General features: G+C 61.3%; 51 protein-coding genes (2 of these 51 running past the window's edge). 25 read left to right on the forward strand and 26 right to left on the reverse strand.

Annotated features, from left to right (window positions below; translation table 11 throughout):
- The 3 genes from LJ738_RS07135 to LJ738_RS07145 form a co-directional block, all read right to left on the reverse strand.
- Positions 1 to 444: the beginning of an FAD:protein FMN transferase gene (locus LJ738_RS07135; protein WP_227785621.1), read on the reverse strand. 603 nt of this gene lie to the left of the window's left edge; the window shows 444 of its 1,047 coding nt (coding positions 1-444); the start codon lies at positions 442 to 444; its stop codon lies off the left edge, out of view.
- Between the two features lie 93 nt (positions 445 to 537).
- The gene (locus LJ738_RS07140; RefSeq protein WP_227785622.1) at positions 538 to 1,170 is read right to left on the reverse strand and encodes a thioredoxin family protein; all 633 of its coding nucleotides are present in this window, start codon (positions 1,168 to 1,170) and stop codon (positions 538 to 540) included.
- A 240-nt stretch (positions 1,171 to 1,410) separates the two neighbouring features.
- Positions 1,411 to 1,821, reverse strand: a complete 411-nt coding sequence (locus LJ738_RS07145; RefSeq protein WP_227785623.1) for a hypothetical protein — start codon at positions 1,819 to 1,821, stop codon at positions 1,411 to 1,413.
- A 136-nt stretch (positions 1,822 to 1,957) separates the two neighbouring features.
- On the opposite strand from LJ738_RS07145, the gene polX reads away from it, so the two are divergent.
- Both polX and LJ738_RS07155 read left to right on the forward strand, forming a co-directional pair.
- The gene (gene polX / locus LJ738_RS07150; protein WP_227785624.1) at positions 1,958 to 3,718 is read left to right on the forward strand and encodes a DNA polymerase/3'-5' exonuclease PolX; all 1,761 of its coding nucleotides are present in this window, start codon (positions 1,958 to 1,960) and stop codon (positions 3,716 to 3,718) included.
- A gap of 200 nt (positions 3,719 to 3,918) precedes the next feature.
- Positions 3,919 to 4,983 carry a glycosyltransferase family 9 protein gene (locus tag LJ738_RS07155; protein ID WP_227785625.1) on the forward strand — a complete coding sequence of 355 codons (1,065 nt, stop codon included), beginning with the start codon at positions 3,919 to 3,921 and terminating at the stop codon, positions 4,981 to 4,983.
- A gap of 5 nt (positions 4,984 to 4,988) precedes the next feature.
- Here the strand turns inward: LJ738_RS07155 and LJ738_RS07160 are convergent, their stop codons facing one another.
- Positions 4,989 to 5,288 (reverse strand): DUF2695 domain-containing protein, encoded by a 300-nt coding sequence (locus LJ738_RS07160; RefSeq protein ID WP_227785626.1) that lies wholly within the window; start codon positions 5,286 to 5,288, stop codon positions 4,989 to 4,991.
- A 114-nt stretch (positions 5,289 to 5,402) separates the two neighbouring features.
- Positions 5,403 to 6,680 carry a serine--tRNA ligase gene (gene serS, locus LJ738_RS07165; RefSeq protein ID WP_227785627.1) on the reverse strand — a complete coding sequence of 426 codons (1,278 nt, stop codon included), beginning with the start codon at positions 6,678 to 6,680 and terminating at the stop codon, positions 5,403 to 5,405.
- Between the two features lie 444 nt (positions 6,681 to 7,124).
- Here serS and rho point away from each other — a divergent pair, with 444 nt between their 5' ends.
- Entirely contained in the window at positions 7,125 to 9,458 is a 2,334-nt protein-coding gene (gene rho, locus LJ738_RS07170) for a transcription termination factor Rho (protein WP_227785628.1), read from the forward strand.
- Positions 9,459 to 9,688: 230 nt separating this feature from the next.
- Complete coding sequence (locus LJ738_RS07175; protein ID WP_227785629.1) at positions 9,689 to 10,363, forward strand: DsbA family protein; 675 nt, start codon at positions 9,689 to 9,691, stop codon at positions 10,361 to 10,363.
- Positions 10,364 to 10,573: 210 nt separating this feature from the next.
- Here LJ738_RS07175 and LJ738_RS07180 read toward each other — a convergent pair whose 3' ends face one another.
- The 3 genes from LJ738_RS07180 to LJ738_RS07190 all read right to left on the reverse strand — a co-directional run bounded on the left by LJ738_RS07180 (position 10,574) and on the right by LJ738_RS07190 (position 13,055).
- Positions 10,574 to 11,200 (reverse strand): hypothetical protein, encoded by a 627-nt coding sequence (locus LJ738_RS07180; RefSeq protein WP_227785630.1) that lies wholly within the window; start codon positions 11,198 to 11,200, stop codon positions 10,574 to 10,576.
- 87 nt (positions 11,201 to 11,287) lie between these two features.
- Positions 11,288 to 12,160, reverse strand: a complete 873-nt coding sequence (locus tag LJ738_RS07185; protein WP_227785631.1) for a UbiA family prenyltransferase — start codon at positions 12,158 to 12,160, stop codon at positions 11,288 to 11,290.
- 85 nt (positions 12,161 to 12,245) lie between these two features.
- Complete coding sequence (locus LJ738_RS07190; protein ID WP_227785632.1) at positions 12,246 to 13,055, reverse strand: class I SAM-dependent methyltransferase; 810 nt, start codon at positions 13,053 to 13,055, stop codon at positions 12,246 to 12,248.
- 612 nt (positions 13,056 to 13,667) lie between these two features.
- On the opposite strand from LJ738_RS07190, the gene LJ738_RS07195 reads away from it, so the two are divergent.
- The 7 genes from LJ738_RS07195 (at position 13,668) to LJ738_RS07225 (ending at position 20,461) form a co-directional block, all read left to right on the forward strand.
- Positions 13,668 to 14,348 (forward strand): hypothetical protein, encoded by a 681-nt coding sequence (locus LJ738_RS07195; protein WP_227785633.1) that lies wholly within the window; start codon positions 13,668 to 13,670, stop codon positions 14,346 to 14,348.
- Entirely contained in the window at positions 14,345 to 14,638 is a 294-nt protein-coding gene (locus LJ738_RS07200) for a winged helix-turn-helix domain-containing protein (RefSeq protein ID WP_227785634.1), read from the forward strand. The genes LJ738_RS07195 and LJ738_RS07200 overlap by 4 nt, the downstream gene beginning before the upstream one ends.
- 79 nt (positions 14,639 to 14,717) lie before the next feature.
- Positions 14,718 to 16,376 (forward strand): DUF4153 domain-containing protein, encoded by a 1,659-nt coding sequence (locus LJ738_RS07205; RefSeq protein WP_227785635.1) that lies wholly within the window; start codon positions 14,718 to 14,720, stop codon positions 16,374 to 16,376.
- 74 nt (positions 16,377 to 16,450) lie between these two features.
- On the forward strand, positions 16,451 to 16,672 hold the full coding sequence (locus LJ738_RS07210; protein WP_227785636.1) for a hypothetical protein: 222 nt from the start codon (positions 16,451 to 16,453) through the stop codon (positions 16,670 to 16,672).
- A 340-nt stretch (positions 16,673 to 17,012) separates the two neighbouring features.
- Positions 17,013 to 17,405 carry a hypothetical protein gene (locus LJ738_RS07215; protein ID WP_227785637.1) on the forward strand — a complete coding sequence of 131 codons (393 nt, stop codon included), beginning with the start codon at positions 17,013 to 17,015 and terminating at the stop codon, positions 17,403 to 17,405.
- A gap of 103 nt (positions 17,406 to 17,508) precedes the next feature.
- Entirely contained in the window at positions 17,509 to 17,916 is a 408-nt protein-coding gene (locus tag LJ738_RS07220; RefSeq protein WP_227785638.1) for a hypothetical protein, read from the forward strand.
- Between the two features lie 148 nt (positions 17,917 to 18,064).
- Positions 18,065 to 20,461 (forward strand): transglycosylase domain-containing protein, encoded by a 2,397-nt coding sequence (locus tag LJ738_RS07225; protein ID WP_227785639.1) that lies wholly within the window; start codon positions 18,065 to 18,067, stop codon positions 20,459 to 20,461.
- A gap of 46 nt (positions 20,462 to 20,507) precedes the next feature.
- Here the strand turns inward: LJ738_RS07225 and LJ738_RS07230 are convergent, their stop codons facing one another.
- From LJ738_RS07230 to LJ738_RS07245, 4 genes are all read right to left on the reverse strand, one after another.
- Entirely contained in the window at positions 20,508 to 21,527 is a 1,020-nt protein-coding gene (locus tag LJ738_RS07230; protein ID WP_227785640.1) for a DUF1259 domain-containing protein, read from the reverse strand.
- Positions 21,528 to 21,775: 248 nt separating this feature from the next.
- Positions 21,776 to 22,711, reverse strand: coding sequence for a TIGR01777 family oxidoreductase (locus tag LJ738_RS07235; RefSeq protein WP_227785641.1), 936 nt, complete (start codon positions 22,709 to 22,711; stop codon positions 21,776 to 21,778).
- 116 nt (positions 22,712 to 22,827) lie between these two features.
- Entirely contained in the window at positions 22,828 to 23,487 is a 660-nt protein-coding gene (folE, locus tag LJ738_RS07240) for a GTP cyclohydrolase I FolE (protein ID WP_227785643.1), read from the reverse strand.
- The gene (locus LJ738_RS07245) at positions 23,480 to 23,887 is read right to left on the reverse strand and encodes a 6-pyruvoyl trahydropterin synthase family protein (protein WP_227785644.1); all 408 of its coding nucleotides are present in this window, start codon (positions 23,885 to 23,887) and stop codon (positions 23,480 to 23,482) included. The genes folE and LJ738_RS07245 overlap by 8 nt, the downstream gene beginning before the upstream one ends.
- 267 nt (positions 23,888 to 24,154) lie before the next feature.
- On the opposite strand from LJ738_RS07245, the gene LJ738_RS07250 reads away from it, so the two are divergent.
- Both LJ738_RS07250 and LJ738_RS07255 read left to right on the forward strand, forming a co-directional pair.
- The gene (locus tag LJ738_RS07250; protein ID WP_068192515.1) at positions 24,155 to 24,862 is read left to right on the forward strand and encodes a hypothetical protein; all 708 of its coding nucleotides are present in this window, start codon (positions 24,155 to 24,157) and stop codon (positions 24,860 to 24,862) included.
- Between the two features lie 149 nt (positions 24,863 to 25,011).
- Entirely contained in the window at positions 25,012 to 25,422 is a 411-nt protein-coding gene (locus tag LJ738_RS07255) for a hypothetical protein (RefSeq protein WP_227785645.1), read from the forward strand.
- A gap of 118 nt (positions 25,423 to 25,540) precedes the next feature.
- Here LJ738_RS07255 and rplS read toward each other — a convergent pair whose 3' ends face one another.
- The 10 genes from rplS to LJ738_RS07305 form a co-directional block, all read right to left on the reverse strand.
- Positions 25,541 to 25,921, reverse strand: a complete 381-nt coding sequence (rplS, locus tag LJ738_RS07260; RefSeq protein WP_227785646.1) for a 50S ribosomal protein L19 — start codon at positions 25,919 to 25,921, stop codon at positions 25,541 to 25,543.
- A gap of 123 nt (positions 25,922 to 26,044) precedes the next feature.
- Positions 26,045 to 26,722: a tRNA (guanosine(37)-N1)-methyltransferase TrmD gene (gene trmD / locus LJ738_RS07265; RefSeq protein ID WP_227785647.1), complete on the reverse strand. Its 678-nt coding sequence runs from the start codon at positions 26,720 to 26,722 to the stop codon at positions 26,045 to 26,047.
- A gap of 82 nt (positions 26,723 to 26,804) precedes the next feature.
- A complete protein-coding gene (rimM, locus tag LJ738_RS07270; RefSeq protein ID WP_227785649.1) occupies positions 26,805 to 27,386 on the reverse strand; it encodes a ribosome maturation factor RimM in 582 nt (193 codons plus the stop codon).
- Positions 27,387 to 27,478: 92 nt separating this feature from the next.
- The gene (locus LJ738_RS07275; protein ID WP_068192529.1) at positions 27,479 to 28,024 is read right to left on the reverse strand and encodes a 30S ribosomal protein S16; all 546 of its coding nucleotides are present in this window, start codon (positions 28,022 to 28,024) and stop codon (positions 27,479 to 27,481) included.
- Positions 28,025 to 28,183: 159 nt separating this feature from the next.
- Positions 28,184 to 28,939, reverse strand: a complete 756-nt coding sequence (locus LJ738_RS07280; protein ID WP_227785650.1) for an acyl-CoA desaturase — start codon at positions 28,937 to 28,939, stop codon at positions 28,184 to 28,186.
- Positions 28,940 to 29,165: 226 nt separating this feature from the next.
- Entirely contained in the window at positions 29,166 to 29,876 is a 711-nt protein-coding gene (locus LJ738_RS07285; RefSeq protein WP_227785651.1) for an RluA family pseudouridine synthase, read from the reverse strand.
- Positions 29,877 to 30,033: 157 nt separating this feature from the next.
- On the reverse strand, positions 30,034 to 31,515 hold the full coding sequence (gene creD, locus LJ738_RS07290) for a cell envelope integrity protein CreD (protein WP_227785652.1): 1,482 nt from the start codon (positions 31,513 to 31,515) through the stop codon (positions 30,034 to 30,036).
- A 318-nt stretch (positions 31,516 to 31,833) separates the two neighbouring features.
- Positions 31,834 to 32,649, reverse strand: coding sequence for a 3-methyl-2-oxobutanoate hydroxymethyltransferase (gene panB, locus LJ738_RS07295; protein WP_068192543.1), 816 nt, complete (start codon positions 32,647 to 32,649; stop codon positions 31,834 to 31,836).
- Between the two features lie 161 nt (positions 32,650 to 32,810).
- Positions 32,811 to 33,200 (reverse strand): ANTAR domain-containing protein, encoded by a 390-nt coding sequence (locus LJ738_RS07300; RefSeq protein ID WP_227785653.1) that lies wholly within the window; start codon positions 33,198 to 33,200, stop codon positions 32,811 to 32,813.
- A gap of 144 nt (positions 33,201 to 33,344) precedes the next feature.
- Positions 33,345 to 36,338: a putative LPS assembly protein LptD gene (locus LJ738_RS07305; protein ID WP_227785654.1), complete on the reverse strand. Its 2,994-nt coding sequence runs from the start codon at positions 36,336 to 36,338 to the stop codon at positions 33,345 to 33,347.
- Positions 36,339 to 36,684: 346 nt separating this feature from the next.
- Between LJ738_RS07305 and LJ738_RS07310 the strand changes: the two genes are divergently transcribed.
- From LJ738_RS07310 to LJ738_RS07320, 3 genes are all read left to right on the forward strand, one after another.
- Complete coding sequence (locus LJ738_RS07310; RefSeq protein ID WP_068198459.1) at positions 36,685 to 37,380, forward strand: N-acetylmuramoyl-L-alanine amidase family protein; 696 nt, start codon at positions 36,685 to 36,687, stop codon at positions 37,378 to 37,380.
- A 119-nt stretch (positions 37,381 to 37,499) separates the two neighbouring features.
- Positions 37,500 to 38,516, forward strand: coding sequence for an MlaD family protein (locus LJ738_RS07315; protein ID WP_227785656.1), 1,017 nt, complete (start codon positions 37,500 to 37,502; stop codon positions 38,514 to 38,516).
- A 113-nt stretch (positions 38,517 to 38,629) separates the two neighbouring features.
- Complete coding sequence (locus tag LJ738_RS07320; protein WP_227785657.1) at positions 38,630 to 40,258, forward strand: acyl-CoA carboxylase subunit beta; 1,629 nt, start codon at positions 38,630 to 38,632, stop codon at positions 40,256 to 40,258.
- Positions 40,259 to 40,948: 690 nt separating this feature from the next.
- On the opposite strand, the gene LJ738_RS07325 is transcribed toward LJ738_RS07320, so the two are convergent.
- Complete coding sequence (locus LJ738_RS07325; protein WP_227785658.1) at positions 40,949 to 42,205, reverse strand: hypothetical protein; 1,257 nt, start codon at positions 42,203 to 42,205, stop codon at positions 40,949 to 40,951.
- 277 nt (positions 42,206 to 42,482) lie between these two features.
- Here LJ738_RS07325 and LJ738_RS07330 point away from each other — a divergent pair, with 277 nt between their 5' ends.
- From LJ738_RS07330 to LJ738_RS07340, 3 genes are all read left to right on the forward strand, one after another.
- Complete coding sequence (locus LJ738_RS07330) at positions 42,483 to 43,061, forward strand: PH domain-containing protein (RefSeq protein WP_227785659.1); 579 nt, start codon at positions 42,483 to 42,485, stop codon at positions 43,059 to 43,061.
- Between the two features lie 92 nt (positions 43,062 to 43,153).
- Complete coding sequence (poxB, locus tag LJ738_RS07335) at positions 43,154 to 44,881, forward strand: ubiquinone-dependent pyruvate dehydrogenase (protein ID WP_227785660.1); 1,728 nt, start codon at positions 43,154 to 43,156, stop codon at positions 44,879 to 44,881.
- A 78-nt stretch (positions 44,882 to 44,959) separates the two neighbouring features.
- A complete protein-coding gene (locus tag LJ738_RS07340) occupies positions 44,960 to 45,793 on the forward strand; it encodes a transglutaminase-like domain-containing protein (protein WP_068192569.1) in 834 nt (277 codons plus the stop codon).
- A gap of 228 nt (positions 45,794 to 46,021) precedes the next feature.
- Here LJ738_RS07340 and LJ738_RS07345 read toward each other — a convergent pair whose 3' ends face one another.
- Both LJ738_RS07345 and LJ738_RS07350 read right to left on the reverse strand, forming a co-directional pair.
- Entirely contained in the window at positions 46,022 to 46,603 is a 582-nt protein-coding gene (locus LJ738_RS07345) for a redoxin domain-containing protein (protein WP_227785662.1), read from the reverse strand.
- A gap of 38 nt (positions 46,604 to 46,641) precedes the next feature.
- Positions 46,642 to 47,331 (reverse strand): 4'-phosphopantetheinyl transferase family protein, encoded by a 690-nt coding sequence (locus LJ738_RS07350; protein ID WP_227785664.1) that lies wholly within the window; start codon positions 47,329 to 47,331, stop codon positions 46,642 to 46,644.
- A 111-nt stretch (positions 47,332 to 47,442) separates the two neighbouring features.
- Here LJ738_RS07350 and LJ738_RS07355 point away from each other — a divergent pair, with 111 nt between their 5' ends.
- From LJ738_RS07355 to folB, 3 genes are all read left to right on the forward strand, one after another.
- On the forward strand, positions 47,443 to 48,378 hold the full coding sequence (locus LJ738_RS07355) for a WD40 repeat domain-containing protein (RefSeq protein WP_227785666.1): 936 nt from the start codon (positions 47,443 to 47,445) through the stop codon (positions 48,376 to 48,378).
- Positions 48,379 to 48,466: 88 nt separating this feature from the next.
- Positions 48,467 to 49,549 carry a DivIVA domain-containing protein gene (locus LJ738_RS07360; RefSeq protein ID WP_227785667.1) on the forward strand — a complete coding sequence of 361 codons (1,083 nt, stop codon included), beginning with the start codon at positions 48,467 to 48,469 and terminating at the stop codon, positions 49,547 to 49,549.
- A gap of 133 nt (positions 49,550 to 49,682) precedes the next feature.
- On the forward strand, positions 49,683 to 50,057 hold the full coding sequence (folB, locus tag LJ738_RS07365; RefSeq protein WP_227785668.1) for a dihydroneopterin aldolase: 375 nt from the start codon (positions 49,683 to 49,685) through the stop codon (positions 50,055 to 50,057).
- On the opposite strand, the gene LJ738_RS07370 is transcribed toward folB, so the two are convergent.
- Positions 50,054 to 50,722, reverse strand: coding sequence for a hypothetical protein (locus LJ738_RS07370; RefSeq protein ID WP_227785669.1), 669 nt, complete (start codon positions 50,720 to 50,722; stop codon positions 50,054 to 50,056). The genes folB and LJ738_RS07370 overlap by 4 nt on opposite strands.
- Positions 50,723 to 50,865: 143 nt before the next feature.
- On the opposite strand from LJ738_RS07370, the gene LJ738_RS07375 reads away from it, so the two are divergent.
- From LJ738_RS07375 to LJ738_RS07385, 3 genes are all read left to right on the forward strand, one after another.
- Positions 50,866 to 51,291 (forward strand): BlaI/MecI/CopY family transcriptional regulator, encoded by a 426-nt coding sequence (locus LJ738_RS07375; RefSeq protein WP_227785670.1) that lies wholly within the window; start codon positions 50,866 to 50,868, stop codon positions 51,289 to 51,291.
- A complete protein-coding gene (locus LJ738_RS07380) occupies positions 51,278 to 54,217 on the forward strand; it encodes a M56 family metallopeptidase (RefSeq protein WP_227785671.1) in 2,940 nt (979 codons plus the stop codon). Before LJ738_RS07375 ends, LJ738_RS07380 begins: the two co-directional genes overlap by 14 nt.
- 169 nt (positions 54,218 to 54,386) lie before the next feature.
- Positions 54,387 to 56,610, forward strand: the 5' portion of a protein-coding gene (locus tag LJ738_RS07385) for a DUF5916 domain-containing protein (RefSeq protein ID WP_227785672.1). Its footprint extends 368 nt past the window's final position; only the first 2,224 of its 2,592 coding nucleotides appear in the window; the start codon lies at positions 54,387 to 54,389; the stop codon falls past the right edge of the window.

The raw sequence follows: 56,610 nt of genomic DNA on the forward strand, positions 1-56,610 counted from the left end.
TACCAGCGCCGAATCGGGCAGGCCAGCGTGCGGCTGCCGGTCAAACTTGTAGAGTTTGTCGGCGCTGGCGAAGGTGATGTCGAATGCGCCGTCGCTGAGCTGGGAGAGCCGCAGCGTGCGGTTGATGAGGTCGAAGGTTTCGGGCGACACCGCCACCGGCCGCATCCCTGCCATGCGGTTGATGCGCACCACCTCGGAAGTAGAATCCCAGAACGACATGAGATGGTCGATGCGGTGCACTTCGTTCAGGCCGGCCCTTAGGGCCCGCTGGCCAGTGGAGTCATCGGGGGCCACCACCGTGAAGGTGAAGCGCGAGCCCATGAGGTGGGCGCTACGCGTGAAAGTGTGCCGCTGGGGCGCGGTTTGAGCACGGCCGGGGCCGCCGCTGAGCAATAAGAGGCTTAGCAGCAGGATAAAGACGGGGACGGGCTTCCAACTCGGCATGGAGCAACAAAAGGTGGCGTTAAAAGACAGAGATGGAAAAGCCGGCCAACCCCCACGCAGGTTCGCGAAATCTTTAAAAAAGCAGATTTTGACCTACAGCGTGGGCACTACCTTCTTCAGATAAGCCTCAAATGCCGTAGGGCCGCCCGCGATGTAGCCGGTCTTGGCCAGCACCTTGCCTTCGGGCGAGATGACGACGGCCAGCGGGAAGTCGCCCTCGCGGTTGAGCTGAGCGGCGGCTGCCTCGTTGAGCTTTATTTGGGCAGCGGCGGGCTGGTTACGCTTTTGGCGCGGGAAGTCGAAGTGGGCCAGCACCAGCCGGTCTTTGGCGTAAGCGGCAAATTCGGGCTTCGCAAACACCTCCTGCTCATACATGATGCAGGGCTTGCACCAATCGGAACCGGAGAAAACGGCCAGAATGGGCCGGTTGGTGGCTTTGGCTTGCGCCTGGGCGGCGCTCAGGTCGGTCAGCCAGGGGGTGTTGCCGTCGGCCTGTGCGGGCAAAATCACCTGGGGCGACGAAACTAGGGGTGACACCGGCTTGGGAGCACTGGCCATGGGAGCGGGCGTTACCACTTTGCTTTTGCTAACGGTGTTGCCGGCGGCGTCCGCGGTTTTGGTTTTGACCTTCACGGCCGCCTGCTGCGCCTGCACCGAATGGGCGGCCACCAAGGCCAAGGCCAGAACAAATGCCCGAACGGGACTTACGGAAGGAATAAAGGACATGCGGAAAGGCATAAAATGTGAAAAGGGATAGCAAAATCCCAGGCCGGCTAGTTCTTACGGCCGCACGAGGCGGAGGTCAAAGACCAGCCTCGCGGCAGGTTAGCTCAATTTCCTGCCTTAGAACCACCCGCTTGGGTTAAAAGTCTTACAGCATCATGAAAATGCCATGAGTACTCATATGTTCCGGTTTTGCAAGAAACCGGCCACAACGCACCCCGCGGCGGAGAGATAGTGGTGGCGCTAGGGCAGCCGGCGTACCTTCAGGATGCGCTTGGCGGTATCCAGCGACACAATTTCCAGGGTATAGCTGGGGTCGGGGCCTTCGGTAAGGTTGACGCGCAGGTGCGTGCCGCGGTCGATGGTCCAGGCGCCGGGGCGGCCCGCCAGGCCATCGGTGGGCGCGATGTCGAACTGCTCAAACCGCCCGTAGGGCTTGATGGCAAAGCCCGTGCGGCCCCGCGAAGGCGGAAAGGCATAGGTATTGGGCCGGTACACGAGGATGTCTTCGCTGTTTTCCTCCCTGGAAAGGAGCCAGGTGCCTTCGAGTTTCTTCATGGCTGGGATGGGAACGGCGCGGCGGCGCTGGCAGCTGGCAGCTAAAACGAGCAGGAACAGCGGCAGCAGCCGGAAGAGAGAACGCAACCTAAGCATTGATTTCTGCGAAGTGTAGGGCCTGAAAGGTAAGGCGAATCAAGCAGGTACGTTAGTTGGGCTGATTTGGCCATAAGCCCGCAAGCCGCGTAAGCAGCAGTGTACGCTACATTCGTTCCCACAAAACCCCTTCCCCGTGGATAACCGCGCCCTGACCCGCGCCTTCAAGCTGGCCGCCCAGCTGATGGAGCTGCACGACGAAAACCCTTTTAAAATCCGCGCCATCGAAGGCACGGCCAACGCCCTCGACGCCCTGAGCTTTCCGGTGTCGGAAATCGAGCGCTCCGGCCTGCCCGACCGCACCGGCCTGAGCAAAACCGCTGCCGCCAAAGTGGCCGAGCTGCTCGACACCGGCACGTTTCCGGAGCTGCGCCACCTGCTCGAAATCACCCCGCCCGGCGTGGTCGAGATGCTGAACATCAAAGGTATCGGGCCCAAGAAAATCCGGGCCCTGTGGCGCGACCTGGGCATCGAAAGCGCCGAGCAGCTGCGCGAAGCCGCCGAAAAAGACCTGGTGAGCAAGCTCAAAGGCTTCGGCAAAAAGACCCAGGATTCTATACTCGAAGCCCTGGAGTTTGCTGGCCAAAGCAAGGGCAAGCTGCTGTATCCCCAGGCCGAAAGCCTGGCCGAACAGCTGTGCCAGCAGCTGCGCGACGGCTTGAAAATCGAAAAAGTGGCCGTGGCTGGCGAAATCCGCCGCCGCCTCGAAACCGTGGAAACCGTGCGCCTAGTGGCCGCCACCGACCGGCCCGCCCAGGCCCACCTGCTGCTCAACTCCCTGGAGGGCCTCACAGCTAACCCGCACCGCTCCGGCCCGTTTGCCTGGCGCGGCTCAGCCACCGAGTCGGGCGTGCAGGTCGAAGTGCTGCTCACCACGACCGAAGCCTTCACCACCGAACTGTTCCTGAACTCGGCCGCCGAAGAGCATTTGAACGAGCCGCTGCCCGGCGTGCAGGGCCACGGCGGCGGGGCCCCGGCCACGCTGCGCCAGTGGGCCCGCCGCGAAAAATTCCAGCAGGAAGAAGCCCTCTACGAGAAAGCCGGCCTGCAATTCATCGTGCCCGAGCTGCGCGAAGGCCTGGGCGAAATTGAGCTGGCCGCCGAGAAAAAACTGCCACGCCTGCTCGAAGACAGCGACCTGCGCGGCTCCCTGCACAACCACAGCACCTACTCCGACGGCAACCACAGCCTGCGCGAGATGGCCACCTTCCTGCGCGACCATAACTACGAGTACCTCGGCATCTGCGACCACAGCCAGGCCGCGCACTACGCCAACGGCCTCGGCGTGGAGCGCGTGCGCCAGCAGCACCAGGAAATCGACAAGCTCAACGCCGAGCTCGCGCCCTTCCGCATCTTCAAAGGCATCGAAAGCGACATCCTCAGCGACGGCTCCCTGGATTACCCGTCCGACGTGCTGGCCAGCTTCGATTTCATCGTGGCCTCCGTGCACTCCAACCTGAAAATGGACGAGCGCAAAGCCACCGAACGCCTGCTGCGCGCCATCGAAAACCCCTACACCACCATGCTGGGACACCCCACCGGCCGCCTGCTGCTGCGCCGCCAGGGCTACCCCATCGACTACAAAGCCGTCATCGACGCCTGCGCCAAGCACCAGGTCATCATCGAAATCAACTCCAACCCCTGGCGCCTCGACCTCGACTGGCGCTGGGTGCGTTACGCCCACGACCAGGGCGTGATGCTCAGCATCAACCCCGACGCCCACCACACCGAAGGCTACGCCGACATGCGCTACGGCGTGCTCATGGGCCGCAAGGGATTTTTGACCAAGGAAATGACGTTTAACGCGAAATCGGTGGACGAAGCCGCGGCTTATTTCGAAAAACGAAAAGCCGGCATCACGCCCCCGCTGGAATACAAAAAGTCGTTGTTTGAGTAAACGTCAAGCTCCCCTCCTTACCAAGGAGGGGACGCTGGCGCGAAGCGCCAGCTGGGGTGGTTGCGGGCGTTGAACGTCTAGCGCTGGAATCGTTTAAACGTTTCGTTCAGGCATCGTTCATCGGCTCAACCACCCCCGTTTGAGCTGAAGCTCAAACATCCCCTCCTTAGCAAGGAGGGGAGTTGGTGTTCTGTTATCCCATGAAAATCCTCGTTCTCCGCTTTTCTTCCATCGGCGACATCGTGCTCACCACGCCCGTGGTGCGGGCGCTGGCCCAGCAGGTGCCTAACGCGGAAGTCCATTTTGCCACCAAGCCCGGCTACCGCGGCCTGCTTGAGCCCAATCCCTACATCACCAAAGTGCACTGCCTAACCGGCAGCCTCGGCCAGCTGGTGCGCGAACTGCACGCCGAGCGGTTCGACTTTGTGGTGGACCTGCACAATAACCTGCGTACCACCCTGCTCAAGGTACGGCTAGGCGTGCCCGGCAGCAGTTTCGACAAGCTCAATTGGCAGAAATGGCTACTGGTCAATTTTAAGATTGACCGGCTGCCGCGCGTGCACATCGTGCAGCGCTACCTGGAGGCCGCTGCTATGCTCGGCGTGAAAGACGACGGCCATGGACTCGACTACTTCATTCCGGAAGGGCAGGAAATTGAGCTAAATACCCTGCCCGCGGCTTTCCAGCGCGGCTACGTGGCGGTGGCCATCGGGGCCCAGCACGCCACCAAGCGCCTCCCGGTCGAAAAGCTAATTGAGCTATGTGCCAAGCTGGCCCGCCCCATCGTGCTGCTCGGCGGCCCCGAAGACGAGAGCATCGGCCACATCATTGAGCAGGCGTTTGCGACAAAAGCAGCCACAGTATCAGCTCCCGCGGCTACCATCCCCGACAGCCCGTACCGGTTTCCTGAAAAATCACTCAGTCACTCAGCCGCTCAGCCGCTCATTGTGAATGGCTGCGGGCGCTATACCCTGCACCAATCCGCCTCGCTGCTTCGGCAGGCGCAGTTTGTGGTGAGCCACGACACCGGCCTGATGCACATTGCGGCCGCTTTCGGCAAGGAGATTTTCAGCGTGTGGGGCAACACCGTGCCCGAGTTTGGTATGTATCCCTATCGCACCGAATTCAAAGTGCTGGAAGTAAAAGGCCTTTCGTGCCGGCCCTGCTCCAAAATCGGCTTTGACAAGTGCCCGCAAGGCCATTTCAAGTGCATGCGCGACCAAAACCTGGACCTCGACCTGCCGCCAATGCGCGACGGACGGTAAAACGCCTAAATGTTTTCGAACTCCTCTTCAACGTTGGCTAATGCCTCACAGTCGCAGTATCCACCGTATTCCGACAACCAAAGCTTGATGGGTTCAAATGCCAGCCCCTCTGCTTCGGCGAATTGCTTGGTTAAGCGCAATGTATCGTCGCATCCATGCTCAGTCAGTTCTAGGTCTAAATAATCAAAGTATGCGACCAGCTTTTCCTTTGGCATAGGAAGCGACGCGAGCTTGCCGGCCTTGGCTTCAGCATTCAACTGATTTTGCAAGGCTTTCCGGCGTTGTTTTTCTTCTTGGGATGGCATGACCTATTCGACCTTAAAATGGTGACGCTGCTTAGTGGTAACGCTCTGCGATGAAAAGCAAGAAGGCCCGGCCTATGTACTGACCGGGCCTACTTTTAATAAAATTCAGTTCAATTACAGCTCAATTCGCTCGAAGCCGCAGTAGCTCTGCAGCACCAGCGGCAGGTCGATGCCGGTGCTGGTCTGGTTGTTTTCCAGCAGCGCGGCCACGATGCGGGGCAGGGCCAGGGCCGAGCCGTTGAGCGTGTGCAGCAGCTGGGTTTTGCCGCCGTCGGCGCGGTAGCGGCACTTGAGGCGATTGGCCTGGTAGGTTTCGAAGTTCGACACCGAGCTTACTTCCAGCCAGCGGCCCTGGGCGGCGCTCCACACTTCGAGGTCGTAGGTGAGGGCCGAGGTGAAGCCCATGTCGCCGCCGCAGAGCCGCAACACGCGGTAGGGGAGGTTGAGCTGTTGCAGCAGGCCTTCGACGTGGGCCAGCATGGCTTCCAGGGCGTCGTAGCTCTGGTCGGGCTCCGTGATTTGCACGATTTCTACCTTGTCGAACTGGTGCAGGCGGTTGAGGCCGCGCACGTCGGCGCCCCAGGAGCCGGCCTCGCGGCGGAAGCAGGGCGTGTGGCCGGCCATGCGCACGGGCAGCTTGTCGACGGGAATGATTTCGTCGCGGTAAATATTGGTCAGCGGTACCTCGGCCGTGGGGATGAGGTAGAGGTCGTCCTTGGCGTCGTGGTACATCTGGCCTTCCTTGTCGGGGAGCTGGCCGGTGCCATAGCCGCTGGCCTCGTTCACCAGAATCGGGGGCTGCATTTCGGTGTAGCCGGCCGCGCGGGCTTCGTCCAGGAAGAAGTTGATAAGGGCGCGCTGGAGCCGGGCGCCCTGGTTTTTGTACACCGGGAAGCCTGCGCCCGTGATTTTGTTGCCCAGCTCAAAATCGATGATGTCGTACTTTTTAATCAACTCCCAGTGCGGCTGAGCGTCGGGGCCAAGGTTGGGCTTGCTGCCGTGCTCGCGCACCACCTCGTTGTCGGCGGCGGAGCGGCCTTGGGGCACGCTGGCGTGGGGCAGGTTGGGGAGCTTATAAAGGAGCTGCTGCTGCTCTTTTTCTACTTGGGCCAGCTCGGTGGCGGCGGCTTGGGTGTGCTGCTTGAGCTCGGCGGTGCGGGCTTTGAGGGTTTCGGCACCAGCTTTATCGCCCGATTTCATGAGGCCCCCGATTTGGCGGGCCAGCTCGTTGGCTTCGGCCTGGGAAGCGTCGTGCGTGGTTTGAAGCGAGCGGCGGCGCTGGTCCAGGTCGAGGATGGCAGCGACGTCGGCGGGGCCGTTGGCGTAATGTTTTTTGGCAAGGCCAGCCAGCACAAGCTCGGTCTGGTCGCGGAGAACGGAAATCTGCAGCATAGGGGGCGTAGTGGAATGCGGGCAAATGTCGGAAGTAAAACCGGGCGGAACCACAGGCTTGTTGCCGTGGGGCTTGCGAAGCTTGCCGCAACTTATTTTGCGCCAGCCGGTGTTAAACCTTTGCCATCAAGTATCCGATTTGGCGGTTTGCCCGTAATGCGCTAACATTGCGCTAGCAACCGGCCGCCGTGGCAGGAACCGCGGACCTCAGTGTTCGCCTCCGGCCCGTCTTTTGCTGATTACCCAGCGGTCCCCTTTCGCACCTCATTTCTTGCTTATTCCATTGCGCGCCGCGCGCTGCTATACTTTATAGCCCGCGTTTCCTGCCAATGCTTTATCGCGGCCTGGCCGCTTTCGTGCCGTAGCTGGCTTTTGGGCCCCCAAGCGGGCCCCCTGGGCAGCCAGCCCCTCGCTTTAAGCCGATGTTTCTCCCTTATTCCCTTTATGCACACCATTAACGAGTTGAAGGACCGGCTGCTGTCCGACCTCAAAGAGATTGCCGAACAAATGAATGTGGGCAACTTCAAGCGGCTCAGCAAACAGGATTTGATTTATAAAATCCTTGACCAGCAGGCCCTGACCCCCGGCGCCGCCGAGCAAGAAGCCCCCGCACCGGCCCTCGCCGCTGCGGTAGCCCCCGCCGAAGCGCCCGTGGCTGCCCCGCCCCGTGCCAATGGCAACAAGCCCGGTGGCCGCCGCCCGGCCCCGAGTACGGCCGAGCAACCCTTTTCGGACGTAGCACCCCCGGCAGCCAAAGCCCCGGCCCGCCAGCCGCGCGAGCCGCGCCGCGAAGCTGCTGTGGCTCAAGCTGCCCCCGCCGCCACCGTGGAAATATTGGACCCTATCGAAGGCTTGGCCTTGGTGCCGGCCCAGGATGCCACCGGCGCCTCCCTGGCCAACGAGCCCGTGCCCGCCGCACCTGCCACCGAACCCAGTGCCGACGCTGCCCCCAGCGCCGACCAGCAGATTAACGGCGTTGAGCAGCTTAACGGTGCTGAGCAGTCTGAAACCAACAACGCCGGTCGCCCCGAGCGCCCGCGCCGGGAGCGGGTAGACCGCGCTGGTCGCCCCATCACGGAGCAGCGCGCCGCCGAAATGGCTGCTGAAAAAGCGGCTGCCGAAGCTGCCGCCGCTGCCCAAGCCGCTGCTGCTCCCTCCGAAAACGGTGCTGATGGCCGCGATAATGGCCGCGAAAGCCGCCGCGAATTCGGTGGCAACGGCTTTGCCGACCGCCGCGAGAACCGCGCCGACCGGTTCGAGCGCGACAACCGCGAAGTGCGGGATGGCCGCGACCAGCAGCGCCCCCGCAACGACCAGCCGCGCGAAAACCGCGAGCCCCGTGAACCGCGGGAGCCTCGCAACGACCAGCCCCGCGACAACCGGGAGCCGCGCGAACTGCGCAACGACCAGCCCCGGGAGCCGCGCAACGACCAACCCCGCGAGAATCGCGAAGGCCAGCCGCGCGAGCCGCGTACCGACCAGCCCCGCAACGACCGCGACAACCGCAACCTGACCCGCGAGGAGCGCTACGCCCAGCGCGACCTGCAGCGCCAGCAGCGCGCCCTCAACCCCGACGGCACGCCCCGCACCGACCAGCCCCAGCGTGAACCACGCGAACCCCAACAGCCGCGCGAGCCCCAGCGCCCCGCCCGCCAAGACCTCGACCTGGTGGTGCCCGGCGGCGGCACGTTTGAGCTGATGCCCGACGGCGGCTACGGCTTCCTGCGCTCGCCTTACTATAACTACCTATCCTCGCCCGACGACATCTACGTGTCGCCGCAGCAGGTGAAGCAGTTCGCCATGAAGCCCGGCGACACGGTGATTTGCACCATCCGGCCGCCGCGCGAAGGCGAGAAATACTTTGCCCTGGTGGGCGTAGACAGCATGAACGGCCGCACCGTGGAGGAAGTCCGCGACCGGGTGCCGTTCAGCCACCTCACCCCGCTCTTCGCCGACCAGCGCATGAAGCTGAGCACGAAGTCCAGCCAAATCAGCACCCGCGTGCTCGACTTGTTTGCGCCCATCGGCAAGGGCCAGCGGGGCCTGATTGTGGCCCAGCCCAAGACCGGTAAAACCGTGCTGTTGCAGGAAGTGGCCAACGCCATTTCGGAAAACCACCCCGAGGTGTACCTGATGATTCTGCTCATCGACGAACGTCCCGAGGAAGTAACCGACATGGCCCGCACCGTGAAGGCCGAGGTGCTTAGCTCAACCTTCGACGAAACGGCCGACCGCCACGTGAAAATCGCCGAAATGGCCCTCGACAAGGCCCGGCGCCTCGTGGAGTGCGGCCACGACGTGGTAATTCTGCTTGACTCCATCACTCGCCTGGCGCGCGCCTACAACACGGTGCAGCCCAGCTCGTCGCGCATCCTCTCGGGTGGTATCGACGCCGGCGCCCTGCAAAAGCCCAAGCGCTTCTTCGGTGCGGCCCGTAACGTGGAAGGCGGCGGCTCGCTCACCATCATCGCTACGGCCCTCATCGAGACCGGCTCCAAGATGGACGAGGTTATCTTCGAGGAATTCAAAGGCACCGGCAACATGGAACTGCAGCTGGACCGCAAGTTGGCCAACAAGCGCGTGTTCCCGGCCATCGACATCCCGGCTTCCGGCACCCGCCGCGAAGACCTGCTCATGAGCAAGGACGAGTTGAGCCGCGTGTGGGTGCTCCGCAAGTTCATGTCGGACATGACCGCCACCGAGGCCATGGAATTCCTGAAGGACCGCATCAAAGGCACAAAGGACAACGAGGAATTCCTCATTTCCATGAACGGCTAAAACCCAAGCCTGCTTCCAATAAAAAAGCCCGTTGCATCACTGCAGCGGGCTTTTTTGATAGCTAATAATCGGCACTTAGTCATTTAATAACATAACGACTAGCAAACCAGCGGCCGGCATTTTAAATTCAACAATCGGAATATAAATTACTGAGGAGTTGAAACCGTCGCCGCACAATGGCCCTGCCGGCGCCGTGAAGGCGTAATTTTGGCTCAAATAATTTTGACGCCATGGCCACTGCTGCTCCCGCCAACCTCCCCGAACTGCTCTACATCCAGGACCCGCTCTGCGGCTGGTGCTACGGCATGAGCCCGGTCATCAACCGTGTGCAAGCCGAGTTTGCGGGCCGGCTGGATGTGTCGGTGCTCTGTGGCGGCATGGCCACCGGCGAGCATGTCGGGCCCATTGCCGAGACCTGGAGCTATATCCAAAACGCCCTGGCCGATGTAGAAAAAGCGACGGGCGTGGAGTTCGGCACTGCTTTTAAGGTCTTGGCCGAGGAGGGAAGCTACGAGTACAACTCGGAGCCGCCGAGCCGGGCCATTGTCGCTTTCCGCCAAATTACCCAGGACCCGGCCCGCACCGTGGCCTTCGCCCACGCCGTGCAAGCCGCCCTGTTCCGCAACGGCAAAGACCTAAACGACCCCAGCGCCTACCACGCCCTGCTGGCACCCTTCGGCGTCGACATCACCGAGTTTCAGCGCCGCTTTGACGCGCCCGAAACGGCCCGGGCCACCCAGCAGGAATTCGCGGCCGTAGCCCGCATCGGCGTTCAGGGATTTCCGACCAGCGTGGTGCGCATCGGGGAGCAGGGCTATGTGCTGGCCCGCGGCTACCAGTCCTATGAGCAGGTGCGGCAGGGGCTCGAGCAGCTTCTCGGTGACGCCGCGCTTAATGAGGAATGAACGAACAACTCCCCTCCTTACCAAGGAGGGGATGTTTGAGTTTAGCTCAAACGGGGGTGGTTGCCCTCGTTGAACGACACCCGAACGAGTTGGGCTGGAATCGTTCGCCCATCGTGAAACGATTCAACCACCCCAGTTGCCGCAGGCGCGGCAACATCCCCTCCTTTCTAAAGAGGGGAGTTGTTCGTTCATTCCTCATTAAGCCCAGCGTTAAAGTCGCACTACCTGTTTTTTTAGGGGCGACCACGCAATGCTGCGCCGGTCTTCCTTGCCCACCAGGTACGTGAAGCGAATGCTTTCGGGCCGTTTGCGCAGGTCGTTCCAGGTGGCGTGGTCGGGCGCTTCGGGGCCGGTGGGGTAGGGGGCGGCAGCTGGCACGGCCGGGCTGGAAAATTGGGCTGGCCGGAAGAACTCCCGGATGCGCCGCCGCACAAAGGCTTCGCGTTCGGCCGGAGTGACGGTCGAAGTTTTCATCTCGTAGACCATGGGCGCTTCCAGGTCGACGGCGCTGAGGCTTTCCCGAAAAATCACTTGCCCGTCGGCCGTGGTGATGGTGAACGTGGCGGTTCCCTCCAGTACTGATGGGCCCCGCAGCACCAGGCGGAATGCGTCGGGCTTGCCGCCCGGCTGGCTGAACATGTGCGCCTGCTGCGCCGTGACCAGGGTATCGGCTTGGGCGCTTACGGCGGCCGCGCGGCTGGTATCGGGCGGCGGAAGGGCCGAGGTATCGGGTTTGTTCCGGTCGGCAATGCGGGAAATACTGCCCTCGTGCACGGCAGAGGGCGTCGAATTACAGGCCGCTAGCAGCGGCAGCACGGCAAACCAGGCGAAACGCATAGTATATGGAGCTAAGGCTACAATGAATGGCTCAAGGTACGTGGCAAGCCGGTAGAAGGTGGCCTACGAGCTAGCCGCTCAAGCAACTCAACGCCAGAGCAGCATGGCCACAAACGCGGCACTCAGGCACAACGACGACACTTGGTTCATGCGCATGGTGTGCTCGAAATTGGCCGCCCGCTCGTCGTGCCACACCTGCCAGGCCCAGCGGCTGAACATCCACACGACCGGCCCGGTGGCCACCAGAAATATCAGGAGCGGCCGTATTTCCTGACGCAGCCAGTAGGCCAGGCCCAGCGTAGCTGCCCCCACCAGCAGCCCCACCGCTGCAAACACAAACGTGCCCCGAACTCCCAGCCGCAAGCTCAGGGTGCGGTCACCGCGCCGGGCATCTTCGTCGTGCTGGTACACTTGAGTGAGCGGATAAGAGCCGCACAAAAACAGCGTGCTCACCAGTGCCAGCAGCAGGTTGGTTTTGTCGCTGAGCTGGACCCAGGAAGCCCCGGCGCCCACTTGCGTCATCAAAAAAGTGAAGGCCCCCTGGAACAGCACCACTACCAGTGTGCTCAGCAGGGGGTATTTTTTGAGCCGGATGCCGTCGTAGCTATAGGCTTTGGAAATCAGCAGATACAGCACCACCAGCGCCGCGAAAGGCAGCGAAAGCAGCGCGGCTCCGGCCACGGCCAGTGCATCGAACAGCCACACGAGGTGCAGCAGCTCGGGCGTCACTTTCGGGGGCGCCTTGAGTCCGCCAATGCTGCCCTCGTCCTTGTCGTAGTAGGAGTTGTAGCCGTTGGAGGCCGGGTAGGCCAGCAAATGCAGCACCACAAACACCCCGGCGGCTTTCCACCCGCTCCAGGGCCCGCGCAGGGCGCTCAGCCCAAACCAGAACACGGGCATGAGGTAAATGGAAAACGGGATGCGGAGCAGCGGCAGCGCCTTTTTGTAAGCAGTTAGCAATTAACAGTAGGCAGTAAGCAGTGTGGAGATGGACAAAGGTTGTTGAAAACAGCGGACTAAACGTGACGACAAGCATTGCACACTGCTAACTGTTCACTGCTAACTGGTTTTTGACCGGCCAGCCTACCAGGAAAGTGACCTTCGGGCCCCACCAGTGCCGTTTTTTGCCGGCTTGCCAAGTGAATTGCTGGGTAGGGTCGGCCTGTTGGGCCAGGGCAAGCAACTCCTGGGTCGAGTACATGCGCAGCAGCGAGACGGAGCCATCCCAAATGGTGCAGAGCGGAATGAGCGGGATGAGGTAGGTAAACACCAGGCGGCTGAGGCGAAACGGCCGGAAAAACGGAGTGACCAGGAGTTGAGCTACCGGCAGCACCGTCCAGGCCAGCAGCAATTCAGCCCAATGCTTGCCGGCGCCTTCGAATACGCCGATGCCTGTATTGGCCTGCACGGCATCGTGCAGCAGGGCCTGGGCCGCGGCGGGAGGGAAATGGTGAAAAGCGGAAAATACGACCCGAAAGCCCGTGAGGTGCGCGGGCACACCCAGGGCATTCACGGAGGCCGGCTCGTGGCCGATGCGGCCCTGAGTGCGGCTGGCAATGTGAGCCCAGGCGGCGGGCTGGGGGTAGAGGTCGGTAAGCGTCACGGTGACGTCGGCCAGCCCTTCGGCTTGCAGGGCGCGCCATACGGTTTCGGTGCCGCCACCCGCGCCGGCGCCGAGTTCAAGCAGCGCGGTTTGGCCGGTGCGGCGCAGGCCTTCGGCCAGCAGCGGCGCGATGGGCCGGTAGGTGCCCAGCGCGGAAATCATGAACCGCAGGTAGTCCATCATCCCGGCCCGGATGACGGTGGGGAACCACGGCAAGTCTTCAAATTCAAACAGACGAAGGCGGAGGCGCATGGCCCAAGGATACGCAGAAATGGCCGGTGCCGACGATTCTTGCCAATCGAAGCGGATACACTTTCTAAGCCACCGATTATCTAACTCTAAAGATTACTTACTGAAAATCTAGCTCATCACGGTTAAAAAGATGTTTGTGATATACCAGATAAACAGAGAATAATGCGCCGGGCAGGTAAACCCATCCCCCAAATCGGATTAGCGCGTCAGCAGGAAGGTCTGTAAGTGAGCGTATGAGAAAATATGCAAATGCATAAAAAATGATAACTATGGTTGCAGACCCAGCCAAGCGCCGATTGTAAGCCGTTATACTGAATACCCTACGGAAAGCAGGCACAGTCATCGGAATCAGCGGGACAGAAGCTATTGCCGCGCAGATACTTTCCATTAATGTGATGTAGGAAGCGTCTGGAAGCTCTCTCAAATTTAGTAAGAGAAGGCAACTAAATGCCCCTAGTACATTCGTGGATAGCCATAATAAGCAAGCTTTTTTCCAAGTGCTGGGTGATGTGGAGAGGTCGCGATTTCCCATATCGGAAATAAATTTTAGACTGGCTGGCAAATGTACCAGCACTTTTCTCCAACTTTGCAGTCCAAAGCACTTCGAACACTATGAAGCCCGCCGCCAATCCTGACCCGCTTGCTCAGCTCACCGAAATCCGCGCCATCATGGACCGCAGCTCGCGCTATTTGTCGCTGTCGGGGTTGAGCGGGGTAGGGGCCGGGGTAGTAGCGCTGGTGGGCGCCGCGGTGGGGCACTTCTACCTGAAAAGCCATTATGCCGACGGCTACCTGCACCTAATGCAAGGCTCGGTGCAGGAGCGGCGGGCGGCGCTGCCGTTTCTGCTGTTGCTGTCGTTTGTGATGATAGGGGTGGCGCTGCTGGTGGCGTATTTCTTTACCCAGCGGCGCACCAAGCACGACGGGCAACCGATGTGGAACGGCCCGGCCCGGCGCCTGGTGGCGTCGTTGGCGGTGCCGCTGGTGGTGGGCGGGCTGTTTTCCCTACGGCTGTACCTCGGCGGCGATGCGGCCATGGTAGTGCCGGGCCTGCTGATTTTTTATGGCCTGGCGCTGCTCAATGCCAGCAAGTTCACCCTGGATGAAATCCGCTGGCTGGGGCTTACCCAGATTGGGCTGGGACTGGTGTGCATGCTGCTGCCCGGCTGGGGGCTGCTTTTCTTTGCGCTTGGCTTTGGCCTGGGCCACATTGGCTACGGCCTGGTTATGTACAACCGCTACGAGCGGCCGGGCACGGCCGGCGCGGCGGCTAACTCCGCAGTTGTCCGGTGAAGCACCTCATCCATACGCTCAATAAGGCTTTCGACCACCGCGTGCGGCTGGGCGTGATGGCCGTCCTGATGGCCAACGAATCGGTGAGTTTCAACGACCTCAAAGAGGTGCTCGACCTCACCGATGGCAACCTGGCCAGCCACGTGGCCGCCCTCGAAAAGGCCGAATACGTCCACGTGAACAAGCAATTCATCGGCAAGAAACCGAACACCACCTACACGGCCACTGCCGCGGGCAAGGCCGCTTTTCAGCAGCACCTCACCACGCTGGAGAAGCTGCTGCGCCCCTGAAAAACGAACAAAGGATTCAATACGCTCTTTTTTTTGCCGGTTCACTTTGAAACGCAAAGTTCTTTAAAATAACTCAACCATGACAGATTTAGCCCAACCTTCTGCGCCGTGGCCGGCTGGCCAATCGGCCCGTCCGGTATCGCCGGCTGCTATTGCGGCCGCGGCTCCCACTTATGCTCCGCTCAGCATGGCTCAAAAGCTGCTGCTGCCGCTGGGTGCCCTGCTGTTCGACTGGCTGTTTTGGCTGGAAAAAGGTGGGCCGAATATGCTGGTGTTCACTGTTTTTGTGGTGGCGGCGCAGCTCGTGCTATTGCCAAGGGTGGCGGCGGTGCGGCACTCGGGCTACTTCTGGCTCATGGTGGGCGGCAGCCTGTTCAGCGGGGCAATGATGGCGGTGTACGGCTCGGCCGTGGCGGCGCTGGCCTGCCTGGCCTCGGTGCTCCTGCTGTTGGGCTACGTCAACCAGCCGCACCTGAAGCTGCTGCCCTACGCCTTGCTCACGGCGCTGGGCAGCGTGGCGCAGGCGGGGCCGCGGGTGCTGCTGGGGCTGCGCGCGCCGCGCAATGCCAGTGGCAGTGTGCGCCGCGGGTGGTTTTATGCTCGCATGTTGGTGGTGCCGCTGGTGGTGCTCGGGGCGTTCCACATCCTGTTTGTACTGGCCAACCCGCGGTACGAGGCGCTCAGCAGCCGGACCTTGGCGGCGGTGGCCGACTTTCTGCTGTGGCTGCTGCCGGAGGTGTCGGTGGCCCATCTGGTGTTTTTCACGCTGGGCGTGCTGGTCACGGCTGGGGTGGTGGTCATGGTGCCGGTGTACCTGTTTGCCGACCACGAATCGCGCTTTGGCGAATTCATCCGGCGGCAACGCGACCGGGTGGCTTCGTTTGCCGTGCGCCGGCCCAATTTCCAGCATCGCACCACCCGCGCCCTGGATTTGCGCAAGGAGTTTGTGGCGGCTGCGGCCGTGTTCGGGCTGGTAAATGCGCTGCTGCTGGTCGTCAATGCCATCGACGTGAACTGGCTGTGGTTTGGCTTCGTGCCCAAGCCCGGTTTCGACCTCACGCAGTTTGTGCACGAGGGCACCTACGTGCTCATCTTCAGCATTCTGCTGGCCATGGGCATCGTGCTCTGGTTCTTCCGCCGCAACCTGAACTTCTACCAGCCCGGGCTGCCGTGGCTGCGCTGGGGCGCCACGGTGTGGGTGCTGCAAAACGCGGTGCTCGCCATATCAGTTGGGCTGCGCAACTACTACTACATCCTGCATTGTGGCCTGGCCTACAAGCGCATCGGGGTGTGCTTCTTTCTGCTGCTGGTATTCTTTGGGCTGGGCACGGTGCTGCTCAAAATCTGGCAGCGCCGCTCGGCCTACAGCCTGATTCGGCTCAATTCGCTGGCTGCCTACGCCGCCCTGCTGCTTTTGGCCGCGGGCAACTGGGAAGTCTGGATTGCCAGCTACAACCTGCAGCCCCGGTTTCGCAGCATCGACATCGGCTTCCTGCTGGACATGCCCGGCCGCGTGCTGCCCACGTTGGTGGCCCACCGCGAGTTGCTAAACCACACGCCCCAGCTCACTGCCGACACCGGTAATGGCAGCGCGGTAATAATTCCGGCCGCCGACGCCCAGCGCCGCCTCGATGCGGCCGTGGCCAGCTGGAAGCACCGCTACGAAGCCCACCCCGACTGGCAGGGCCGCACTTACTCCGACTGGCACACCTACAAGCAGCTAACCGGGAACCAGTAGCCCTGACTGTCAGTGTTCTATGGCTTACAACTTGAGCCGTCGCCATTAATCCTCTCCAAACCCACCTCAATCCAATGACTTCCCTTCCTCAAATTGCCCTCACCTTGCTGGGCCTGCTGTTTTGCGTCGGCGATGTAGCCGCGCTGGGCTTGGTGCTCACCTGGCAAGAACGAGCGCCCACCCCAGCGGCCAGGCGCCAGCGCTTGGTGCGCGGGGTCTTGCCCGCCACAGTGGTGCTGCTGGGGCTGTTGCTCCTGGCCTTTACCCAACTCATGCTGCTATGGTCCAGGCAATAGCCAGCATTCTTCGTGCTTTGGCTCAGAATTGCTCGCGGGCATTGCCGTGTGCCTGTTTCGGTTATTCCTGATTAGTTGTCTCGAAACTGGAGAGCTGGTATTGGACTAATCGGGTGAAGAAGCGCTGCGCAGAAATAGGCTCTAAAAGAGATACTGCCCATGAGAAGCTGAGCCAATGAGCTGCCTAAGGCATAAACAGTCAATGGCTCTGGCTCAAGAGCAAAACTGCGGCTTAAGGCCCCGAACAATGATTAATCCAAGTTAATTGTTTAGTTTGGTGCCCCGTTGGGCTTCCCAAAATGAGAAAGGCCCGTGACGGCTTCATGCTTGCCTTTGCCGTATGCCCCGTACGTTGCTTTTGGTTGTGCTCTGCGTTGGCCTGCTCATTGAGCTAGCACTGACGGGAGGTGCTTTTTTTGCTCCCGCTTTCACCCTGGCCCAATTTGGGGTGAAATACGGCCCCGAAACTGCTTTTCTAACCTATATCGTGGCCTGGCTGCTGCTGTTTGTGTCGTTGGCCGCCTTGGTGGCAGCGGGCCAAGTGTGGCAGCGGCGGCCTAGCTACGCTACATGGTGTTACCTGCTGGGCTTGTGGTGGATAGCCATCGGAATTGGCATTTATTATACTTTCGGAAAACCTGACAATTTATTGCTCGATTCCGTAAAAGGACTGCTCATTGTGATACTCACATGGCGCTGCCAGTCCACGCGCATGATGACTCGCCGTTACTAGCGGCATATCAGTATATTGGCGGCTCAACGGTTACTTTGTTCCTGTTAGCCCTATGCCCACTTCTCACTTGCACCCGCTTCCATACGCTCCAAAACTTTCGCGCTTGGGCCGGTTCTTGGCTGGTGCGCAAGTGCTGAAGGAGACGTTGAGCATCATTTTTTTGGGGCTGCCGCTGGTGAAAGAAGCGCCCTTGGTGCTGCTGTCGGCGTTGCCCGGCGTGGCACTCTATCTGTTGCACTGGCAGCTCACGTTGGGCCGGGTAGGGCGGGTTTTTGCCACGGCCGTGTGGGCCCTGACGCTGCTCGATGAGCTCTGGGGCCTGATATTGTTTCAGGAGCTGGATTCGCCCACCCGGGGCCAAATCCGCATGCTGTACTGGAGCTATTTTCTGGGGCTAGGCATCATTTTGCTGGCTTTGGGTGAGTTGGGCTGGCGCTGGCAGCGCCGCCGGGCCAAGGCCCGGCGCAATGTGCACCACCAGGCCCTGCTGGCGGGCCGGCAGCGGCAGTAGGGGCGGGGCCGCGCGCAAAACGCAATTTTGCGGGGTCGCCATTCCCTACTCCTGACCTTTTGAGGTGGGGGGCTGGTATATTTGTCCTTCCTCGCAGCGGGGTCGTACCCGGAAGGGATTCGTTCCTGTTTACCACACGTTGCCTCGCATGGCCGACCTCAAACCGCCACTTACCTCTCCTGCTACCGGCACGAAACCGAAAAAGCGCCGGCGCTGGCCGCTGCGGCTCACCAGCTGGGCCTGGGTGCTCTTTGGCTTTGTCGTGATTCTGTTTCTGGTGTACCCGTTTTTAGTGAGCACCAATTTTATGTTCCTCTTCGGCAAGTCGCCCAGCCTGGGCGATTTGGAAAACCCCAAAGTGGAGCAAGCCTCCGAGCTATACACCTCCGACGGCGTGCTGATAGGCAAGTACTTCCGCGAAAACCGCTCGCCGGTGCCGCTGAGCAAGATGTCGCCCTTGCTGGTTAAGGCGCTGATTGCGACCGAAGATGTGCGCTTCTACGAGCATTCCGGCATCGACCTGCAGGCGGTGGTGGGCGGGGCATTTTCGTCGCTGCGCGGCGACAAGCGTGGCGGCTCCACCATCACGCAGCAGCTGGCCAAAAACCTCTACAAAATCCGTCGCCAGCAGAGCCGCGGGGCGTTGGGCTACATCCCGGTGGTGAGCACCATCGTGGCCAAAACCAAGGAATGGCTCACCGCCGTTGACTTGGAGCAACGCTACACCAAGGAAGAAATTCTGCGGATGTACCTCAACACCGTGGAGTACGGCTCCAGCGCGTTCGGCATCAAAGTAGCGGCCAAAACCTTCTTCAACACCTCGCCCGACAGCCTCAAACCCGAGCAGGCCGCCATGCTGGTGGGCGTGCTCAACAACCCCACGGCTTATAACCCGCGCTTTCATCCGGCGGCTGCGCTGCGCCGCCGCAACGTGGTGCTCGACCGCATGGGCCACGCCGGGGTGCTGCCCAAAAGCGAGATTGCGGCCCTCAAAGCCACGCCGATTGTGCTCGATTACCACGTCGAGAAGCACATCGACGGGCCCGATACGTACTTCCGCAGCGCCATCAGCCAGTTTGTGGATGCCTGGTGCGACAGCACCGGCCACGATATGTACCGGGATGGCCTGAAAATCTACCTCACCATCGATTCGCGCATGCAGGCCCACGCCGAGGAAGCCCTGCACGAGCGCATGAAGGCCCTGCAGCGGCAGTTCGACAACTTCTGGCGCAACAAGGGCAAGAACCCGTGGGTGGACGATGAGGGCAACGAAATACCCGACTTCATCGAAACCCAGATGAAGCGCACCGAGGGCTACAAGACCCTCGCCAACCGCTACAAAAACCAGCCCCAGCGCCTGGATTCGGCCTTGCACGCCAAGCGGCCCATGAAGGTGTTTACCTGGAAGCACGACGATAACGATACCACGTTGGTAATGTCGCCGCTCGATTCGCTGGCTTACTACAAGCACTTCCTGCAATCCGGGATGATGAGCATGGACCCCTTCACCGGCCAGATTAAGGCCTGGGTGGGTGGGCTCGACTACCGCTTTTTCCAGTACGACCACGTGAAGCAGGGCAAGCGGCAGGCCGGCTCCACCTTCAAGCCCTTTGTGTACCTCACGGCCATCGACAACGGCTACTCGCCCTGCGACCGCATTCAGGACAAGCGCGTGACCATCAACTACGTGGAAAACGGCCAGCCCATGGAATGGAAGCCCGACAACGTGACCCGCGAGTACACCGGCATCAACATGACCCTGCGCCACGCCATGGCCCGCTCCGTAAACTCCGTAACGGCCCAACTTACCGAGAAAGTGGGCTGGGAGAACGTGGCCAAGTACGCGCACAAAGTCGGCATCACGAGCCCGCTGCTGGCGGTGCCCAGTATTGGCCTCGGCTCGGGCGGCGACGTGAGCGTGTTTGAAATGGTGAATGCTTACAGCACCTTCATGAACACGGGCTTCCGCAGCGAGCCGCGCCTGGTTACCCGCATCGAAGACCGCAACGGCAACGTCATCAAGCAGTTTGACCCCGTGCAGAAGCGCGCCATCTCGGCCGAAACCGCCTGGCTGATGACCTACATGCTGCGCGGCGGCATGGAGGAGCCCGGCGGCACCTCGCAGGCGCTGTGGGACTACGAACTCTGGCGCAACAACAACCAGATTGGCGGCAAGACCGGCACCACCTCGAACTACTCCGACGGCTGGTACATGGGCATGACCAAGGACCTGATGACCGGCGTGTGGGTGGGCGGCGAAGACCGCAGCATTCACTTCACGGGCTCGCAGCAGGGCGAAGGCGGCCGCACGGCTCTACCCATCTTCGGCAAGTTCATGGAGAAGGTGTACCGCGACAAGGAATTGGGCTATACCCCGGGCCCATTTCCTAAGCCCACCGTCAAGATTGTCAAGAAATACAACTGCGTCTCGCCCAGCGAGCCGCGCCGTCGCGCCGAAGCCGTTGACACCATCGCTGCCGACAACCTGCTCGAGCGCATGAACAGCGCCGGCGGCGGGGTGCCCGACAGCCTGCCCCGGCGGTAGTAGCCTCCTACCGTGGGAAGCCCGCATAAGCAGCATGAGCTTCGGCCTAGTGCTGCATATGCGGGCTTCCCTCTTTTTTGCCAAGTTCGTTTAGCGCCGCCCGGAAGCCTTGGGCCAGCTGCGCGGCCGGGCCACGCCCGTAGTAGTGCAGAAACATCATGCGGGGCTGGTCGAAGAGCATGTGGTTGTGCACGGCCACCACTTCCAGGTTGTTTGCCCGTAAGGCTTTGATAACGGGGTTAACCTCACGCTCCAGCATGGCAATATCGCCGGCAATGTGCGCATCGGCCTGCTTGCCCGCAAATGCCGCCCAGGAATTCAGCCCAATGGCGGCCGTCATTTCCGTGCCCATCATCACGGACTGCAAATCGGCGCGGCCCACAGTGTACTTGTAAGTTGAGCCATTTACAGTGCCCTGGTACTTCACTATCTGGTCGAGCACAGCTAGGTCAAACAGCTCTTTGCCGGTTTGCGCAGCGGCTGGAGTGGTGTTGTTGCCCGGTTGGGCCGCCGTAGTTGAGCTGGATTGCGGCTGGTTGGCCGGCAGCAGTTTGGAGTTTTTCAGCGTAGCGGCATACTTCCGGGCCAGCTCGGCGGGGCTGCCCATGCCATGGATATGCATGTAGAAGATGCGCGGCTCCTCGTAGAAAAAGTGGTTGTGAAGGGCGCCTACTTCCAGGCCATTGGCGTGGGCGGCTGAGATGAGCGGGTTGACTTCTTCCTGCAACAGCACGGTGTCGCTCATAAGCATCGCCGACTTGCCATCCAACGTGTGCTTAATGGCCACCCAGCCGCCAAATCCCAGGGCCGTGGGTACCGGCTCGCCCTTGATGGTTATTTTCAAGTCGTTGCGGGGCAGCGGCGTGGTGTGGGTAGCCTGCGCCTCCACATAGGTGCCTTTCTTGCCCATGGCGGCTTCAATGGCCGCAATGTCGGCCGCACTCAGCGGAGGCGTCTTGCCTGGGGTAGCTGGTTTTGCAAACGCAGTTACGGGGCCTAGCAGTAGCGGGGTAGTTGCCAGTGCCGTGGTCTTGAGCCAATCGCGACGGGAAAATTGAGCATTCATGGTCAGGGTCAGTTTAAAGCCCTCTTGGCTTGGTCTGCTCCCTTGATTTCAACCAGCAGCCGTAAGGAATGGGACTGCTTCCTTGTACGGTTCGACAAGATTTTAGTCAGCGGCTGCCTGAAAATCTAACCGATAGCTACCCTGCTAATTCCCTGAATTGAGCTGAAATCCCTGCTGGCACCCCGCGCTTTTTAATCACTCTGTCAGTAGCGAACTAAGTGATAACCCTGTGAGGAAGCTAGGTGCATCTACACCGTCTCCCCATACAGCGCATCCAGCGCGCCGCGCAGCTCCGGGTACTCGTAGGTGAAGCCCTGCGCCAGCACCTTGTCTGCGCTAACGCGCTGCGAGGCCAGTACTATCTCACTCATCTCGCCCAGAGCCAGCTTCAGGCCAAAGGCGGGCACCTTGGGCAGCACTAGGCGGCGGTGCAGCACTTGGGCCAGCGTTTCGGTAAACTGCTGGTTTGTGACGGGGGCGGGGGCCACGGCGTTGTAGGTGCCGCGCCAGCTGTCGTCGTCTATCATGGCCATGATGAGGCGGCAGAGGTCGTCGAGGTGAATCCAGGACATGAATTGCTTGCCGCTGCCCAGGGCCGCGCCGGCGCCCAGCTTCATGGGGCGCGCCATTTGGGGCAGGGCCCCGCCCTCCGTGCTCAACACAATGCCGATGCGCGGAATGACCGTGCGGATGCCCAGGGCCGCAATGGGCTCGGTGGCCAGTTCCCACTGGTGGGCCACATCGGCCAGGAAATCGTGGGTGGGCAGGCCGGGCGGCGTTTCCTCGGTGAGGATGGTATCGGCTGTGTCGCCGTACACGCCGATGGCCGAGGCCGAGATAAAGGCCTTCACGTGGTGCGTTTGCTTGGCCAGCTCGCGGTGCAGCAGCGCCAGGCCCCCCAGCCGGCTGGTCATGATGTCGCGCTTGCGCTCATCGGTCCATTTGCCATCCGAAACGCTGGCCCCGGCCAGATTCACGATGTAATCGGCATAGGGAATTGCGGCCTCGTCGATGGTGCCGGCCTGCGGGTCCCAACGGAAGCTGCGAAAGTGGTTGCTCTTGGTGGGCTCCCGGCTGAGCAGTGCCACTTCGTAGCCGCTGTCAATCAGCATTTCGGCAAGGCGCGTCCCAATGAGACCGGTGCCGCCGGTAATGAGGACTTTGCGAGGAGAATTTTCGGTCATGGGGGATTATTGCAAGCTAGTGCAAACAAAGGTAGAATGGCCGCCGTACGCCGCCGCTTTCCCTGCCGGTGGGGCGGTGCGGCCGTTCCAGAACATGAACCTACAAAGGCGCTGGCTTACTTGCCAATCTGACGCAAAAACTCGCTCCGTAGCGCTTCATCAGAGGCAAAGCGGCCCCCGTATTCGCTGGTTAAAGTGGAGCTGCTCGTGTCGTTGACGCCGCGGCTCATCACGCAGAGGTGGTCGGCTTCAATGAGTACGGCCACGTCGTCAGTGCCCAGGCTCTGCTTGAGCTCCTCGGAAATCTGGCGGGTTAGGCGCTCCTGCACCTGCGGGCGGCGGGCATAGTACTGCACCACACGGTTGAGCTTGCTCAGGCCCACGACGTGGCTGCCGGGCAGGTAGGCCACGTGGGCCTTGCCGATGATGGGCACGAAGTGGTGCTCGCAGCAGGAAAATAGGGTAATGTCGCGCTCGACCAGCAGCTGGTGGTAGCCGTAGCGGTTCTCGAACAGGCGCACGTCGGGGCGGTGCTTGGGGTCAAGGCCCTTGAACCACTCCTGCACGTACATCTTGGCCACCCGCCGGGGCGTGCCAGCCAGGCTGTCGTCGGCCAGGTCCAGCCCCAGCTCCCGCATGATGGCCTCGAAATGGCCTGCGATGGCCTCAATCTTCGCCTCGTCGGCTTTGTCAAAGGCGTCGTCGCGAAGAGGGGTGCGCAGACTACTCGGGAGGTGCGCGTCGGTTGCCGGAGCCAAGCCGGAGAGGTTATCCATGGTATTCTACAAAGTTACGGTCCGTCTCATAGAGCGTGACCGAAAGGGCAAGGCCGCCGTCCAGGTGCGGGCGCAGGCGCTGCCAAATTACCACGGCGATGTTTTCGGCCGTGGGGTTTAAGTTACGAAACTCTTCTGTGTCCAGGTTCAGGTTGCGGTGGTCGTAGCGGTCCAGCACCTCGTGCTTAATAAGGTCGCTGAGCCGTTTCAGGTCATAAACGTAGCCCGTTTCCGAGTCCACCGGCCCGGTCAGGCGCACGGTCAGGTTATAATTATGGCCGTGGTAGTTGGGGTTGTTGCACTTGCCAAACACCCGGGTGTTCTGCTCGGCACTCCAATTGGAGTTGTGCAGGCGATGGGCGGCATTAAAGTGCTCGGTGCGGCAAACGGTAACTTGCATAGAGGCCTACAACCGGTACCAGGCGAGCTTTGTTGCAGCTGGCCATGGCGAATTGCCCGCCAGATATTTAGCGCTGCAAAAATATTGGAATTTATAAAAGCAATAATATGATTTAAGGAATAAAAATGGGGTTATTCCCAAAAAAGTAGCACCCGGAAGAATTTGGATAGAAGAAAGACCCTAAATTTGAAATGCCAGACAACGGCATCGTTTCAATTCGACTTTTTTCTCGCCCATTTTTAAAGCTTTCATAAAATTATTATTTCCATGAAACAAAGCCTACTCATCCTGCTCGTTGTATTCTTGGCTACACTGGGCGGTTACGCACAGCGGTCACCTGTGGACGAATATGATATGTCGATTAACAACGTGCCCCGCACGGGCCAGCGCGTGAGCGTGCAGCTCGACAACAAGCGCGTAGAAGCCGCTTGGCTCAAGCAGCTCAGCGAGAAGTTTGGCAACAAGCTAAAGAACACCAAAGGTGTACTAACGCTGGACGGTATCATCATCGAAGAAATTGCACCCACCCCGATTCGGGTTATCAGCAAGGTGGACGCTACGCCCACCGGCACCACCGTATGGTGGAGCATTGACTTGGGCAACGCTTACCTCGCCAAAGAGAAAACGCCGGTGCAGTGGAAGTCGGCCGAGAAGTACCTGAAGGACTTCGCCCGCATGATGTACCGCGAAGACATCGTGTCGCAGATTGCCGAAGCCGAGCGCGCCCTGGTAGCCTCGCAGAACAACCACATGGCCGTGATTGAGAAGTCCAACACCATCAAGAAGGACATCGAAAAGAACAAGGCGCGCAAAATTGAAATCCAGCAGATGCTGGCCGCCAACGCTGCCGAACTCCAGCAGTTCAATAACCTCATCGATGCGAACCTGAAAGAGCAGGAAGCCGCCCGTGGTGATATTGTCAACATGCGCGTGGCCCTGGAGGCGGTGAAAGACCGCATGACCAAGATTGAGTAGTCTTCGATAGGTCTCGAATATCTTATATAACAAAGCCCTGCCGGTAACGGTGGGGCTTTTTGTTTGGGCCATCTGCCAACCCCGGCGGCCTGAACTACGTTGGCTATAAAGACCGCAACCGTAGCGGCCGATTACCAACAACACCCACCATGGAAAAGAAAGAAGTTCAGCACCAAGTACACCTCGATGGGGCCATTGGCCTGCTCACCGGCGACCTTACGGAATCCGCCACCCGCGCCGGCCTCGACAACCAGTTTCAACGCTGGATTGAAGACCTAAAGGATGCCAACAACCCCGCTTTCCACCAGCTGGTGGTCGACATGCAAGCCCTCAAGGCTCACTTTGGCGGCGGTACCCTCGACGTAAATGTTATTGCACCGCTCCTGGCCCGCCTAGGCACCAATACCACCCAAGCCGCCAATTTCGCGGAGAACGTAAACACCGCCACGCGCATCACCAAGCTCGGTGAAGTACTCTCCGCAGTTGCGCAGCAGCTGCAGGGCGGTGGTTCGGTAGAAGTAGACGGCAGCTTGCCCCAGGACTTCTCCTCGCATAGCTAGCCTCGGCTCACTTCACACGTAGTTGGGCTAAGTATTAGCCACGTAAACCTAAAAAAGCCGGCCCCATGTGTGGGGCCGGCTTTTTTGATAACAGAGCAACCCGAAGGCTGCGGATTGCTTAAGCCGTAGCCTTGGCAACCTGGTTGAGGCGACGCTCCTTGATACGGGAAGCTTTGCCGGACAGGCCACGCAGGTAGAACAGACGGGCACGACGTACTTTGCCGCGACGGATAACCTCGATTTTATCGATGTTAGGCGAAAGCAGGGGGAAGATACGCTCGGTGCCGATTTGGTTAGAAATCTTGCGAACAGTGAAGGTTTCGCCGTTGGAGCTCGGGTTGCGGCGCTGCAGCACCACGCCCTGGAACTGCTGGATGCGCTCCTTGTTGCCCTCGCGGATTTTCACGTGCACGTTAATCGTGTCGCCGGCGGCGAACTGGGGGAAGCTGGCGCGGCGCTCCTGCGATTCGGCCTGGATAAAGTCAAGTAGTACGCTCATGGCTGAGAAAATTGCGAAAGACGGCGCCGCCGTCGGGAATTAGTATTTTATCGAAACGGAGCGCAAAGATAGCGCTTTCGGTTGAGGATAGCAAGTGTTTATTACGCAAAGCGGTAACGACTTCTACTGACCCAGCAAATCGGGCCGCCGGGCCTGCGTGCGGGCCAACGCTTGTTCGTGTCGCCACTCTTCGATTTTGGGCGTATTGCCCGATAAAAGAATGTCGGGCACGGCTAGCCCACGCCACTCCGCCGGGCGGGTGTAAACGGGTGGGGCCAGCAAATCGTCCTGAAAAGAATCAGACAACGCCGACTCTTCATTGCCCAACACCCCCGGCAGCAGCCGCACCACGGCATCGACCAAGATGGCCGCACCCAACTCGCCACCGCTCAGCACATAGTCGCCCACACTGATTTCGTGGGTGATGTAGGTCTGGCGAATCCGCTCGTCGATGCCCTTGTAGTGGCCGCAGAGCATGATGATGTTCTGGAACAGCGAGAGCCGATTGGCCAGCGGCTGGCGCAGCGTCTCGCCGTCTGGCGTGAGGTAGATGATGGCGTCGTAGGGCCGCTGGGCCTGCAGCTCGTCTATCCAGGCCGCGATGGGCTCTACGCGCAGCACCATGCCCGCGCCGCCGCCAAACACGGCATCATCAATCTGGCCGTGCTTGTTGATGGCCTTGTCGCGCAGCTGGTGCAGGTGTATCTCGGCCAGGCCCTTGTTTTGCGCCCGCTTCACGATGGAATGGGAGAAAGGGCTGACCAGCAATTCGGGCAGGCAGGTGAGGATGTCGATTCTCATTTCGCAATGGTAGCGTGGACTCTGCGAGTCCGCGCGTTGTGGAACGTTCGCCGAGGCGCGGACTCGCAGAGTCCACGCTACTTTATGCTTCGTCGAATTCGTCGGGCTCGTCCTTGTCGCGGGACGAGGGCTTCAGGTACACGTCGAGCAGGCCGTCGGGCAGGTTCACGTAAATCTGCTTCTTCGTGTGGTCGGCGTGGCTCACCAGCTCGTCTACCACCGGAATCAGCACTTCCTGGCCCTGGTAGCGCATGGCCAGCATGTCTTGCTGGGGCAGCTCGTAGAAGTTCTCCACCGTGCCCAGTTCGCCCAGGTTTTCGTCGACCACGGTGAAGCCGATGACGTCGTGAAAGTAGAACTGGTCTTCTTCCAGCGCCGGCAGGTCGGTAAGGGGCAGGTGGAGCTGGGAGCCGCGCAGGGGCTCGGCTTCCTCAATGCGGTCGATGCCGCTGAGCTTGAGCAGCACTTTGGAGCCGGTTTGCGGCTGCACCTTTTCTACTTTGTGCTCCACCAGCTTGGTGGGGGCCCCGGCCAGGGCCAGGTACACCGTTTTGAGCTTTTGGTAAGCCTTGGCGTCGTCTACATCGAAGTGGGCCACCACGTGGCCGCGCAGTCCGTGGGTTTTGATGATGTAGCCGAGCTGATATGTTTCGTCGAGAAGCATGGGCGGGGAGGGGGTATAACGAAAAAAGTTTGGGGGTTGCCAGCCGGTCCGGCTCACAACCCCCAAACCCTTTCGGTTTAGAAACCTAAAAACTACTCGGCAGCTTCGGGAGCAGCTTCTTCGGCCGGAGCCTCGGTAGCTTCCTCGGCAGCGGGAGCGGGCGTGTTGGCAGCCAGCAGAGCGGCAGCTTTCTGACGCTGAGCCTCCGAACGAGCTTCCTTTACCTTGGTCTCAGCAGCGAAAGCAGCCTGCTTGGCAGTTGCTTTGGCGTCAACCAGGCCGGTGCGCTTGCCTTCGATTTTGGCGTCTTTCTCTTCTTTCCAAGCGTTGAAACGCTCGTCGGCTACCTCTTGCGTGATAGCGCCTTTGTCAACACCCAGCTGCAGGTGACGACGGTACAGTACGCCGCGGTAGCTGAGCATGGCCCGAACGGTGTCGGTGGGCTGAGCACCGGTCATCATCCAGTAGAACGCGCGGTCGGCGTCGTAGTTGATGGTGGCGGGGTTGGTTTGGGGGTTGTAGGTGCCGAGCTTCTCGATGAAACGGCCGTCGCGAGGAGCGCGGGCGTCAGCTACTACGATGTCGTAAGTCGCGGCCTTCTTGCGGCCACGGCGGGCGAGGCGGATTTTAACTGCCATAAACCGTTGGGGTTTTGTGCGACGGAACTCGTCCGTCTAGTGAGATATCCAAAAATTTGGAGTGCAAAGGTAGCGTTTGTTCAGGGCATTAGCTAGTACGTGCACGAAAAAAGCCCTGGCGTTGAAACCAGGGCTTTTGATATTATTGAGTTGCTTGCGTTAGGCCGGTACGGCGACGCGCTTAGCTACTTTCCGCTTTAGCTTGATGACGCCGACTTTGTCCAGGGTCCAGATAACCGAGTAGGTGGGGTCGAGTTCCCACCACTTCACGCCGAAGTTTACGCGCATGGGCAGCTTGTGGTGGTTGTTCTGGAACAGCTCACCGAAGGCCAGGAAGTCCAGGGCCAGCGTGTTCTTGGATTTGTCGTTGTTGTCGAAGTTCTGGTAGCCGTACTTGTGGCCGCCCCAGTTAACGATGGCGCCGTGGATGGGGCCCATCAGGAAGTGAATGGGGAGCAGCAGGTACTGCCACCAGGCGGTAGCGAAGTTGATGTAGAACAACACGTAAGCCGTGCCCCAGCCCACGCGGGAGTACACCGTGCCGCCGAACTTGTCGAGCCATTTCCACTCTGGAATGTCGCCTTCAAAACGCTTGGCACCTTCGTGCACATCCTTCACTACGTCGTTGTAAATCACCTTGGTCTTCCACATCATGTCGAACGCGTTGTTCGAGAAGTGGGGCGAGTGCGGGTCCAGGGCCGTGTCGGAGTAGGCATGGTGCATGCGGTGCAGCAGCGCATAGGCCCGGGGCGAGAGGAAGCTGCTACCCTGGCAGATGTACGTGAAGGCGAAGAAGAACTTCTCCCAGAACTTATTCATCGTAAACATCTTATGCGCCGCGTAGCGATGCAGGTAAAACGTTTGGGTGAACAACGATAAGTAGTAGTGCGCGACGAAGAAAATGAGGATAGCCATAGGAAGTAGCAAGCTGAACTGCCCGCACAAGCAAAAAGGCGGCGGTAAGGTTCAGCATTGGTAACGCAAAATTACGGCCACCGTGTGCGCGGACGGATAGGCTCGAGCAGAGAAGGCCAAAATTTTGCACCAAACGGGCCGTTACGTGCAAGTAAGCCGCAGCCCAACTGCCTTCTTAGGCCGGCGCGGGGCCAGCCTCACGAAACGGCGGCTTAGCGGTGCGCAGTTACTTGTAAAATTCCCGGGCGGCGTCCCAGTGCGGGGCATCGGGCAGGGGCGCCACGAAGGTCATCATCTCCTTGGTGACGGGGTGCTGCAACTTGAGCTGGCGGGCGTGCAGGGCAATGCTCACGTCGGGCAGCGGCGCAATGAAACCGTACTTGACATCGCCCACGATGGGCGTACCGAGGCCGGTGGCCAGCTGGGTCCGAATCTGGTGCGGGCGGCCCGTCACGGGGTTTACCTGGAGCAGGTAGCGGTTGCCGGCCTGGCCCAATAGCTCGTATTCCAGCTCCGAGCGCAGGCCCTGCGAATGCTTTTCTGAGTAGGCTTTGGTCACGTTCCGCACGGTGTCTTTCACCAACCAGTGCACCAGCTTGCCGTTTTCGGGCACGGGCGGCTTGCCGGTGAGTGCCCAGTACGTTTTCGTCATGTGGCCATCGCGGAACATTTCGTTGAGCCGGCTCAGGGCCTTGCTGGTTTTGGCCAGCACCACAATGCCGCTCACGGGCCGGTCGATGCGGTGGGCCACGCCAATGAAGGCTTCGCCGGGCTTCTTGTACTTGAAGCGCAGGTACTCGGCGGCTTTCTTGGAAAGGGGCTCGTCGCCGGTGGCGTCGCCCTGCACGAGCAGGCCGGCGGGCTTGTTGATGACGAGGAGGTGGTTGTCTTCAAACAGAATTTCTCTGCCTTCGGACCAGATGTTGGGACGATTCACGCGGCGGGTGCGGGCGGGATATTGGGTTCAGCAGGAGGGGGCCTGGGCCCACTCGGGGGCTTCCGCACGTCATCAGACCACACTCACCGGGCGCTCCGCTCTTGCTCTTATGGAGGCGAAGATACGAAGCTGAGCGGGAGCAGAACCCCCGGCCGCCTTAGACCGGGACCGGGCCCTCGGCGGGCTCGCCGGCCGGGTGGTACCAGTCCACGTTGCGCGAAAGAAACATCACGGCCGCCAGCACCACCACCAGCCCCAGGCTGCCCACCAGCAGCGCATAGTCCTGCAGCTGCAGCACCACAAACAGGAAGCCATACACCACCGCCAGCACCCCGGCGGTAGCGGCCGTGAGGCGGCGCTGCCGGAAGCTAGCCGCCGCGTAGGCCGTTACCAGCCCCACAATCACCAGGGCCGAAAGCCCATAGGCGGCATCAAACGGCATTTGCTCGGACAAGGCCAGCAGCAGCACGTAGAAAATGACCAGTGCCAGGCCCACCAAGATGTATTGGAAAGGGTGAATGCGCCGACGGTTCAGCACTTCTACAAAGAAGAAAATGAGGAAGGTGAGCGTAAGGGGCAGCAGGGCGTATTTGGCCGCGCGCATGGTTTTCTGGTACTCGTTCACGGGCACCAGCAGGCGCACGCCGAAGGTGGAGGCGTCCACGTTGGGCCGGTCGCCGTCGGTGCGCCAGTGCTGCGCGTAGTTGCGATTCAGGTGCAGCACCCGCCAGTCGGCCGTAAATTTCTTGGGCTCCACGGTGCGGTGGGCCGGCAAAAAGGCGCCGATAAAACTGGGGTCGCCCCACGGCGCGCTCAGGCGGAGGCTGGTTTGGCGGCCCAGTGGCGCTACCAGCAGGCCGGTGCTGCCGTTCAGGTCCAGGTCGAAAGAAAAGGTGTGGCGGCGCGTCAGGGTCGCTTCGTCGGGCACGGGCACCAGGGCGTTCAGCCCATTAGCCGCTTGGGCCCGGCCCCGGGCTCCGGCTTCATCGCCAAGGTATTTGGCAGCCCGCAGCCGCTCATCGGTTTCGGTGGTGACTTCGGTAGTGTGGGTGGGGGCGGTGCCGAACGGCAGCACGTCGGCCTCGGGCACACCCGGCTCGAAGCTGTGGGCTTGGCCGTCCCAGCGCAGGGCCAGGGCGTTGCGGATGCCTTTCATATCGGAAATGCCTACGGCCACGAAGGCTTCGGACCAGCGCACGTTGGCGGCCGGCACGCCCAGGTCGGCTAGGGGCGGCGCCTGGAAAGCGCCCTGCACGTGCAAGCCCGCCCGGTACACCACGGCTTCGTAGATGCCGCGGTGTCGCCGCTCGGGCGCCAGGGTACCCGTGGTAGCCAGCGTGTCGGGCAGCAGGCTCAGGTAGCGGGTGGTTTCGCTCACGTTGCCTTTTTCATCGGTGACACGGGCCGTGTACGGCAGCACCAGCACGGGGCCCAGCACCAACTGCGCGCCGCCCCACTGGCTGCTGATTTCGGCCGTGGCCGCGTCGCGGTTTTCGGCCCGTTCCGTGATGAGGTCCTTCACCATGCTCGACGGAATCAGCAGCAAGAGCAACAGCAGGCCGATGCTGAGCAGCTTGAGGGTGACCGAGCCGCTCATCCAGCTGTTGAGGCGGTCGAAGATGGTGGGGGAGGCGTCCATGGCTGCTTGTTTTAAGAAGTACTTTGAATTGCAAAGCTAATGGAATAAATCATACATTGGAATTGAGTTGAGCTAAAATAAAAAGCCTGGGCAGTAGCACCATGAGTGGCTACCAACCAGGCTTTTTATTTTAGCTCAACTTTTCTCCGGAGGCTTAGACCTTATTCGAAAAGACAAAAGTGAACGGTCATGCTGAGCGCAGCCGAAGCATCTCGCTCGCTTCGTTGAGCTAGCTTGGTTACTGCTGCACGCGAGATGCTTCGGCTGCGCTCAGCATGACGTTCTGGTTTTATTACGTTCTGTTCTTCCGCGAGTGGCTTAGTAGCCTTCTTCCTCGCTGGGGAATTCGCGGCTTTTCACGTCGGCTACGTAGTGCTGCACAGCCTCGGTCATGATGTCGTGCAGTTCGGCGTAGCGGCGCAGGAAGCGGGGCTTGAACTCCTTGGTGAGGCCCAGCATGTCGTGCACCACCAGCACTTGGCCGTCGACGTGGCGGCCGGCGCCGATACCAATGACCGGAATGGTCAGCTCCTCGGCTACTTGCTTGGCTAGGGCCGCGGGGATTTTCTCGAGCACCAAGCCAAAGCAGCCGATTTCCTGGAGCAGGCGAGCGTCTTCGAGCAGCTTCTGAGCCTCGGCTTCTTCCTTGGCGCGCACGGTATAGGTACCGAACTTGTAGATGCTCTGGGGCGTGAGGCCCAGGTGGCCCATAACCGGGATGCCGGCCGTGAGAATGCGGATAATGGAATCCTTCACTTCGGCGCCGCCTTCGAGCTTCACGCCGTGGCCGCCGCTTTCCTTCATGATGCGGATGGCCGAGCGTAAGGCCTCCGAGGAGTTACCCTGGTAGGAGCCAAACGGCATGTCCACCACCACAAAGGCGCGCTTCACGGCCCGCACTACGCCCTGGGCGTGGTAGATAATCTGGTCGAGGGTGATGGGCAGCGTGGTTTCGTGGCCGGCCATGACGTTGGAGGCCGAGTCGCCGACGAGCAGTACGTCGATGCCGGCGCCGTCGAGGATTTGGGCCATCGAGTAGTCGTAGGCCGTGAGCATGGAGATTTTTTCCCCCCGCTGCTTCATGGCCAGCATTTGGTGGGTGGTAACGAGTTTGACTTCCTTGTGCTGGGACATGGTGAACGAGGGAGGGCGGGTACTGAGGTAAAGGTCCGTTGGCGGGGCAAAGCTGGCAACAATTTCGTTAGCCTCCGCCGTGCCCGAACCAAAAAGCCCCTGGCCGAGGCGCAGGGGCTGAAAACCGGGAGTGGGCTGGCGCCCATGAACGGTTGCTTTTCTTACAGTTCCGCTTCTTCCAGCGAAGAGTCCAGGGATTTGTCCGGAGTTTCCGATTCTTCGGAGTTGGGCTGGGAAGTTTGGGGGTAGTCATGCAGCGCCAACAGGTCGGGCAGCTCGGCGGGGTCGGTTACCAGCAGTACCCGCACGGGCGTGGAGCTGCCGGCTTCCAGGGCCGCCGTCAGGCTCACTACGTCGAGGTCGCCCCGCAGCGGGCCACACAGAATAAGAATATCGGGGTGGAGGAGCCGCGCGGCTTTCAGGGCGGCTTCCCCACGGGCTTCGACCACAATGATTTCATCGCGGCCAGCCAGCCGAAAAGGGGCCGCCAGCTCTTTGGCTAATTTAACGTCATCGACAGCCAATAAGACACGCAAGGGATAGGCAGGCATAGGATACGGATAGAATTGCACTCCAAAGGTCAGAACCACACGGCCGGCAGAATGGAGATTCAAGACCAACAGATGCAATGACTTTGCCAATGACTCCGCCGCGCCCCCGAACGGCGCGAACCGGCACTCGCTATCCGGCTCAACTTACTGGTACTGCTGGTAGCGGTTGCGGTTGAGCTTCAAATCCTGCAGCAGGCTGCTCTTGGCCGATATGGTGAAGCCGTAGCCTTTGGTGACGCCAAACGGAATCCACTGGCCGGTGATTTGCCAGCAGTGCAAATCCCGGAAGAATGTCACGTTGGGGTACGTAATGGTCTGGTGCGTAATGTCGTAGCCCAGGTTGTAGCTCAGGCGCAGGTTGGGCGTGAGCTTTACCGAGCCGGTGACGCCCACGGTGTTCAGGGCCAGAATGGGCGGGCGCGCGTCGCCGGATTTCAGCGGAATGGGGTTGGTGGTGTAGCCAGCCGCGTAGGTCAGGGCCAGCTCCCAGGGAATCTCGAAGTCGACGTAATCGGCGTAGTAGTTGGGCTGGCCCACCGTGCCCAGGGTGGGGTCGTTGGTGGGGGCTACGGCCCGGGGCACCACGCTCTTGCGGTTGCCCGAGGCCGGGTTGAAGGAATAGGTAGCCCCAAAGGTGGCCGAAGCCAGGCGCAGGAGCTTGCGCGGGTCGGCCTCAAACAAGTACTTGTTGATGGTGCGGCCCTGGGCGTCGCGCTGGTAGGGCTCGAAAAGGGCGGTGCTGTTGAGGTTGAGCTTGCGGGCCACCTGGGTGCGAAAGTTGACCGCCACCGGCTGGAGCCTGAGTGAATCGGCCGCGAAGTTGTAGCTGGTGCTGAAGTCGAGGCCTTCAATCAGGCTGGCCTTGCGGAAGGGGTTGGTGCCGGTGGTGTCGTTGGCCTCGCGCACCTTCATCTCCACCGAGTTCTGCAGGTTGAACGTGACCTGGTTTTGCTTGCTGCCGCCTGGCGTGCCGTACAGGAAATTATTGAAGCTGCTGAACGGGTAGGGGTTGCGGCCGTTCACGGACGTTAATTGGTCGCGGGGCACCAACTGGTTAAACTGGTTGCGCAGTCCGTACAGGTCGGGCTGGGGGAATACGCTGCTGCGCTGGGTAAAGTCCGGCGCGTAGCTGTAGTTCAGGCTGGGCGTGACCTTGTGGCGCAGGGCCTGAATTTTGTGGGTGCCCTTGCGGTTGATGGTGCCGTAGAAGGTGGTGTTCAAACTCGCCGACGCCGAGTAGTTGTTGATGCGGTACAGGCCGTAGGTGGTATCGATGCGCACGGCCTGGGCCACGGGGCTGAAGCGGTAGTTGAGCCGCTGCCCGTACCAGACCTCGCCGTAGTTGAGCGATGGCGTGAACTGCAAGTGCTGGGCAATGGGGTAGGAGCCCAACCCGATGCCGAAGCTGTGCTGCACGCCGTTGCGGGAGTTGCGCAGCACCTTCCCCACATTAGCAAAGTTGAGCGGAATGTTGGTGGGCACGGTGGTGCCGCCCAGCAGGGGCAGCCCGTTGGCGAGGCTGCGGGCCGGCACAATGTTGCTCACTTCGTTGCGGGCCGTCAGGTTGTAGCTCAGGGTGAACTGCTCGTAGACTTTGCCCAGCTTATGCGCGCCCGGCTCAATGCCGAACCACTGGTACGGGTACTGCCGGGCCAGGCCCAGGCTCACGTCGGGCAGGGTAAAGGTCATCGACCCATCGGTGCCCTGGCTCTGGCTGAGCCGCACGTCGTAGTTGATGGGCAGGTTGCGCAGCTGCTTGGAGTAGCTGATGCTGGAGCTGAACTGCGTGGACAGGTAGCGGCGCGCGTCGAGGCTGTTGATTTTGTTGAAGCTGCTGGTGCCGGCGTTCACGCTGGCCGAGAACCGCCCGCCGCCGGGCTTGGGCACGGGCGTGTGGCTCCAGGTAATCCAGAACGAGTTGGCCGCTGGGGGCTTGATGTACACTTGGCCGGTGCCCAGGGCGTCGGAGGTCAGAATCTGGTTGCTGGGCCGGGTCGAGAAGCGGAGGTTGAAATTGCCCTGAAAGGTGTAGCGCTTCAGGTACGACACGTCGGACGTGGCGCCCCAGCCGCCGAAGCTCTGGGCGTTGCCGGCGTACACGTCGCCGGTGAGGCGCACGCCGATGTAGTCGTTCGGCGCGAAGTAGTAACCGCCGTTGCTCAGGTAGTACCCACGGTCAGCGGCCTGCCCAAACGTGGGGATGATGACGCCCGAGCCCCGGTTGGTGGTGGGCATGGGGAAGAAGCCGAACAGGAAGCCCAGCGGCGTGGGCACGTCGCCAATCACGAGGTTGAAGGGGCCGGTCACCACCTTATCGCCCGGAATTACCTTCATGCGCTTGGCCTGAATGTAGAAGTGCGGGTGCTCGAGGTTGCAGGTGGTGTAGCGGCCTATCAAGCCATCAATGTCGCCGTTGGGCTGGCGCTTAATCACGGAAGCACTCACGTAGCCTTCGCCCTGGGTGGTCACGGCCTCGCTTACCCGGGCCTTCTTGGTTTTGAAGTTGTAGGCAATGCTTTTGGCCGTGTACAAGCCGCCTTTGTCTTTGAGCACGGGCCGGCCTTCGAGCTTGTTGTTCAGCGAGTCGCGCTTGCCGTCGGCCGTCATGGTGTTCTTGCCGTAGTCCACCGTGATGACGGCCGCTTTCAGGTCAGTGTCGCCGTAGTCTACGCTGGCCTTGTTGTATAAGCGGGCCACCTTGCCGGTCACGTCGAACTGGATGGAGTCCTTGGCCGCGTACTTTATCGTGGTTTCAATCTGGCCTTTGGGCTTGCCCGAGACCTGCAGCGAGTCGCCGGTGCGGCTCACGGCGCCCGGCAAGCCGGTGTTGCGCACGCCGCCGGGAGCCAGGGTGTCGGGCACGGGTTTGTGCGAGGTTCCGGGCACGCGGGGCTGGCCGGTATTGCGGGCGCCGGCCGGGGGCGGGCCTTGCGGGTCGCGCGGGTCGGGCGAGATGAAGCGCACCGGTGGGGTGGGGGCGCTGCCCGGCCGCTGCGTGGGCTTGGCCAGGGGCACCTTGGGCTTAGCAGGCGCCGGGGCTTGGGGGGCCGTGCGCTTTTTGGCCGCCTTGGCTTGGGGCGTGGGCTTGGGCGGCGTCACGGCCTGGCCCCAGGCGGAGCCGGCCGCACCAGCCACCATTAAAATTAAGAGGCCCAGCAGCCTGGCGCGGGCCCCAATGGGGGCTGCGTGGCGTGGCCATGGCCGAAACCCGGCTCCAGAATGAAGGCCAAACCAAACAGGCAAAGTATAGTAGCGGTTAATTCGTTTACTTTTGGGGCTTATACAAAGGTAGCAGGTCGCTACCGCCCCTTCAACGAACAACGTGCGGATTATTGTCATCCTGGCCAGTGCCGCCCTGCTGGTGCTCGGCGCCGGCAGCGGGGAGTGGAAAGCGGAGGCCCAGACGCCGGCCGATTCGACCCGCGTAGCGCCCGATTCTGCGCTCGCGGCCCCCGATTCTCCCAATGCTCCCTACCGCTACCGGCTGCGCACCGTGGTGCTCGACGCGGGCCACGGCGGCAAAGACCGCGGCTGCGCGGGCGCTTCGGCCCGGGAGGCCGACGTGGCCCTGAACCTGGTGCTGGCCCTGGGCCGCCAGATTCAGGAAAACATGCCCGACGTAAAGGTCATTTACACGCGCAAGACCAACGTGTTTATTGAGCTGGACGAGCGCGCCGCCATTGCCAACCGCAATCACGCCGACCTGTTCATCTCCATTCATTGCAACGCCGGCCCCAGCCAAAGCCACGGCACCGAGGTGTGGACCATGGGCCTGCACAAAACCACCGCCAACCTGGGCGTAGCCCAACGCGAAAACTCAGTTATTCTCCAGGAAAAGGACTACAAAACCCGCTACGACGGTTTCGACCCCAGCTCACCCCAGAGTCATATTCTGTTTTCGCTGTTCCAGTCGGCCTACATCACCAACAGCCTGCGCTTTGCCCAGCGGGTAGACCGGCAGCTGCGCACCAGCGTGAGCCGGCCCAGCCGCGGCGTAAAACAGGCCGGCTTTCTGGTGCTCTGGAAGTCGACCATGCCCTCGGTGCTCATCGAATCCGGCTTCCTTACCAACCCTTCCGAAGAGCGGTACCTCAACGACAAAGCTAATCAGTCGTATATGGCGGCGGGAATCTATCGGGCCTTCCGTGAATACAAGCGCGAACTCGAAGGCGGCTCCTGAACTAAAGCGTAACGGCGCGCATTGAATGCAGTAAAAATCCAGTTCCTGCTTTCTGTCGTACCATCCTTCAGGTCAATACCGCTGCTTCCCCATTCACCCATCCAATTATTACCCCCCTCGTGTCTAAAGAAATAAAAGTAGCGTTGCTGACCATTGTGGCCATTGCGGCGCTCGTTATCGGCTATAATTTTCTGCGCGGCAGCAACGTTTTGTCTTCCGACCAGACTTACTACGCCACCTATCCCAAGGTGGAGGGCCTGAACGTAGGCGCGATGGTTGCGCTAAACGGCATCAAGGTGGGCCAGGTGAAAAGCATGCAGCTGCAGCCCGACAAAGGGAATAGCGTGCGCGTGGCCTTGGAGCTGCAAAAAGATATTGTGGTGGGCGACTCCACCACGGCTAGCCTGGGCGGCACGCTGCTTGGCTCCAAAGGAATTACCCTGACGCTGGGGAAAAACTCGAAGGTGTATACCGGCGGCGAAGAAATCCGAACCGTGACCCCTTCCAGCATTACCGACGCGTTTCAGGCCAAGGCCCTGCCCGTGCTGGATACGGTGGGCGCCACGCTTTCGCACATCAACGGCTTCCTGAACCGCGATGCCCAGACCAACATTCAGCAAACCCTGCTTGGCGCCCGCGGCACCACCGAGGCGCTGCAAAAGCTCATTGTGGACAACCAGCGCAACATCAATCTGATTACGCGCAACCTGGCCCAGATGAGCACGGCGCTGAACAAGACCACGAGCAAGCTCGACCGCATTGCCGTAAACTTCTCGCAGCTGTCCGATTCGTTGAAGGCCGCGCCCGTGGGCCCCGCCTTGCGCCGGCTCAACTCCACCATGGCCGAAGCCCAAACTACCGTGGCCAGCCTGAACCGCGCCCTGAACGACAAAAAAGGCTCGATGGGCAAGCTGCTCAACGACACCTTGCTCTACAACAACCTCAACGCCACGGCCGCCAGCTCCAACGACCTGCTCGTGGACCTCAAGGCCAACCCGAAGCGCTACGTGCATTTCTCGGTATTCGGCGGTGGCAAAGAGAAGAACAAAGTGGAAACCACCAAGAAGCCCAACGGAACCACCACCACGGAAGTGAAGAAGGTGGAAACCACGCCCGCCCTTGCACCACTGAAGTAGTGGCCCCGCGCCGCTGCTGAAGCGACGCTTCCCGCTCCTGCCCGTACCTTTGAAATCCGCCTTCGGGCGGATTTTTTGTGCCCATTCTTCCAAAATCCCACCCCCGCTTTTTTATGAACGTCGAGTTCAACCGCAACGAAGACCAACTCAAGCAACTCAGCTTCCAGCTCCACCAGAAGTTTCAAAAAGTAGCCCTGGGCGGGGGCGAGAAGCGCATTGCCGCCCACAAAGCCAAAGGCAAGCTCACCGCCCGCGAACGCATCAACTACTTGCTGGATAAAGGCGCGGCCCAGGTCGAAATCGGCGCTTTTGCGGGCGAGGGCATGTACAAAGAAGAAGGCGGCTGCCCCGGCGGCGGCGTGGTGGTGGTGATTGGCTACGTGGCCGGCCGCCAGTGCGTGGTAGTAGCGAACGACGCCACCGTGAAGGCCGGCGCGTGGTTCCCCATCACGGCCAAAAAGAACCTGCGGGCCCAGGAAATCAGCATCGAAAACAAGCTGCCGATTATTTACCTGGTCGATTCCGCCGGCGTGTACCTGCCCATGCAGGATGAGATTTTTCCCGATAAAGAGCATTTTGGCCGCATTTTCCGCAACAACGCGGTGATGAGCAGCATGGGCATCGTGCAGATTTCGGCCATCATGGGCCCCTGCGTGGCCGGTGGCGCCTACCTGCCCATCATGAGCGACGAGGCCATGATTGTGAACGGGACCGGCTCGGTATTCCTGGCCGGCTCCTACCTGGTGAAATCCGCCATTGGCGAAACCATCGACAACGAGGCGCTGGGCGGCGCCAGCATGCACTCCGAAATCTCGGGCGTGACCGACTACAAGTTCGACACCGACGAAGAGTGCCTGGAGCACATCCGCAACATCTTCGACAAGATGGGCGGCCAGGCGTCGGCCGGCTTCAGCCGCGTGGCCCCGGCCAAACCTGCGCAGGACGAGCAGGAAATCTACGGCCTGCTGCCCTCCGACCGCGTGAAGCCCTACGACATGATGGAAATCATCAACCGCCTGGTCGATAACTCGGAGTTTGAGCCCTACAAGGACCTGTATGGCCAGACGCTCATCTGCGGGCTGGCGCGCATCGACGGTTGGGCGGTGGGCATCGTGGCCAACCAGCGCAAAATCGTGAAGAGCAAGAAAACCGGCATGCAGATGGGCGGCGTCATCTACTCCGACTCGGCCGACAAAGCCGCACGCTTCATCATGAACTGCAACCAGAAGCGCATCCCTCTGGTGTTTCTGCACGACGTGTCGGGCTTCATGGTGGGCTCGGCCTCCGAGCAGGGCGGCATCATCAAGGACGGCGCCAAGATGGTGAATGCCATGGCCAATTCGGTGGTGCCCAAGTTCACGGTCATCGTGGGCAACAGCTACGGCGCCGGCAACTATGCCATGTGCGGCAAAGCCTACGACCCGCGCCTCATCGTGGCCTGGCCCACCGCCCAACTCGCCGTAATGAGCGGCGCCGCGGCCGCCAATACGCTGCTGCAAATCCAGGTGGCTTCCCTCAAAGCCAAAGGCGAAGTCATCACCCCGGAAGCCGAAAAGGAACTTTTGGACCGCATCAAAGCCCGCTACGAGGAGCAATTATCGCCTTACTACGCCGCGGCCCGCCTCTGGGTCGATGCCGTTATTGACCCGCTGGAAACGCGTAAGGTGATTTCGGAAGGCATTGCAGCTGCAAACCATGCGCCGATTGAGAAGGCGTATAACGTGGGTGTTATTCAGGTGTGATTGAACTGCGTTGAGCTAAGCAGAAATTATGAGAATTGTACTTAGCACTTGCGCCCTCGTGCTATTATGCTCAGCTGGGATAACAGGATGTAGCAAAGAGAAAAAGCAGTTACAACAAGAAGTGAGCTTTGATAAACTAACGCCTGATGGCAGTCTCATTATCCACTTTGAATGGGCTACAATTACTGCAAGAGCACGTGGGAATGCCATAACTTTTGAGCATTGGAGATTTAGAGACTCTCTGACTAGCAGAGGCAAATGGCATATACCAACAAATAGACAGATTGAAAAAGCCGAGCTGAGCGCATCAGAGAAAGACAGCATGTATATCTGGGTTAAAAAGCTGATACAAAAGCCCGTAAATCCCAAAATGTTCTGCACAGATTATGTGGGATATGTAAGTCTTGCTGTTGTGCATTCAGCACAGGTTCGACAATCATGCACGTACAGTTCGGTATGTGAATGGGAAACTCTGAGCCCAGAATCTAAAAAACTGAATGCGATTATTAGATCGAAGTTTTCGGGGTTCTAGTTCTTATGCGAGTTCTAGTAATGAGAGAAATTCCATTCTGGTGCTCTTTCGGAGTGCAATGGCGAAAGCCGCCTGCTTGGGGCTTATAGTCCTCAAATGGTGCGAGTTATGCTGCACTAAACTTGCGCCAGTAGGCCGGAATAGCGGGCCCCTCAAGCCTACTGCCAACCCGCTACAATCCGTTGAGCTACCCGCTCGAAGAACGGCATGCGGTGCAGCTCGGCAAATTCCTTCACCTCTTTTAGCAGCTGAGGCACTTCGGGCGCGGCAGGGCCGGCGGCCAGGTGCAGCTCCACGAGCCAGGTATGCACCTGGTAATAGTCGAGGAGCCAGATGTGGCTTTCCAGGTGGAAGAGCGACTGGATGCTGGTAGCGCCGGCCGGGGCGCGGCCCGTGCGAAACTCCGCCACCGCCCGGAAGGCCCGCAGCAACTCGTTGTACACGTTAGCCTCCAGGTGCGCTAACTCGGGAAGTTCGGCCTGGGTAAAGTCCAGCCACTCCAGCAGCGGGGCAAACTGGCCGGTGAGGAAAAGCGCTTCGGCTACGTGGAAGTAGTATCCGCCCGGGAAATGATTGTAGAACGCCGGAAGCCGGGGCGAGGGCGTTGGGATGCGGGGCATGGCCGCGGCCTCCTGCTGCAGCCGGGCCAGTAGGGCGGGAGCTACGGGGCGGTTGGGGGCATCGAACCAGGCGCTGATGAGTTCGGCAAATGCCCGTCGGCCCCGCGGAAACGCGTGCACGTCGGCCGGCACGGGCAGGGCCAGCAGGTGCGGCAGGCGGCGGCGCCACGCCGCTTCGTCTTCAGCCAGAAACTCACCCAAAAACAAGACGCAATGCCCAAAAAGCTGGGCTTCGGGCGTGTGCTTGTGCTGCAGGTATTCCTCCAGTACTTCGCCGTAAGCCCCGTTTAGGTGAGCCAGGTCCACAAATGATTCCACGAAAAACTCCTGCCCGGCGGGGTGAGCCGCCAGCCGCAGGGCCAGCGGGCCAGCCGGCCCCCGGGGATGGGTGGGCCGCGTGACACGGCCCAGGAAATAGCCCAACAACAGCTGCTCGGGGCGGGCCAGATTTTCCATGGCCAGCAGCTCCGGGATATCGGCAAGGCCGGCTGGCGGGGTGTTGTCGGCGGCCTTCACCAGGCTCGCTATCGCTTGGCCAAACGAGGCAAAATCGGCATGGCCGGCGTAGCGGGCCAGGGTGTCGAGGGTGTGCAGGTGGTAGCCGCCTTCTTTTTCCACCAGGCCAAAGAAGCGGCGCAAGGTGCTGGGGCTTAGCCGGCGGCCGGCGGTGTGGGCGGCTTTTTGCAGCTCGGCTTCGAGGGCATCGCAGTGGCTGGGGTAGCGGAGCGGCTGCCCAAAGCGGGCGGCCACGGCGTCGCGCAGGGCGGCGTGTAGACGGGGAGAGATGTGGGGCACTAGAGCGTAGGGTAGAATCTGCAGGTCAAATAAAAAGAAATAATTGGCCTTTGCCTTGAACGAGGCACAATTTCACCTTTGTGCCCCTCCTTATGCAACGAGGCCCGCTTCCTTTTTATGCAACGCTGCGGGGGCGTTATTTCTAAAAGTACACCGAGTGCCGGCTTCCATCGGCGGGCCAGCCTAGGTTTTCAGCAATTGGGCTGGTAAGGGGCTGGCTGAGGCTTTTTTGCGTGGGACAAGAATATTATTCCCCCTATATTATTTCCTCCATTTTATGAGTGCGTTCTCGAAGCTGCTGAACGAAAACCATGACCCCAGAATCGTGGAAAAGCTGATGCGCAAAGTGGGCGGCTTTCTCACTATCGGGGAAGATGTGCAGTGTGTGGCGGCCCAGCATCGGCTGCTGTTTAATGGGGCTCCCGATTACGTTGTGCTCACCTACAAGCGCATTATTTTTTGCCGGGTTCGGGATTTTGGGCTGAGCCTGGAGCTGGAGGATTACCAGTGGAAAGACGTGCTGGAAACCCGGTTTGAACAAGGCTGGTTGGGGGCAAAGCTGAGGGTGAAAACAGCCCGGCGGACGCGGAAGATAACATATCTGCCCAAAAAGGCGCACCGAGAGCTCCGCCAGTTTGTGCAGGACCGGGAAGCGCAGGCCCGCGAATACGCCCAGTTTCCCCTTTGGGGAAGCGAGTTGCCGGAACCCGGCGCAGCTCAACTGACCCCGACCCCACCACGCGCCCCTGAGGACCTATCGGTGAAGATGAATCAGCTCGAAAAGATGCTGAAGTATCGGATTATCAATAAAGACGAATTTGAGGAGCGGCGCGACGCTATGCTGGTGTTGTGCTGAGTGCCTTTTGCAAGGAGTATTCCACCGCCTGAACACTGGGGTGCATCCGTCGTAAGCAAGCACTGGCTTTCTACGTCGATGCACCCCTTGTTATGTCCAAAAAATCCGTAGCCGAAATCATTGTCGATACCCTACAGGCCGCCGGCGTCCGGCGCGTGTTTGGCGTGGTGGGCGACTCGCTCAACGGCATCACCGATGCCATCCGCACCCGCGAGGGCATTGAGTTTGTGGCCGTGCGGCACGAGGAAGGCGGGGCCTTCGCAGCCGGCGCCGAAGCCGCCCTCACCGGCGACCTGGCCGTGTGCGCCGGCTCCTGCGGGCCGGGCAACACCCACCTCATCAACGGCTTGTTTGACTGCCACCGCAGCCGCGTGCCGGTGCTGGCCTTGGCCGCTCAGATTCCCAACGTGGAAATCGGGACCGGCTACTTTCAGGAAACGCACCCTGAGCGGCTGTTCCGGGAATGCAGCCATTACTGCGAGCTGATATCAGTGCCCGAGCAGGCCGTGCGCACCATCGAAAGCGCCGTGGCGGCCGCGCTGGGGCTGCGCGGCGTGGCCGTGGTGGTGCTGCCCGGCGACGTGGCCTACCTCGAAACCGACGCGCCCGAAGTGCGGCTGCCCACCTGGGGCCGAAACAGTGCCGTGGTGCCGGCCGAGGCGGATATCCGGCAGGCGGCGGCCCTGCTCAACGCCGGCGATAAGGTCACCATTCTGGCCGGCATTGGGTGTGCCGGCGCGCATGCCGAGCTGCTGCAAACGGCGGCGGCCCTGCACGCGCCCGTGGTGCACGCCCTGCGGGGCAAAGAATGGGTGGAGCCCAACAATCCCTACGACGTGGGCCTGACCGGCCTGCTGGGCATGCCCGCCGGCTACCACGCCCTGCTGGACGCCGACACCGTGCTGATGCTGGGCACCGACTTTCCGTACCGGCAGTTTTACCCCGACGATGCCCGGGTGGTGCAGGTAGACAGCCGGCCCGAGCACATTGGCCGGCGCACCCGCGTTGAAATTGGGCTGGTGGGTACTGTGGCCGACACCCTGCGCCTGCTGCTGCCCCACCTGGCGCCCCGCACCGACGCCGCCCACCTCGAAGATGCCCAGCAGCGCCACGCCGACGATGAAGCCCACCTCGCCGAGCTGGCCACCGGTGAACCCGGCGACACCAGCCTGCACCCCCAGCACGTGGCCCGGCTGCTCGACGAGCTGGCCAGCGAAGACGCCATTTTTACCTGCGACGTGGGCACGCCCACCATTTGGGCCGCCCGCTACCTGCACATGAACGGCCAGCGGCGCCTCATTGGCTCATTCGTACACGGCAGCATGGCCAACGCGGTATCGCAGGCCTACGGGGCGGCGCTGGCCCAGCCCGGCCGGCAAGTGGTGGCAATGTGCGGCGACGGCGGCGTGGCCATGCTGCTGAGCGAGCTGCTCACCATCCGCCAGCACAACATCCCGGTCAAGCTCATTGTGTTCAACAACGCGGCCCTGAGCTTTGTGGAGCTGGAAATGAAGGCGGCCGGCATTCTGGAATACGGCACCGAGCTCGATAACCCCGACTTTGGCGCCGTGGCCGAAGCCGCCGGCCTGCGCGGCTTCCGCGTGAGCGACCCCGGGCAGCTGGAGGGCGTGCTGCGCGAGGCCCTGGCCCACGACGGCCCCGTGCTGGTAGATGCCGTGGTGAAGCGGCAGGAGCTGAGCATGCCGCCCAGCATCGACCGCAAGCAGGTGGCCGGCTTTAGCCTGTACGCCGTGAAGGCCCTGATGGACGGGCGCGGCGGTGAGCTGCTGGAGCTGGCCAAAACGAACTTGTTTCGCTGAAGCGGGTGTTGAAAAAATGCCCGAATAGGCATTGAACGATGTCCGGACGTAAATTTGCCGTGCCGTTCTACCCCCGTGATGACGAACAAAGAAATCAAAGCCCTTATCTCGCTGCTCGACGACCCGGAAGTGGCGCCGCAAATCCAGGACAAAATCCAGAACCTGGGGGAAAGCATCATTCCCTTCCTGGAGGAGTCGTGGGAGGAAACCCTGGACGGCCAGCAGCAGCAGCGGCTGGAGGATTTGATTCACCACCTGCAGTTTGAGGGCTTGCAGCAGCGCCTGCGCGTATGGCGCGAAGCCGGCGCCACCGACCTACTGGAGGGCATGTGGCTGCTGAACACCTATCAGTATCCCGATGCCGACCTGCAGGCCCTGAACCGGGCCATCGAGCAGCTCCGCTTCGAGGTGTGGACAGCTCTGCGCCCCGAAATGCACCCCGCCGACCAGGTGCAGACCCTGAACTACGTCATGTTTCGGGTGCACAAGTTCGCAGCCAACACCCAGCATTTCCACTCGCCGGCCAACTCCATGCTGCAGCGCGTGATTGAAACCAAGCGCGGCAACCCGCTCACGCTCTGCGTGATTTATCTACTGGTAGCCCAACGGCTGCACCTGCCGGTGTTCGGCGTGAACCTGCCCAACCTGTTCGTGCTCACCTTCCGCCCCGAGCTGCCGGGCGCCGAGCCGTTTTACATCAACTGTTACAACCGCGGCCTCGTGCTCTCGCGCACCGATATCGAGCACTACGTAAGCCAGCTCAATATTTCCTCCAACCCCATGTTCTTTGAGCCCTGCTCAAATCTGGACATTGTGCGCCGCGCCCTGCGCAACCTGCAAATGAGCTTCGAGAAGCTGCAGGAGCCCATGAAAGCCGCGGAGGTGGCCGTGCTGCTGAGTATTCTGGAGTAGCGGGCAGGCCACGGGACCACTACAGGGCGGTTCTGTCATTGCGAGCGCAGCGCGGCAATCCGTCCTTTCGCTGCGGCCAACCTTAAGAAGTGACAAAGCCTTTTACAGAAAAAGCCCCGTTACTGCGCAGTACCGGAGCTTTTCACATTATTAGGTTTGTCGCTGAGACCAGGACGGATTGACGCCGCTTGATGCGCGGAATGTCGTGCCTCCGCGCAATGACAAACGTTACCGCTTAATCAAGCAGCCGGCGGCGCGCCGTTCAGCCACACCGGCGGGGCGGCCAGCCAGCACGTTGTCGAGTACTTGCTTGAGGTAGTGCTGCTGCACATTGCTGGCTACCTGGGGATTGTCGTCGATAGCGCCGCGGTAGCGGACGATGAAGCCACCCGAGTTGGGCTCCAGCACCACGGCTTCGGCGGTTTTGGTCACGCCGAGCAGGTTGCTCACTTGCTGGCTGGGGTCGGTGAGGGTGGGCAGCTCCACTTCGCCGGGGGCGGCCGTGCCGGGCGCGTCGAGGTTGATGGGCACGTTGATAAACAAAAACTCCACGCCCTTGGCCCGGTAGGCGCTGCTGAGCGAGGCCAGCCGCTCCTGGTAGAGGCGTGAGAAGGCGCAGGCGGGGTTCAGAAATACCACCACCACGGCTTTGTTGCCGGCATAGCTTTTCAGGGCCACGTCGGCGTTGGAGGCAGTTTTGAGGGTGAAGTCGGCGATGGGGCTGCCGGTTTGGGCGCGGGCGGTGCCCACGGCCAAGGTGATGGCAAGCAGGGCCACGGCGGCGAGGATAGTAATTCGGCGAAAGGACATGGCGGCAAGGTAAGGCATACGGGAGGAAGCGCCGGGGGCTACAGAGCCGGTTGGTGGCAATACGTAAGAACGTAGCCGGGCGACGGCTGAGAATAGCAAATGCAGTGCCGCGTATTGGCGTCGGGCAATACCAACGTAGCCGGGATTTCGCCGGATTCCTGCGGCGCAAAAGAACTGAGCAGCAGCTGCGTTTTAAAGATAATGCCGCGCTGGGCTGCCAGCTTGTACAAGGTCTCCTTGGCGCTCCAGAGCAGGGTGTAGTGAGCACTGGCCGTGTCTGGTGCCGCTTGGGTAGTAGCCTGGGCATCGGCCCACTCTTCGGCGTTCAAAAACTTGCTGGCCAGCCGATGGGCTTTGTCGCGCACCATTTCCACATCCACGCCGGCGCGGCCGCCGCGGGCCAGCACCGCCGCCACCCACGTGCCAGAATGCGACAGCGATAGACTTAAATCGCGGGCATCGCCGGCCAGCCAGGGGCGGCCGGTGGCGTCGTTGTGCACCACCAGGTCGGTGGGCGGCTCGGCCACTAGCTCCGCAATGAGGCAGTGGGCCAGTACCCGGCCGGCCAGCCACTGGGCCAGGCGGGTGGCATCGGCGGTGGCGGGCACCAGGGGCTGGTAGGAGTCGGGCTGCGGCAAATTGAGCCAAAGCTCCGCCGGGGTTTCGGTGAGTTGCCAAAGGCCCAGCACCGCGGTAGGGGAGAGGCGCTGAAAGGAGTGAAGCGGCATGCTTAGGGAACTGGTAGAGGGCAGCCAGAGCCGGGCACCGGAGCGAGGGCACCACGGAGCCGAGTGCTGACTGCTTACAAATTAGGCCGAAGCTACCTTTGCGGCGCCCGTATGTCCGAACTATTCCGCCCCACCGTTACGAAGATTGCCACCCTGGCCGGCCACCGCGACGCGGTCTACGCCCTCACCGGGGGCTCGGGCGGCACCGTGTATTCGGGTAGCGCCGACGGCATGGTGGTGGGCTGGGACGCCGCCAACCCGGCCCACGACGGCGAATTGCTGGCCCGCGTCCAAAACTCGGTGTATGCCCTGCGCCACTTGCCGGCGGCCAATCTGCTAGTGCTGGGGCACAATTTCCAAGGCATTCAGGCCATCGATTTAGCTCAACGGCAGCTGGCCCACGCCACGGCCCTGCCGCCGGTTGCCATCTTCGAGATTGTGTTTTCGGAGAGCCGGCAGCGGCTGTACGTGGGCCTGGGCGACGGCACGCTGGCCGTGCTGACGGTGCCCGATTTCCGGCTGGTAAAACTCCTGCGCCTCGCCAACAAAAGCCTGCGCACCCTCGCCCTGCACGAAGAGCGCGGCGAGCTGGCCGTGGGCAGCTCCGATGCCCTCACCCGCATTCTGGACCTGGATTCGCTGGAAACCAAGTTTACCCTGGGCGAAAGCACGAATTCGGTTTTTTCAGTCGCCTATTCTCCGGATGGGTCGCGCCTGCTCACAGCCGGCCGCGATGCCCAAATCCGCACCTGGAACGTGGCCGACGACTACGCCCTGGCCGGCACCGTGCCGGCCCACATGTACACCATCAACCACCTGGCTTTTAGCCCCGATGGCCGGTATATGGCCTCCTGCAGCCTCGATAAGAGCATTAAGCTCTGGGATGCGGCCAGCATGACCCTGCTGCGCGTGCTCGACCGGGCCCGCTCGGCCGGGCACGGCACTTCCGTGAACCGGCTGGTTTGGCTGGGCGCCGAAAACCGGCTAGTTTCGTGTAGCGACGACCGCAGCTTAGCCGTATGGGAGGTGCAAGCCGCTAGCTTTTAGCTGTTGGCGGTAGCTGCTTTCGCCTGAATTACCTTTAGTTTATTAATCCAAACAGCTAATAGCCACCGGCTAAAAGCTAACCGCTTCTATGAAGATAACCGCCCTCGATATCCGCCAGAAAACGTTTGAAAAATCCTTCCGTGGGGTTGATAAAGACGAGGTGCAAGCATTTCTGAACACGATTTCGCAGCAGTGGGAGCGGCTGGGCGATGAAAACCGCGAGCTACGCCTGAAGCTCGAGCACGCGCAGCAGGACGTGCAGAAGATGCGCGAAGTGGAAAGCAGCCTCTACCGCACCCTCAAAACGGCCGAAGACACCGGCAATAGCATCACGGAGCAAGCCCAGCGCGACGCCGATTTGCGCATCCGCGAAGCCCAGCTGCAAGCCGAGCACCTCCTGAACGACGCCCGCCTGCGCGCCCGCAGCATAGTGGACGAAGCCTACCAGCAAGCCGACAAAACCGTGGCCGACATGCAGCGCGAAGTAACCGGCCTGGGCCAGGAATGCCAGCGCCTGGAGCAGCAGCTCGACGGCCTGGTGCGCGACCTGCACAACCTGGCTTCCGATGCCCTGGACAAAGTGGAGAAGGCCCGCAACCGGCCCAAGGGCAGCGCGGCGGCCATCCTTTCGCGCGCGGCCCGCGTACAGGTAGAGCGCCCGAAAGAACCGGGCACCGAACCCACCCCCGAGCCCACCACACCCATGCAGGTTACTTCTTCCTCCGCCATGTCGCCTGCTGCTGCCGTGGCCGCCGCGCCGGCTTCCTTCGATGCCGGGCGTTCTGCTTCGCAGCCAGCCACCTCGGCTGCCCCATCTCAGCCCAAAGCAGAGGCTGCGCAGCCCCAGGCCTACAACCCCAAGCCCGGCCAGCAGCCCGACCCCAACTCGCCGCCCCATCCCGATATTGAGCGGCCCGGCGCGCCGGCCGAAAACCCCGGCATCGCGCCCGCGCCCCACATCGACCCGCCCGGCCCCGCCCGGGTGCCGCACCCAGGCGCTCCCAACGTAGAGCCCACGCAGCCCGAAATTCGTCCGGTGGGCCCCGACCGCCCCGAAATACCCCAGCCCACGCCCCCAATGCACCCGGGCATGGAAAAGGCGGCCGCGGCCGCAACCCCAGCTCCAGTGGAAGCCGCGGTAACGGAGAAGTCATTTTTTGACGAAATCTAGCCTGCGGTTTCAAAGCCGATTCTTGGGAAAGCCTACCGCATTGGTAGGCTTTCTTTTTTATGCGACGACCTTTGCCCTCGCTACCGCGCAAGCATCGGCCAGCATATCACACATCAGTATCGAAGAAAACAGCATGGGCCAAATCGCACTTGAAGGCATGGAGTTTTTCGCGTTCCACGGCTACTACGACGAGGAGCAGAAAATTGGAAACAAGTACGGCGTGGACCTGTACATCAGCACCGACCTGCTGGCCGCCGGCGCCTCCGACAAGCTGCAGCAGACCGTGAACTACGAAGTGCTCTACCGCCTCGTGGCCGAGGAGATGCTCGCGCCGGCCCGGCTGCTGGAGCACGTAGCCCACCGGGTGCTCGACCGCATCATGGCCGAACTGCCCCATGTGCGGAAGGTGAAAATCAACGTCAGCAAGTTTAACCCGCCGCTGGGCGGCATCTGCCACCGGGCCCGCGTGACGCTGGCACGGCGGCGCAAGCGCAGCTTGAGGAGCTAGTAAGCGGAAATTGCCGCTATTTCAGCCTGCAGCAGGTGCTGCGCTTTTCGGTAAGCACCCGGGGCTTTCTTCTGGGTAATTAGCTTGAAAACTTTATCGTGGACGTTGACTGCACGGTCTATGCTTTGCTCTTGCTCAGATGGACGTAATTGGTAGAGCCGCCGCAACGCGTGCAAAGCATGGTAGCGTACCAAGTAATCGGAAGGGTGGGCTACCAGGGCAAAGATGCGGTGCACGACAAGTGGAATCAGCTGGCCTAGGGTATAGTAATGCTGCAAGCCCACCAGCAAGTTTATCAACACATACGCATCAGTTGTAGGCGCGAGCAAAGCGGCCAAGTCTGATTGGTACAATCCGGCTGGGTTGATTTTGGCAATGGCCTCCAGTGCATAGATAGCAAATCCGCTTTGGCGTAGGCAGCGGTGCAGCAGGGGCAGTGCTTCTTCACTGCGCAAGTGGCCCAAGCCGAGAACAGCCCGAGGGTCAGCAGTGCCTTTGCGCAGCCTATCCATTAAGTCAGCCTCGGCCTGCTGGCGCTCAAGGGAGGTAAGCGCATCCAGACAGTCAGAATCGGCCGTGTAGCCATCGTGCCAGCCGAGATAATGGTCAACGCGGCCAAAGTATGCCACCTGGAATTTAGCGAGCGGACTTCTCTCTGCCTCCATGAAAAAAAATTATCCCTTGATAACCAAGTCATTGGGGTGTAGTACGAATAATTTCGTAGATAGCTATTGCAACTACGAAGGCTTTCGTAGCATCTTTGCTGTATCCTACGAAATAATTCGTAGTAACCTCACGTTTCCCCAGCATGAGCAAAGCACCGCCCCCCAAACCTACGGACTCCGAATTGGAAATCCTACACGTGCTCTGGCAGCACGGGCCCGCCACTGTGCGCGCCATTAACGACAACCTGAGCCAGCGTCGGCAAGCGGAGGTGGGCTACACCACCACGCTCAAGATATTGCAGCTCATGCTGGATAAAGGCCTGGTGCGGCGCGACGATGCCGACCGCAGCCACGTGTACCGGGCAGCCGTGCGCGAGCAGGAAACCCAGGGCCTGCTCCTCGACAAGTTCGTAGACGCCACCTTCGGCGGCTCGGCCCTGAAGCTGGTGATGCAGGCCCTGGGAAGCCGCCAGACCTCGGCCGACGAGCTGGCGCAAATCCGCCGCCTGCTCAACGACATTGAAATCCAAAATTCCACCTCAACTGCCGACGACGATGACAACGCTTGATAACTTCGTTTCGCCCGCGCTGACGCGGGCCCTGGGTTGGACGTTGCTGCACTCGCTGTGGCAGGGGGCGCTGGTGGCGGCCGTGCTGGCCGGGGCCTTGCTGCTGCTGCGGCGCCAGCGCGCCGAGGTGCGCTACGTGGCTTCGGCCGGGGCGCTGGGCGTGGTGGTGGCCCTGGCCGGCATCACGTTTGGGCTGTATTTCAACTCGGATGCTAGCACAGACGCGATTCTGCCTGCGGGCTCCTTCAAAACCGTGAAAGCCGCCCCCGTAGAGAAGCAGCTGCCAGTGGCCCTAGCATCGGCCGATGCGCACGTTTCTAAAGCGGCAACGCCCGTGACGGTAGCCGGCGTGGAGCCACAATCGGCGAAACCAACTGCCGCGCTTGCTGCCAGCGTAGCCTCTGAGGCCCGGCCGGCAGCGCCCGGCTGGCTCGCCACGGGGCTGCGGTATTTCGACCACCACCTGCCGCTGCTGGTGCTGATGTGGCTGCTCGGCCTGCTGGCCATGAGCCTGCGCATGCTCGGCGGCCTGCTGTATGTGCAGCGGCTGCGGCGCTACCGCGTGCGGCCCCTGAGCCCAATGTGGCAGGACCGGCTGGCGGCTTTGGCTCAACGAAGCGGCGTGCGTCAGCCCGTGGTCCTGCTGGAATCGGCCTTGGTGCAGGTACCGGTGGTGGTGGGCCATTTGCGGCCTGTGATTTTGCTGCCGTTGGGGGTGGTGGCGGGCCTTTCGCCGGCTAGCCTGGAGGCGATTCTGGCCCACGAGCTGGCCCACGTGCTGCGCCGCGACTACCTCGTGAACCTGCTACAAACGGTGGCCGAAGTGCTGTTCTTTTACCATCCGGCGGTGTGGTTTGTGGCCAGCTGCGTGCGCACCGAGCGCGAAAACTGCTGCGACGACACCGCCACGGCCCTCTGCGGCGGCGACTCCCTGCGCCTGGCCCGCGCCCTCACGGCCCTGGCCGAGTGGAGCCAAAGCGCCATGGTGCCCGCCACGCCGCGGCTGGCGCTGGCTGCTATCGGCAAGCGGGGCGCTTTGTTGAGCCGGGTGCGCCGCTTGGTGCAGCGCCGCCCCGCAGCCCCTACCATGGCCGAAGGCATACTGGCTGGCGCCCTGGTGCTGGGCGGCCTGGGGCTGCTAGGCAGCAGCGTGGCCTTTGCCGGTCCCTTTGCGCAGCCGGCCTTAACACCGGGCAAACTTGCGGCCTTCAACTGGCAGGGCGGGGGCACGGCTCCGGCCCCGGCGGCTACCAGAGCCGATGATAACCTAAAATCGGCCGCGGGAACGGCCAAGACCATAGAGCGAGCAGCTACCGATGGAGCCACAACCGGCGACGAAACGCGCACCTCGACAGCAGCAAGCGCAACGCCTGAGGCCGAAACCCTGGTGCCGGCTCAGGATACGCTCCTCTTAAGGGGCCGCGCCGCCCGGCGCCGGCTGGCGCGCCAGCGCGACGGCCGCCGCGTTATCGTAGACCGCCGCAACATGGCGCCGCGCGCCTTCCCCGGCACTCCCGGCACGGTGGTCATCACCAAAGACAAGAAGGGCCGCGTGACCGACCTGGTGGTAAACGGCCAACACGTGGACACCGACGCTGACAACGGCAAAGGCAAGCGCAAGATTAAAATCAAGGACAAAAAAGGCGACGACCGGCAGTATGAGGTCATCCAGGTAGACCCCAGCTATGCTCCCCGGGCCGAGGCCTTTGTATACCGCGGCGGCAGCGGTGGGGGCGGGACTACATACCTGCGCACATTGCCGCGGGTGTATTCTATGCCCATGCCGATGCCCGCGCCGGAAGCCATGCCCCGGGTTTACCGCGGAATTACCCCGGGCGGGCTCAACGAGCTGCGTCGGCTCTCGCCGGCCGCACCGGGTACGTACCGCCAACTGGAGGAGCTGAACAGAACGTACCGGCTGCAGTCGCCCGGCGCGGCCATGGTGGGCCCCGGCCCCAATGTGGCCGAGACCCGCAGCGCCCTGCGCGCCGCCGAGCGGGCCCTGCGCGAAGCTGCTAGCGTGAAAAACCTGTCTTCGGAACAGCGCAAGCGCATCGATGCCCGCCTGAAAGACGTGCAAAGCCAGCTCAAGCGCCTCGACAGCTCCCCGCGCACCATGCGCTTCAACGGCGCGACGGTGGTGCCGGGCGGGGGCCGCGGCGAGGTATTCGTGCTGAGTGATGAAGACCGGCAGGAACGCAACGCGGAACTGCGCGCCCGGAAAGACGAGGTGCGCGCCCGCCAGGAAGAAGTGCAGGCCCGCCAAGAAGAAGTGCAAGCTCGCAAAGAAGAGATTCGGGAGCGCATCCGGGAAACCCAGGACGAGCGCCGCGAGGAGCGCATCCGCACGGAGGAACGCCGCAATGGCGCCGAAGAGGCCATCGTGAACGAGCTGCTGAAAGACGGCCTCATCAAGGACCGCAACAACTTCCAGTTTGAGTTTAAGAACAACGAGCTGCGCATCGACGACAAAGTGCAGCCCAAGCCAGTGCTGGACAAGTACCGCAAACTGTACGAAAAAGCCAGCGGCCACAAAGTCACGGCCAACAGCTCCATTCTGATGGGCCGGAGCGGCGACGTCAACGACATGCCGCCCCCGCCGCGGCCCCCGAAGCCGCCGCGCCCGCCCCGTCCGGCCAGCGGCATTATGGCCCCGGCCGCCCCGGCGGCACCCAGCATGTCGGAGGTGCCGGCTCCGCCGCGGCCGCCGCGCGCGCCCAGCGTCGACACGCGCACGCTGCGAGACGAGCTCCGCAAAGACGGCCTGATAGGCCAGGACGACAAGAACTTTCAGCTCCAGCTCAACGACTCGGGGCTGACGGTGAACGGCAAGCGCCAGTCGGAAGAGCTGGCCACCAAGTACCGCAAGCTGGTGGGCCACGAAGGCCCGGGCCAGAATTTCAACGTGAATGTTTCGCTTGATTAACTAAAACCAGCTCAGGCTGCAAAAGCCGGTTCTCCTTGGCGGAGGGCCGGCTTTTTTGCTTTACAGTTCTGCTAATTCTCTTTAAAAATTAGGCTCCTAAAAGCAACTATCGGACCTTTGTGCTCATCTATGGGCCTACGCCAAGGCTATTATCTGGAGGCTATACTTTATGGTTCGTTTTTTACTGGTTTGTTGGTTCGGGATTTTTGTAAGCGTGGCCCAGGGGCAGCAAGCCCCCGCCGTGCCGTCGGCCGCGGCCGATGCAGCCAAGCCCGCGGCCAAGCGCCAACTCCAGGCCATCCGCATCACGACCCCGCCCAAACTCGACGGCACGCTCGATGACGCGGTGTGGCAGACAGCTCCCGTGGCCACGCAGTTTTATGAGCTGGAGCCCACGCCGGGGCGCCTGGAAAAGAACCCCACCGAAGTGCGCGTGCTCTACGACGACGCGGCCATCTACGTAGGAGCCATCATGCACGACGTGTCGCCGGACTCGGTGCTGCGCGAGCTCAGCGCCCGCGACAACATCGGCAATTCCGACTGGTTTGGGGTGTTTATCGACACGTACAACGACCACCAGAACGGCTACCAATTCCTGCTGACGTCCGGCGGCGTGCAGGTGGATGCCCGCCAGTCGCCGGCCAACGGCGAAGACGGCAACTGGAACGCGGTGTGGGACTCCCGCACCACGCTGCAAGGCAACGATTGGGTGGCCGAAATTCGGATTCCGTACTCCGCCATTCGCTTCAGCAAGGCCAAAGAGCAGGTGTGGGGCATAAACTTTGGCCGCCAACGCCGCGCCAGCCGCCAGAAATTCTTCTGGAACGAGGTGAAGCCCCAGGTCGACGGCTTCGTGAACCAGTGGGGCCTGCTCACGGGCCTGCGGGACCTGCAGCCGCCGCTGCGCCTCTCGCTCACGCCCTACGTGTCGGCCTACGTCAACCACTACCCCTTCAACGAGCAGGGCAAGAAAAACGCCACCACCAGCTTCAACGGCGGGGCCGACATCAAGTGGGGCATCAACGAAAGCTTCACGCTCGATGCTACGCTGGTGCCGGACTTTGGGCAGGTGCAGAGCGACAACCAGGTGCTCAACCTCTCGCCCTTTGAAGTGCAATACAATGAAAACCGGGGCTTTTTCACCGAGGGCACCGAGCTGTTCAACAAAGGCGGCTTGTTCTACTCGCGCCGGGTGGGCGCCACGCCCATCGGCTTTGGGGAGGTAGCAAGCCAGCTGCACACCGGCGAGCGCCAGGCCGACGGCAGCCGAAGCAAGGGCGAGTTTGTGGTGCAAAACCCCGGCATCACGCGCCTCCTGAACGCCACCAAAGTATCGGGCCGCACCAGCAAGGGCCTGGGCATTGGCGTGTTCAACGCCCTGAGCAACGACGTGTTCGCCACCGTGCAAGACAGCACCACCGGCGCCCGGCGCGACGTGCTCACCCAGCCGTTCACCAACTACAACATCGTGGTGCTCGACCAGAGCCTCAAGAACAACTCCTACGTCAGCCTCATCAACACCAACGTGACGCGGGCCGGCTCCACCTACGACGCCAACGTGACCGGTGGGCTGTTTCGCTTCGCCAACAAGGCCAACCGCTACGCCGTCAACGGTCAGGTGGTGTACTCCAACCGCCGGGGCAAGGCCTTCCTCTCCGACAAGAACATCTCGGACCAAGACGGCTACAAGTACTACGTGAATTTTGGCAAAATCAGTGGCAACTTCACCTGGAGTGTCGACCACGGCATCGAGTCCAATACCTACAACCCCAACGACCTGGGCCTGCTGTTCAGCAACAACACCATCGACCAGTCGGTGAACGCCAACTACAACATCTACAAGCCCTTCTGGAAGGTAAACAAGCTGAGCACCTACGCCAGCATCAGCTATTCGCTGCTACAAACGCCTCGGCGCTACCAAGGGGTGGCCTTTTTCCTGGGCGGCAATACCACGTTCACCAAAAGCTTTCTGACTACGGGCATCAACCTGGATGCCCAGCCGCTCTCGCGCGACTACTTCGACCCGCGCCGCTCGCCCATTGGCACCTACTACTTGCGCAAACCGACCAACTTTAGCTGGAACGGCTTCGTCTCGTCCGACTACCGCAAGAAAGTGGCTTACGACATCAACTACGGCGCCCGCTTCTTCGTGGCCGACGGCGACCGCACCGGCCGCAATACTTTCGGCCTGGTGCTGAGCCCGCGCTACCGGGCCAGCAACCACTTGAGCTTTGTTTATAGTGCCAGCTACGAGCTGCGGCGTAATCAAATCGGCTACGCCGGCGGCCTCAGCAGCAGCCAGCCCCAGGATGTGCCGCTGCTCAATGCCTTCGGCCAGGATGTTTTGATGGGCCGGCGCAATGTGCGTACGGTCACGAATACGGCCACGGCGA

This window comes from Hymenobacter plasmatis, from assembly GCF_020711255.1.
Classification (GTDB): domain Bacteria; phylum Bacteroidota; class Bacteroidia; order Cytophagales; family Hymenobacteraceae; genus Hymenobacter.

What these genes read in the sequence shown, in the direction of transcription:
- poxB (WP_227785660.1), top strand. Translation starts at nt 43,154, where the DNA reads ATGTCCAAAAAATCCGTAGCCGAAATCATTGTCGATACCCTACAGGCC.
- LJ738_RS07210 (WP_227785636.1), top strand. Translation starts at nt 16,451, where the DNA reads ATGACTTCCCTTCCTCAAATTGCCCTCACCTTGCTGGGCCTGCTGTTT.
- LJ738_RS07245 (WP_227785644.1), bottom strand. Translation starts at nt 23,887, where the DNA reads ATGCAAGTTACCGTTTGCCGCACCGAGCACTTTAATGCCGCCCATCGC.
- LJ738_RS07355 (WP_227785666.1), top strand. Translation starts at nt 47,443, where the DNA reads ATGTCCGAACTATTCCGCCCCACCGTTACGAAGATTGCCACCCTGGCC.
- trmD (WP_227785647.1), bottom strand. Translation starts at nt 26,722, where the DNA reads ATGAGAATCGACATCCTCACCTGCCTGCCCGAATTGCTGGTCAGCCCT.
- LJ738_RS07160 (WP_227785626.1), bottom strand. Translation starts at nt 5,288, where the DNA reads ATGCCATCCCAAGAAGAAAAACAACGCCGGAAAGCCTTGCAAAATCAG.
- LJ738_RS07140 (WP_227785622.1), bottom strand. Translation starts at nt 1,170, where the DNA reads ATGTCCTTTATTCCTTCCGTAAGTCCCGTTCGGGCATTTGTTCTGGCC.
- folB (WP_227785668.1), top strand. Translation starts at nt 49,683, where the DNA reads ATGGGCCAAATCGCACTTGAAGGCATGGAGTTTTTCGCGTTCCACGGC.
- LJ738_RS07250 (WP_068192515.1), top strand. Translation starts at nt 24,155, where the DNA reads ATGAAACAAAGCCTACTCATCCTGCTCGTTGTATTCTTGGCTACACTG.
- LJ738_RS07375 (WP_227785670.1), top strand. Translation starts at nt 50,866, where the DNA reads ATGAGCAAAGCACCGCCCCCCAAACCTACGGACTCCGAATTGGAAATC.
- folE (WP_227785643.1), bottom strand. Translation starts at nt 23,487, where the DNA reads ATGGATAACCTCTCCGGCTTGGCTCCGGCAACCGACGCGCACCTCCCG.
- LJ738_RS07255 (WP_227785645.1), top strand. Translation starts at nt 25,012, where the DNA reads ATGGAAAAGAAAGAAGTTCAGCACCAAGTACACCTCGATGGGGCCATT.
- LJ738_RS07215 (WP_227785637.1), top strand. Translation starts at nt 17,013, where the DNA reads ATGCCCCGTACGTTGCTTTTGGTTGTGCTCTGCGTTGGCCTGCTCATT.
- LJ738_RS07275 (WP_068192529.1), bottom strand. Translation starts at nt 28,024, where the DNA reads ATGGCAGTTAAAATCCGCCTCGCCCGCCGTGGCCGCAAGAAGGCCGCG.
- LJ738_RS07380 (WP_227785671.1), top strand. Translation starts at nt 51,278, where the DNA reads ATGACAACGCTTGATAACTTCGTTTCGCCCGCGCTGACGCGGGCCCTG.
- LJ738_RS07195 (WP_227785633.1), top strand. Translation starts at nt 13,668, where the DNA reads ATGAAGCCCGCCGCCAATCCTGACCCGCTTGCTCAGCTCACCGAAATC.
- LJ738_RS07360 (WP_227785667.1), top strand. Translation starts at nt 48,467, where the DNA reads ATGAAGATAACCGCCCTCGATATCCGCCAGAAAACGTTTGAAAAATCC.
- creD (WP_227785652.1), bottom strand. Translation starts at nt 31,515, where the DNA reads ATGGACGCCTCCCCCACCATCTTCGACCGCCTCAACAGCTGGATGAGC.
- LJ738_RS07235 (WP_227785641.1), bottom strand. Translation starts at nt 22,711, where the DNA reads ATGACCGAAAATTCTCCTCGCAAAGTCCTCATTACCGGCGGCACCGGT.
- LJ738_RS07300 (WP_227785653.1), bottom strand. Translation starts at nt 33,200, where the DNA reads ATGCCTGCCTATCCCTTGCGTGTCTTATTGGCTGTCGATGACGTTAAA.
- LJ738_RS07280 (WP_227785650.1), bottom strand. Translation starts at nt 28,939, where the DNA reads ATGGCTATCCTCATTTTCTTCGTCGCGCACTACTACTTATCGTTGTTC.
- LJ738_RS07320 (WP_227785657.1), top strand. Translation starts at nt 38,630, where the DNA reads ATGAACGTCGAGTTCAACCGCAACGAAGACCAACTCAAGCAACTCAGC.
- serS (WP_227785627.1), bottom strand. Translation starts at nt 6,680, where the DNA reads ATGCTGCAGATTTCCGTTCTCCGCGACCAGACCGAGCTTGTGCTGGCT.
- LJ738_RS07230 (WP_227785640.1), bottom strand. Translation starts at nt 21,527, where the DNA reads ATGAATGCTCAATTTTCCCGTCGCGATTGGCTCAAGACCACGGCACTG.
- LJ738_RS07305 (WP_227785654.1), bottom strand. Translation starts at nt 36,338, where the DNA reads ATGGTGGCTGGTGCGGCCGGCTCCGCCTGGGGCCAGGCCGTGACGCCG.
- LJ738_RS07340 (WP_068192569.1), top strand. Translation starts at nt 44,960, where the DNA reads ATGACGAACAAAGAAATCAAAGCCCTTATCTCGCTGCTCGACGACCCG.
- LJ738_RS07345 (WP_227785662.1), bottom strand. Translation starts at nt 46,603, where the DNA reads ATGTCCTTTCGCCGAATTACTATCCTCGCCGCCGTGGCCCTGCTTGCC.
- LJ738_RS07205 (WP_227785635.1), top strand. Translation starts at nt 14,718, where the DNA reads ATGACAGATTTAGCCCAACCTTCTGCGCCGTGGCCGGCTGGCCAATCG.
- rimM (WP_227785649.1), bottom strand. Translation starts at nt 27,386, where the DNA reads ATGCTTCTCGACGAAACATATCAGCTCGGCTACATCATCAAAACCCAC.
- LJ738_RS07330 (WP_227785659.1), top strand. Translation starts at nt 42,483, where the DNA reads ATGAGTGCGTTCTCGAAGCTGCTGAACGAAAACCATGACCCCAGAATC.
- rho (WP_227785628.1), top strand. Translation starts at nt 7,125, where the DNA reads ATGCACACCATTAACGAGTTGAAGGACCGGCTGCTGTCCGACCTCAAA.
- LJ738_RS07155 (WP_227785625.1), top strand. Translation starts at nt 3,919, where the DNA reads ATGAAAATCCTCGTTCTCCGCTTTTCTTCCATCGGCGACATCGTGCTC.
- LJ738_RS07350 (WP_227785664.1), bottom strand. Translation starts at nt 47,331, where the DNA reads ATGCCGCTTCACTCCTTTCAGCGCCTCTCCCCTACCGCGGTGCTGGGC.
- rplS (WP_227785646.1), bottom strand. Translation starts at nt 25,921, where the DNA reads ATGAGCGTACTACTTGACTTTATCCAGGCCGAATCGCAGGAGCGCCGC.
- panB (WP_068192543.1), bottom strand. Translation starts at nt 32,649, where the DNA reads ATGTCCCAGCACAAGGAAGTCAAACTCGTTACCACCCACCAAATGCTG.
- LJ738_RS07180 (WP_227785630.1), bottom strand. Translation starts at nt 11,200, where the DNA reads ATGCGTTTCGCCTGGTTTGCCGTGCTGCCGCTGCTAGCGGCCTGTAAT.
- LJ738_RS07370 (WP_227785669.1), bottom strand. Translation starts at nt 50,722, where the DNA reads ATGGAGGCAGAGAGAAGTCCGCTCGCTAAATTCCAGGTGGCATACTTT.
- LJ738_RS07145 (WP_227785623.1), bottom strand. Translation starts at nt 1,821, where the DNA reads ATGCTTAGGTTGCGTTCTCTCTTCCGGCTGCTGCCGCTGTTCCTGCTC.
- LJ738_RS07175 (WP_227785629.1), top strand. Translation starts at nt 9,689, where the DNA reads ATGGCCACTGCTGCTCCCGCCAACCTCCCCGAACTGCTCTACATCCAG.
- LJ738_RS07225 (WP_227785639.1), top strand. Translation starts at nt 18,065, where the DNA reads ATGGCCGACCTCAAACCGCCACTTACCTCTCCTGCTACCGGCACGAAA.
- LJ738_RS07190 (WP_227785632.1), bottom strand. Translation starts at nt 13,055, where the DNA reads ATGCGCCTCCGCCTTCGTCTGTTTGAATTTGAAGACTTGCCGTGGTTC.